Source organism: Pseudomonas sp. 9.3L, from assembly GCF_058536285.1.
Genome location: NZ_JBZUBK010000001.1, coordinates 2,206,535 through 2,263,672, shown reverse-complemented (window position 1 = coordinate 2,263,672; position 57,138 = coordinate 2,206,535). Strand labels below are relative to the sequence as shown.

Sequence of the window (57,138 nt, the reverse complement as noted above, 5' to 3'; positions counted from 1 at the left end):
ATGGGCGACAGAAGGTGCTGGCGGCAACCATTGTGATCATGTCGCTCAGTACCTTTGCCATTGGCCTGATCCCGTCCTATGCCTCCATTGGTATCTGGGCGCCTATCCTCTTGTTGCTGGCCAAAATGGCTCAGGGCTTCTCGGTCGGGGGTGAATACACCGGAGCGTCGATTTTCGTGGCCGAATACGCGCCCGACCGTAAGCGCGGATTCCTTGGTAGCTGGCTCGACTTTGGCTCAATCGCAGGCTTCGTATTGGGCGCAGGCGTAGTGGTAGCGATTTCCACCGTGATCGGTGAAGAGAAGTTCCAAGAATGGGGCTGGCGACTGCCATTCTTCCTGGCGCTGCCATTAGGCCTGGTGGGGCTGTACCTGCGTAACGCCTTGGAAGAAACACCAGCGTTCCAGCAACACGTCGAAAAACTCGAAGAAGGCGACCGTGAAGGCCTGGCCAAGGGCCCTCAAGTGTCGTTCAAAGAGGTAGCGACCAAGCACTGGCGCAGCCTGATGACCTGTGTAGGGGTGGTGGTCGCGACCAACGTTACCTATTACATGTTGCTCACTTACATGCCGAGCTACCTCTCGCATAACTTGCATTACAGCGAAAGCCGAGGCGTGTTGATCATCATCGCCATCATGGTAGGCATGCTGTTCGTCCAACCGGTGTTTGGACGTTTGAGCGACAGGTTCGGGCGCAAGCCGTTCATCATCATCGGCAGTATCGGGCTGTTCTGCCTGGCGATACCGGCCTTCATGCTCATCACCAGCGGCAAGCTCGGCCTGATTTTCGCAGGCTTGCTGATGTTGGCGGTGCTGCTCAACTTCTTCATCGGGGTCATGGCGTCAACCCTGCCAGCGATGTTCCCAACGCACATTCGGTACAGTGCCCTGGCCAGCGCCTTCAACATCTCAGTGTTGATCGCAGGCCTTACGCCAACGATCGCTGCCTGGCTGGTAGAAAGCACTCAAGACCTGTTCATGCCGGCCTATTACCTGATGGTGGTTGCGTTGATCGGCCTGGCGACGGGCCTGACCATGAAGGAAACGGCAAACAAGCCCCTGCGCGGTGCCGCGCCAACGGCCTCGGACCTTACCGAAGCCAAGGAGCTGTTGCGCGAGCACCACGACCACATCGAGCACCGGATCGAGGACATCGATGCGGAAATCAAGCGGCTGCAGGCAAAGCGAGATGAATTGGTACAGCAGCACCCGCGTATCGACTAAGCGGCTCTGAGACGCACTGGCCAGGCTGGCCGTGCAACAACGCCAGATGGGCGACCGATTCCTCAACAGCGGTGCGCATTTGCTACGGCACTCCATAGCCAATGGCTTACACCACAGCGCAGCGTTTGGCTCTCGTTATTGCCCCGACGGGCACGTAGTATGGGCTCATCAACTGGAGCGCAGGAGTGCTCTGGGGTCATGGACGATCGACCACGGTTTGGAAGGCTACCGGCAGGACGCTGGAGTGGTATTGAATAAAAAACCCGCTTAGGCGGGTTTTTTGTTGCGTGCAATTTGGCGCCGCGCGCCCGTTGCCATTGCCTCGCGTCCTTTATAGACGCAAGGGCAACGCAGGGTCAGTGCCCCATCAGGGTATCGATGCCGCCGGGCTTGTCATGGGCCCCGAAGCGATCTACCAGCGTAGCGGTGGCGCGGTTCATGCCGATGACGGCCACCTGAACACCGGCGCGTCTCAGCTTGATAACCACCTTATCCAAGGCAGCTACCGCCGTAATGTCCCAGAAGTGCGCATCACGCAGGTCGATGGTCAGGGTATCAAGTGGCTCTTTGAGTTCGAACGCCTGGGTGAAGCGATCTGCCGAGGCGAAAAAGACCTGCCCGGTTACGTAGTACGTGCGGTGACTGAACTCAGGGTCAGGTTGCGAGCTAACAGCCAGGTAATGCGCCATCTTGTTGGCAAAGAACATGGCTGCCAGCAGGGTGCCCGCCAACACGCCATACGCCAGGTTGTGCGTGGCGACCACCACCACCACGGTAGTGATCATCACGATGTTGGTGGACAGCGGGTACGCTTTCAGGTTGCGGATCGACGCCCAGCTAAAGGTGCTGATCGACACCATGATCATCACCGCCACCAGTGCGGCCATGGGGATGCGTGCCAGCCAGTCGCCAAGGAACAGCATCATGATCAGCAACAGGACACCGGCACTGAGGGTGGAGAGGCGAGTGCGCCCACCTGATTTAACGTTGATCATCGACTGGCCGATCATCGCGCAACCGGCCATGCCGCCAATGAGGCCCGAGGCGATGTTCGCCAGCCCCTGGCCCTTGCATTCACGGTTCTTGTCGCTCTCCGTATCCGTGAGGTCATCCACGATGGTCGCGGTCATCATCGACTCAAGCAAACCCACCACTGCCAGGGCGGCAGAGTACGGCAGCACGGTCCACAAGGTATCCAGGTTCAGGGGCACGCTGGGCCACATGAACACCGGCAGGCTGTCGGGTAGCGCTCCCATGTCACCCACGGTATGGACCCTCAGGCCCAGGTAGGTGGAAAGTGCCGTCAGAACCAGGATGCACACCAGCGGGGAAGGCAGCAGCCTGCCCAGTACAGGTAGCCGCGGGAACAGGTAGATGATCGCCAGGCCGCCCGCTGTCATGGCATACACCGGCCACGTCACGCCGGTAAGTTCAGGCAGCTGCGCCATGAAAATCAAAATGGCCAAGGCATTCACAAAGCCGGTAACCACCGAGCGCGACACGAACTTCATCAATTCGCCCAAGCGCAAGTAGCCGGCGAGGATTTGCAGCACGCCGCACAGCAGTGTGGCTGCCAGTAGGTAGTGCAAGCCGTGTTCCTTGACCAGGTTAACCATCAGCAGCGCCATCGCGCCCGTGGCGGCGGACACCATGGCCGGTCGGCCACCTACAAAGGCGATCACCGTACAGATGCAGAAGGAGGCGTAGAGGCCTACTTTAGGGTCCAGCCCGGCGATGATAGAGAAAGCAATAGCTTCGGGAATGAGGGCGAGGGCGACCACCAAGCCTGCGAGTACATCGGCACGGATATTAGAAAACCAGCCACGTTTGATAGGTTCGAGCATACGTTTATCCAAGGCAGGCACAGCCAGGCGCGCAGCGGCGAACGCTGCGCAGGGCGGTGCCGGTATAGGGAGCGGAGGTGAGTGGCGGCGGCTAGCTAAAAGCGCGCAGCCGAGGACGACCACGCTAGGCGGTCAGGGTAGTGCGAGGGGGCGTAGCGCTATGGCGGCGTAGGCAGCCAGTTGGAACGAGGCACTGTCATCCTGGGGAAGGCAGTTCGATGGCGGTAATGGTACCGACGTGTTACGGCCCGTTACAACCGTCGGCCGATGAGCTGGCGCCAAGGCGCTGCTCAGTACGTGGTGTGTCAAGCGCGCTTGACAGCATGCGCAGCCGGCTCAATACTCGGCCGCAGATTCATATAGATGACTACATAACAAGATGAATGCCCCATGAATCCATTGTCTAGCGATACTCGGCTACCGCTCTATCAACGCCTGCGGGACCACCTGGCCGAACAGGTTGCCAACAACCGATGGCGGCCTGGCGAGGCGATTCCTACGGAAGCCGCCTTGTCCTCGGAGTACCAGCTGTCCACGGGCACCGTGCGCAAAGCAGTAGACGCCCTGGTCAGCGAAGGGGTGTTGGAGCGACAGCAAGGGCGCGGCACCTTTATCCGTCGCCCACAGTTTCAGTCGTCACTGTTTCGGTTCTTCCGGTTCCAGACCCAGGCCGGCGAGCGCCAGATCCCCGAAAGCCGAATCCTCTCTATCGAGGCGGTAACGTCACCGTCGGCCGTAGCCCAGGCATTGGGGCTGCCGGCCGACGCACCCGTGATCCGCATCGTACGCCTGCGCCTGCTGGAGGTTCAGCCGGTGCTGGCCGAAGAGATCTGGCTCCCCCAGGCCCGGTTTCAGCCACTGCTTGATATCGACCTGGACCAGCAAGGTCCGCTGCTCTATCCCATCTACGAAACCCTGTGTGGGCAGGTAGTGGCCTCGGCCGAAGAGAGCCTGACGGCCGAATGCGTAGGCGCGGTGCATGCGCGCCTGTTGCAGGTGCCGGTAAACAGCCCGGTAGTGGTGATCGAGCGCTTGGCCCGTGATTACGCCGCAACCCCCTTGGAGTGGCGTCGTTCGCGTGGGCACGCCCAGCACTTTCGTTACAGCGTGGACATCCGTTAAGCCCGCGCCCCGCTGATTCACCTGATAAGGATAAGAGATATGTTCAATTGGTACCGCGTCATTACTTCACGGGAACGCAAAACCTTCTGGGCGTGCTTTGGCGGATGGTCCCTGGACGCTCTGGAAGTACAGATGTTCGGGCTGGCGATTCCTGCACTGATCGCAGCCTTTGCCCTGAGCAAGGGCGATGCCGGGCTCATCAGCGGGGTAACCCTGATTACTTCAGCGCTAGGGGGCTGGGTGGGGGGGACGCTCTCCGACCGCTACGGCCGGGTGCGCACCCTACAGTGGATGATCCTCTGGTTTTCGTGTTTCACCTGTTTATCAGCCTTCGTAACCGGCTTTGAGCAGTTGCTGATCGTCAAAGCACTCCAAGGGTTCGGCATTGGCGGCGAATGGGCAGCAGGTGCCGTGCTGATGGCCGAAACCATCAACCCTAAATACCGCGGCAAGGTCATGGGTACGGTCCAGAGCGCATGGGCGGTGGGTTGGGGGGCGGCGGTGGCAATATTCGCCCTGATTTACTCGTTCGTGCCACAGGACCTGGCCTGGCGAGTGATGTTCCTCGTGGGGCTGCTGCCGTCACTGCTCATCATCTGGGTACGACGCAACGTGCAAGAGCCGGACAGCTTCGTGCGCGTCAACCAAGTACAGGCTGCGCCCCGCAGCTTTGTTCAGTCCCTGGCGGGAATCTTCCGGCCGGAGCTGCTTCGGGTCACCCTGTTTGGCGGCTTGCTGGGGTTGGGCGCGCACGGTGGTTATCACGCGGTAATGACGTGGCTGCCCACCTTCCTTAAAACCGAGCGCCAGTTGTCTGTACTTAATTCGGGCGGCTACCTGGCGGTGATCATCGTCGCCTTCTGGTGTGGCTGTGTGGCCAGCGGCTATTTGATCGACCGCATCGGGCGCCGTAAAAATATCCTGTTGTTCGCCCTGTGCTGCGTGATCACCGTGCAGTGCTATGTCTTTTTACCGCTGAGCAACACGCAGATGCTGTTCTTGGGCTTTCCACTGGGCTTCTTTGCTGCGGGCATTCCTGCAAGCCTGGGGGCGTTGTTCAACGAACTGTACCCGGCCGACGTTCGCGGTGCAGGGGTGGGCTTTTGCTATAACTTCGGCCGGGTGCTGTCTGCGATATTCCCGTTCTTGGTAGGCCACATGAGTGCATCGATGTCGTTGGGCTCGGCCATTGGCATCGACGCAGGCATTGCATATGGCGTAGCCGTGGTGGCGGCGCTGTGCTTGCCTGAAACCCGTGGCCGTAGCCTCGATACGGCAGGCCCTGCGCCCGTGCAACCTACCGCTGAACCCGCCCGTGCATAACTGACACCGCTTTAGGACGAACACTGCTCGTGATAGATCAAGTGATACCCCACAACCCTGGCGCGCCCATTACCGGTATCGACGGGCATGCCCATGTGTTCAGCCGGGGGTTGAACCTGAGCACTGCCCGGCGCTACACGCCCGGCTACGATGCCACGCTTGCGCAGTACAGGCAGCAACTGCACGCCAATGGGTTCAGCCACGGGGTGTTGGTGCAGCCCAGCTTCCTGGGCACCGACAACAGCTACCTGCTAGCGGCCTTGGGCGAAGCCCCCTCGCACCTTAGGGGCGTCGTTATGGTGGAGCCGGGCACCCCACGCGAGACCTTGGCGTACATGGCCAGGCGTGGGGTAGTGGGGGTGCGCCTCAACCTTATAGGGCAGGCCTTGCCCACCTTCAGCGAGCCGATGTGGCAGGTGTTTTTGGGCCATCTTGCGGAGTTGGGGTGGCACCTGGAGCTGCACAGGCCTCTGGCCGACGTACCCGCGCTTGTCGAGCAACTACTGCCATTCGGGGTAGCGCTGGTCGTTGACCATTTTGGCCGGCCAGAGTCAGGCCTGGGCATGGAGCAGCCAGGCATGCGTGAGTTGTTGGCCTTGGGCCGAACAGAGCAAATATGGGTGAAGGTCTCCGGGGTTTACCGCTTGGGCGCGGCGGAGGACGTAAACCTACGCTTTGCCCGCCAGGCGCTGAGGCACCTGGAGCAAACCTTCGGCGCCCACCGCCTGCTATGGGGCAGCGACTGGCCCCATACGCAACACGAGGCGACGGTCGACTTCACACGGGCAAGGGCTCAGTTGGACGCCCTGGAATGCCCCCCTCAGCTGTTGCATGCCCTGCTGCGTGAAACGCCTCAGGCGTTGTTCAAGTTCTGAGCGCGAGGGCGGCCTCAGGCACTTTGTGCAAGCGTGGTGAGCTGAGACAGCTGGCGGTGGTAGTGGCGCCCCTCTTGGTTCAAGGCAAGGCGTGGCTTGCCACTTCTCTCGTCCTTGATCGATACATAGCCGCACACCACCAGCACGCGCAGTTCATCGGCGTCATGCTCCGAGATGTTTTGCCACTTGCCGGCTTCGATCAGGTCCATCAACTGAAGGTGTTTTGCGTCGTAACTGTTCATGTGAAGGCTCGAAAGGGTGCGGAGGTGTGGCATTGTGCTACCAATTGGGGGGCGGTGGGAGCCGTTCAGGCCACTGTCATCATCAAAGGCTCGACTCCGTCGCAAAATTTCATTGACAAGGGTATGAACGGTCGTTTTTACGCTGCTCAAGGTTTACCCAGAACGGCAGATAACCCGGCCAGACAGACCCATGTGAAGGTCTTACGGAGCCGCCCCAGTGAACCTACGTTCGTTACGTATCGCCCCCCGCGCCGCCTTGTGCTTTGGCATCATTACCCTGCTCGTGTTGTTGCTGGGTGCCTTCGCACTGGATCAACTCAAACAGCTACGGGCCACTGAAAAAAGCATCGAGACCGACACCCTCGCCAGTATTCAGACCACAGACGACATCCAGATCTCGCTGCTGCACACGCGTTTGGAAAGCATCAGGCTGCTGGCCACTGAAGACCCTGTGGCCATGGACACTTCTATCAAGCAGATTATGCTCAACCGCGACATGATGAACGAGCGCACCGACCATTACCGCCAGCACTTGTTGTCCAGCGGCGAAGAAACGGCCCGCTTCGAACATGCGGCACAGATGATGAAGAGCTATCTGGAAGGGCTGGAACAGATCGTCAGCCTGGCCCGTACCGATCATGAGAAAGCCATTGCCCTGGCGAACGGCGACCAGCGCCTGCGCGCGCAGGCCTATCAAGATGAGTTAACGGCGTTGCGTGAGCTTAATAACGCTGCCGCGTCCAAGGCTGGGGAGTCGGCTACAGCGATTTACCAGCACAGCCTCTGGGTCATCTTCATCTTTATGGGCGTCGCCCTGGTGGTGACTTTACTAATGGCCTGGCGCCTTACCCGCAGCCTGGCGCAACCGATTGGTGCGTCGCTGGCTGTAGCTAATGCCATCGCCGCTGGCCGCTTGACCAGTGTAGTGGAGGTGAAAGGTTCGGATGAGGCCGCGGGCTTGATGCAGGCGCTGGGTCAGATGCAAGCCAACCTCAAGGACACGTTGCACGGCATTGCTCAGGCGTCTACTCACCTTAGTGGCGCGGCAGGCACCATGAATGTGGTAACGCGTGACGCCAGCGACACCCTGGTGCGACAGAACGCTGAAATCGATCAGGCGGCCACCGCCGTAACGCAAATGAGCGCGGCAGTGGAAGAGGTCGCCCGCAACGCAGCCTCTACCTCAGAGTCGGCCCGTCAGTCCAGCGTCGCTGCTTTGACCGGCAACGATGAAGTGAAGAAAACCCTGGTTGCCATGCAACAGTTGACCTCGCAGGTGCAAACCACCTCAGACCAGGTGGAAGGCCTCGCCGGCCAGGCCCAAGACATCGCCAAGGTGCTGGGGGTGATCCGGGCGATCGCCGACCAGACCAACCTGCTGGCCCTCAACGCAGCCATCGAAGCGGCGCGGGCAGGAGAGCAGGGGCGCGGGTTCGCGGTGGTGGCCGATGAAGTGCGAGCCTTGGCGCACCGCACTCAGCAATCGACGCAGGAAATCGAAAAGATGATGGGGGCGATCCAGTCGGGTTCCGCTGAAGCCGTTGGCTCCATGCAGGCCAGCACCTCTCAAGTGCAAGAAACCTACGCCATCGCGCAAGCCGCCGGTGACGCACTCACAGACATCCTCCACTCGGTCAAGCTGATCGAGGACCGCAACCTGCAAATTGCCGCGGCGTCCGAGCAGCAGGCGCACGTGGCCCGAGAGGTGGACCGCAACCTGATCAGCATTCGCGACTTGTCAGTGGTCAGTGAGGGCGGCAACAAGCAGACGGTCGACGCTGGCCATCAGCTGACCAGCCTGGCCCACGAACTGCAAACTCTGGTGCAGCGCTTCCAGCTCGCATAAGAAAGAGGTCGGTCGCGAGCGAAGCATAGGCCTCGTTCGCGAGCTGTCGCCCGCTACCTACGGTGAAAGGTGCTGAACGTTCCCTAGAGGGACGGCGTCCTAAGCACATGAGCCTGATACCTAACCTTTCCCGAAAAGCCACTGTATTGGTATGCGGCGCCAGCCAGGGCATCGGCCTGGCGCTGTGTGAGCAATTGCTGACCCGTGACGACGTGAGCCAGGTGTGGGCAGTGGCCCGCCGAGCGACCGAGGCTAAAGGGCTAGCTGACCTGGCTGGGCGCTACCCTGACCGCCTGAGCCAAGTCGATTGCGATGCCCGAGACGAAACAGCATTGCAAGCGTTGGGGCGCAGGTTAAGCGCCGAGTGCGATCATCTTGATCTGGTGGTCAGTACCTTGGGCATTCTCCACCACGAAGGCGCACGGCCAGAGAAGGGGCTGGCCCAGCTGGAGATGGCCAGCCTATACGCCAGCTTCACCACCAACGCGTTTGCTCCCGTCCTGCTGCTCAAGCACCTGTTGCCCCTGATTCGCCGTCAACCCGCAACCTTTGTGGCGTTGTCCGCCAGGGTGGGGTCGATCGAGGACAATCAGCTGGGTGGGTGGTACAGCTACCGAGCGAGCAAGGCCGCGCTGAACCAACTGCTGCACACCGCAAGCATCGAGCTTAAACGGCTCAACCCCGCCGCCACCGTGCTGCTCTTTCATCCCGGCACTACCGACACTGCGCTGTCGCGCCCCTTTCAAGCCAACGTGCCCTCCGGGCAGTTGTTCGAACCGGCCTATGCCGTGCGCTGCCTGCTTGAGCAGATCAGCTGCCACGGGCCTGCCGATACGGGTACCTTTTGGGCCTGGGATGGCCAGCCCGTGCCTTGGTGATCGGCCAGGTAGGCATTGCCATCGTCTATCAAATGCCCTTCGCCACGCGTCCGCGGGACGCCCGGTAAGGGAGGCCCGGTAAGGGAGGCCCGGTAAGGGACGCCCTGCACAGTTCCCTGCAACGTACACCGTTTAAAAGGTGGCGTGCGTCAGGCCGGTCAAGGTATCGGCGATGGCCTTGGTGCGCTGTGCGGTGTCTTCAGTGGCGCGATTGAAGTCTTCCAGGGCAGCGTCGAGCTAAGCGGCGGTGCAGCTGAGGCTGGCAGTACCCTGGCGGTCAGCACAGGTTTTAGTAAAAAACTTCAAAGGGTTCATGGGCGGCAGCTCACGGAAAGGGGTACGCCTGCCTTGTGCAAACGTGGGAAATGCCGGGGTATCGGCCAGTAAAAACGGGGCTGAAGCGCGCTGATGCCCTTCGGTCCGCTACCGGTCGCTATCGCCCTTATAGGCAGCCGCTAATTGCAGCGGCGCTAACTATCTGCTTTTGCCATTAAAGGTACAGCGGATTGCTGCCGAAACAATTGGCATCCCGCCACCGTCTCTCAACCGCCGATAGGGCCCGTATGCAAACCCATGCTCAGCTGTTGCCTTCCTACCCACGACGCACTGCAAATGCCCCTGGAGCAATCAGGCTATTGGCGGCGTCGATAATGGCATGGGCTGCACCGCTATCAAGCGCCTTGGCCGGCGAGGTGATCGACTTCTATTCACCTACTGGCCCGTACCTAGACCCGGTCTATCTCAGTGCTGAGGGTGCAACGGCGGTCGGTGGGCTGGTCAACGACGCAGGGCAACAGCGAGTAGGGCGCTGGAGCAACGGCACGTTTGAAATCATCGGCAGCCTCAACGGTGGCGCTACCGAGGCTCATGGGTTGAGTGATGATGGCAGCGTGATTATTGGCGTCTCAGCCTCAAACACCAATGGGGATTACCACGCCTTTCGCTGGTACAACGGCGCAATGACCGACCTTGGCACCTTCGGCGGAACCTACGCGGACGCCCAGGCCGTGAGCGCCGATGGCGGTGTGGTGGTGGGGTATGCGGGCGTGCCCTTCAGCAATTACAGCATGGCATTCAGGTGGGAGAACGGCACCCTTCAGGCTTTGGGCACCTTGGGGGGGGCGGAATCCTTCGCGCGCGCGGTCAGCGCCGATGGCGGGTCGGTGGCGGGAACGGCATCACTCGGCAACGGCGATCAGCACGCGTTCCTCTGGAACGCTGGCGCAATGTCTGACTTGGGCACCTTGGGGGGCGACCATTCCGAGGCAACCGCTATCAGTGCCGACGGCCAGGTGGTGGTTGGCAATGCGCTACTGGCGGATAACGGGTTTGCCCACGCCTTTCGCTGGTCGGCAGGCACGATGCAGGACCTGGGCACGCTAGGCGGCCACTACTCTGTCGCTCAGTTCGCCAGCGCTGACGGTAGCGTGGTGGTTGGGCGCTCCATGCTGGCCGATAACTGGAACACACGGGTGTTTCGCTGGCAGGCGGGGGCGGTGGTTGACCTAGGCTCACTGGGGGGCAATGCGGTCTATGCCAGCGACATGAACCCCACCGGTACCGTGATAGTCGGTACGGCGTCAGACCTGAGCAACCAGAACCAGGCGTACCGGTGGTCTTTGGCCGGCGGCATGCAGACGGTAGAGGCCTGGCTGGGCGAGAACGGTGTTCAGCTCAACGACACCGGGACAAGCGCGGTCAGTGCGGCAGGCGTGAGCGATGACGGCCGTGTGGTCATCGGGCAGCTGAGTAACGGTCATCGGTACTTGGCGAGGATTATCACCCCAGCACCGCCCCCTGTGGTGGTCACACCGCCTGTTGTAGTCACACCGCCTGTTGTAGTCACACCGCCTACGCCAGTCACGCCGCCAGTGGTCGTCACACCGCCAGTGGTGGTCGTGGTCACACCCTCTGAGCCCGTCACCCCGCCTGTGGAAATCACGCCGCCAACGCCACTGCCAGTAGTCAGCTCGCCGCCGGATGTGGTCACCGCGCCGATTTCACCCCCCCAGCCCACGACCACGCCCGCTCAAGAGGTTGCACTTCCATCGCCAGTGGCCTCTGCACCAGGCTCGGGGCTGATCGACGTGGACGACTTCATGGCGGGGCTGTCCGCTGTGCGGATGCAAACCTCCACCCTGGCCCTCAATAGCAGCGACCTCACCCTCAACGGCCTTCATGGTAATCCCATGCGGGGGCTGCTCCCGACGGGCAAGCAGAGCGTCTGGGCTTCAGGCGACATCGGCCGTAAGGGTCACGGTGCCGCAGACGGCGACTCGGGCCTGGGCGAAATCGGCTACGGCGTAAGCCTGACGCAAGGGTGGCAAGTAAACCTGGCCCTAGGCCGCACTGCCGACACACAGAACGGGGCTATGGGCAGCCACACGCGGGTACAAGGCACGTACGTGCTGCCCGAACTGATCATGCAAGTGCCGGGTACGGTGGCCTATACCACCTTCAGCCTGCTGTATGGCCGAAGCGACAGCGACATCGATCGGGGTTACCTCAACGCAGGCACTGAGCGCACCTCACAGGGTGATACGTCAGTCACTAGCTGGGGCGGCCGGGTGCGCCTTGATCTGCTGGATGCCTTCTCGCTGGGCGGCGCGACCTTCACGCCCTATGTCAGCCATACCCTCCTGCGCACTCGCCTGGACGGTTACCGCGAGACCGGTGGTGGCTTCCCGGTTGCGTGGTCGCGCAGCACTGCGCGTAGCCAGACCTCCCGTCTCGGCCTGGACGCCGTGAAGCCCTTGAGCCCCAGCGTGACCCTGTTAGGGCGAGTAGAGGGCGCTCATCGCTACGAGGCCCGAGGCCCTCGCGCCGAAGGTGAGGTGCTCGGGGCGGGCGGCGGCCGGTTCAGCCTTCCAGGGCGCGACTACAGCCAGAACTGGGTGCGAGTGGGCACCGGGGCAGAAATGAAGGTGGGAGCAGGTGTGGCCACGCTGATGCTCAACGCGACCAGTGAAGGCGAGGACCCGAGCTACTGGGCCACGGTGGGCTATCAACTGCAATTCTGACGCGGTGGAAGCGGGTAGGGCTGAGGGCCAAGGCGAGGGTGCAGGGCGGATACAGGATGTTTCACATTCCATCATTTACAGCGACCAACGCACCTAGGGTTTTCTGTAATGAAAATGTAATATTCGCTTTCGCATACAATAATAACGCCGGAGACACCCGATGTTCGCTTTCTTCCGTCCAGCGCCCCACCGTGCGCCCTTGCCCGAGGATCGGGTCGACAGTACCTACCGACGCCTACGCTGGCAGATCTTCGCGGGTATCTTCATTGGCTACGCGGGCTACTACCTGCTGCGCAAAAACTTCACGCTGGCCATGCCCTACCTCATTCAGGAACAGGGGTATTCAAAGGCGCAGCTGGGGGTCGCCATCTCCGCCATCGCGATTGCCTATGGCATTTCCAAGTTCTTGATGGGCATTGTGTCCGACCGCTCGAACCCACGCTACTTCCTGCCGTTTGGCTTGCTGGTGTCAGCGGCGGTCATGTTCGTGTTCGGATTCGCACATTGGGCCACCTCCAGCGTGGCCATCATGTTCGCCTTGCTCTTCATCAACGGTTGGGCACAGGGGATGGGCTGGCCACCGAGCGGGCGGACCATGGTGCACTGGTGGTCACAGAAAGAACGCGGCAGCGTGGTGTCCACCTGGAACGTGGCGCACAACGTGGGGGGTGGCCTGATTGCCCCGTTGTTCCTGCTGGGCCTGGGCTGGACCAACGACTGGCACGCCGCGTTTTACGTGCCTGCCGCCGTCGCGGTCATGGTGGCTGTGTTCGCCTTCATCACCATGCGCGACACGCCGCAATCGGTGGGGCTGCCGCCGGTTGAGGCGTACAAGAACGATTACCCCGAAGGCTACGATGCCAGTCACGAAGAGGAATTCACCGCCAAGGAAATCTTCGTCAAGTACGTGCTGCGCAACAAAATGCTGTGGTACATAGCGCTGGCTAACGTATTCGTTTACTTGCTGCGCTATGGAGTAGTGGATTGGGCGCCGACCTACCTCAGTGAGGTGAAGCACTTCACCGTCGATAAAACCTCATGGGCGTATTTCCTCTACGAGTGGGCGGGCATTCCCGGCACGCTGCTGTGTGGCTGGATGTCAGACAAGATCTTCCGGGGCAACCGCGGCCTCACAGGCGTGGTGTTCATGGCACTGGTGACCGTTGCCACCCTGGTGTATTGGCTCAACCCGCCTGGCAATCCTACTGTAGACATGGCCGCGCTGATCACGATTGGCTTCCTGATCTACGGGCCGGTCATGCTGGTAGGCCTGCAAGCGCTGGAGTTGGCCCCCAAAAAAGCGGCAGGCACCGCCGCTGGGTTCACCGGGCTGTTCGGCTACCTCGGTGGTTCGGTGGCGGCCAGTGCAGCCATGGGGTACGTGGTTGATCGGTTCGGTTGGAACGGCGGCTTCGTGATGCTGGTATCGGCCTGCATCCTGGCCATTGCCTTCCTGTTGCCCACCCTGCGCCATACCCAGGTTGCCAGCAGCAGCCGGTAAATAGCCCAGGCATCAAGGCCGGTCGCCTGAAAAGCAGCGACCGGCTTGCTCCCGCACTCCAGCCAGGCAACTTACCGCGGCGGCCCACCCTGGAAACCACGCGACCAAGGGTGCTTGAGGTTGTACAACCGACCCGTTACTGTACATAAAACCAGTGACTGGGCCCGCCATGCAGTTGATCGATAAGCTAAGCATTCTCGCCGACGCCGCCAAGTATGACGCCTCCTGCGCCAGCAGCGGCGCGCCCAAGCGCAGCTCTCAAGGCAAGGGTGGGCTGGGGTCTACCAATGGCATGGGGATCTGTCACAGCTATACGCCTGATGGTCGCTGTGTGTCGCTGCTCAAGGTGTTGCTCACCAACTTTTGCTTGTACGACTGCCAGTACTGTGTAAACCGTCGAACCAGCAACGTACCCCGCGCACGGTTCAACCCGGATGAGGTCGTGCGGCTCACCCTGGACTTCTACCGGCGCAATTACATCAGCGGTCTGTTTCTAAGCTCAGGGATCATCCGCTCTGCGGATTACACCATGGAGCAACTGGTCAGCGTGGCTCGCAGCTTGCGCGAGGAGCATGAGTTTCGCGGCTACATTCACCTCAAGACCATTCCAGACGCCGACCCTGCACTGATCGAACAGGCTGGCCGCTACGCCGACCGCCTGAGCGTTAACGTTGAGCTACCCACCGGCGAAAGCTTGCGGGTACTGGCGCCGGAGAAGCAGCTGATTACCATCCATCAGGCCATGGACACTATCCACCAGGGCCAACAAGCCGTGGCAGGCGAGGCCAAGGCGCCGGCGTTCACCCCCGCTGGCCAGAGCACCCAAATGATCATTGGGGCCGATGCCACCGACGACAGCACCATCTTGCAAAGCGCAGAGTCGCTGTATGGCAATTTCCGCCTGCGCCGGGTGTATTACTCGGCCTTCAGCCCTATCCCTGACAGCCCTTCGAGCGTGCCGTTGGCGCCGCCGCCCTTGTTGCGCGAGCATCGGCTGTACCAAGCCGATTTTTTACTCAGAAGCTACGGCTACAAGGCCGACGAGCTGTTGAGCGGGCCCGGTAACCTGGCCTTGGACATCGACCCCAAGCTGGCCTGGGCGCTGGAGCACCGCGACCTGTTCCCGCTAGACCTCAACCGCGCCGAGCCGGCAATGATTGCCCGGGTGCCAGGTATCGGTATCCGGACCACCAAGCGGATTGTCGAACTGCGCCGTCAGCGCCGCATTCGGTATGCAGACCTGGCTCGGCTGCGCTGTGTATTGGCCAAAGCGCGGCCCTTCGTGATCACGGCGGACTACCATCCGCCCCAAGGCGAAAGCAGCAGCCTTTCGCTGCGCCAGGCGATGATCGAGCGCCCACAACCTCAGCAACTGGGGCTGTGGGGGTGATCTGCCTGGAGTGCAATGGCCTGTTCAGCCAGTGGCGCCAGCAAGCGCGTTGGTTGCTCAGCCACCATATAGACCCTAGCCAGGTGAGCTGGAACGGCGAGCGCGAGGTGGACCTTTTCAGCGCACCCCACGATCTGCCAGAGGCCCTTGGGCTGTTTCACGCCAAGATCCCGCAAGCCTTGCCCGACCTGCTGCGCGACGCGGCCCAGTACTTGGGTGACCACCGCTGGAGCCTGTTGTATGAAGTGCTGTGGCGGGTCAGCCATGGCGACCGTACTGCCATGCTGGCCGGCGACGCCCTGGGCTCGGAGCTTCATCGGCGGATCAAGCAGGTCAGTCGCGAGGCGCATCACCTGCATGCCTTCCTGCGCTTCGAGGAGCGCCAGGCGCCTGGCGAGGGGCCAGCATTCGTGGCCTGGCACGAGCCGGCCCACGATATTCTTGAACGGGCGGCGGAGCATTTCGTGGGGCGCATGGGCCGCGAGCGCTGGCTGATCGCAACGCCGCGCGATGGGATCTTCTACAACGGCGAGCGTTTGCATTACGAACGCACCTGCCCTGACGCCTGGCGTGACCTGGCGCGGGGCAGGGGGGATGACACCCATGCCTTGTGGCGCGCCTATTACGCGCACACCTTCAACCCTGCACGGGTGAACCCCAGCATCATGCAAGGGCACATGCCTACGCGGTTCTGGAAGCTATTGCCAGAGGGCGACCTGATCCCCAGGCTGGTGGTGCAGGCACGTCATGGCAAGCAACGCGATGGCCAAGCGGCGGCAGTGGGCGCTCGCGCGGGCAAGGCCATCGGGGCAGCCCCTGTACCCCGTCTGCCCACGCCTAAAGACTGACTTAAGCACTGGCATCAATAGGCCGCCGTTTGTTTTTGCACAACTCAAAACCGGCGAGGTATTAAAAACGCCCACGCGACGCTGCGCGCCTGCGTGGACCTTGAACAGCAGGCCGGGCGGCTCCAGCAGTTGGTGGGCAGTTTTCGTCTCTGACCTTCACCCACGTGAGCCTAGGGACGGGCCAAGCCATCGCAGGCCATTCGCCCGGCTCCCTGCAAGCAGCGCATCGGTTTGGCCTTGGCCTTGGTTTTTTTCTCTGGAGGCGGTGCATGACCTGGCAGGTAGGTCACGGTGTAGCGCACCTTGGTGCGGTAGCTGGCGCGCAGAATATCAGTCGCGCGCTTGTTGATTGCAGCGGGCTTGGCGTCGTCAGGGTTGGCGCTCACCCAACGTGCCTGATCCACGTTACGAGACCAGTCGGTGTTGCCGCGTGCCACGGGGCACGGCACGAAGCTGTAGCTCACCCGGCCCTCGGGGCCCGTACATTTGTACGCCTCGGCAAAGGCTGCGGGGGTAACGCAGGTGAGGGCGGCGAGTAACACTGGCAGTCGCATTGGCCGGGCCCATGGTGGCATTTAGATGTCGCGTAGTATAAAGGGCGGCGGCTGTGCCTCACATATCCGTCCGACGGAACACCGTAGGGTACGTCGCAGTCTTAACCTTATGAACCCGACACCTTACCTGGGCTGTGCAGGCTGGAGCCTGCCGCGCGACTACTGGCCGCAGTTTGACCGCGACGGCACCCATTTGCAGCGCTATGCCAGCCGCTTCACTGCGGCGGAGATCAACAGCTCATTTTATCGCCCGCACCGCGCGGCAACCTATGCCCGCTGGGCCGGCTCGGTACCGCCGAGCTTCCGGTTCTCCGTCAAGGTGCCTAAGCACATCACTCACGAGCTGCGACTTGAGCAGTGCCAGGCACCCCTTGATGCCTTTCTCGACCAGTGCATGGCGTTGGGACCCAACCTGGGCTGCCTGCTGGTGCAGTTGCCGCCTTCTTTTATCTTTGAGCCTAAGCACACAGGTTTATTTTTCGAGCAGCTGCGCCAGCGTTATCACGGCGCGGTAGCGCTGGAACCCCGTCACCCCACGTGGCTGCATGCCGGGGCGCTATTGACCTCGTTCGAGGTGGCGTGGGTGCAAGCAGACCCCGCTCCACTGAAGGAAACCGAGCCCTTAGGGTGGGGTGGGCTTGTGTACTTACGGCTACACGGCAGCCCTAAAATTTACTATTCCGCGTACAGCGAGCCGGTGCGCCAGTGCGTGGTCGAGCGGTTAAATGCCAGCGACGTACCTACCTGGTGCATCTTCGACAATACCGCCGCGGGCGCGGCGGTTGGCGATGCGCTGTGGGTACACGAGCGCCTGCTTAAAAGCTCGGGCCCCGGCGCAGGCGAATAGGGCCGTTGAACGGCCCCTCCGGGTCGAGCGAGTGAGCCCCTTGGGTAATCACGATCACGCCTTCCCGGGCCAGTTGCTGAGCCTGATGACGCACGGGCTCCATCAGCGCACGCCAGGCGTCCTGCGCTGGCGCTATTGAGCGAGCCACCTCAGAGGGGCAGATAGAGGCCTCGGGGCTGCGCTGAGCCAACAGATCAAGCAGGCACGCACGTAGCGCCGGGGGCTCATGGCTCATAGGTGACTGAAACTGAACAGGGTGGTCTGGGCGTACGTCTTGCCTGGGTCCAGCCGGGTAGAGGGGAAGTTTGGCTGGTTAGGTGCATCGGGGTAGTGTTGGGTTTCCAGGGTGAAGGCTCCCCAGTGGGGGTAAGTTTTACCCCCTTTGCCGGTGAAACCGGTAAGGAAGTTACCGGTGTACAGCTGCACGCCCGGCTCGGTAGTGTAGAGGCGCAAACGCCGCCCTGAGCCTGGGTCCATCACGTCGGCGGCCGGCGTGCTCAAGTCGCCCGCGCTATCGAGTACCCAGTTGAAGTCAAACCCGCCTTGCTTGGGCTCGGCGAACTTGAGCTGTTCATGATCGTCGCGGATGTGTTTGCCAAAGGCTACCGGGCGGGTGAAGTCTAATGGGGTGCCGGCCACGGGTGCCAATTCGCCCGTAGGTATCAGGGTGTTATCAATAGGCGTGTACTTGGCCGCGTAGAGCGTAGCCACATGGTTGAGAATATCCCCTTCGCCAGCACCGGCCAGGTTGAAATAGCTGTGGTTGGTGAGGTTAAGCACCGTGCTGCGGTCAGTGGTGGCCTTATAGCGGATGCGCAACTCGTTCTTGTCGTTGAGGCTGTACTCCACGTCGACCTTCAGATTGCCCGGAAAGCCCATCTCGCCATCGGCAGAGTGGTAGCTCAGGGTCACGCCCACCCAGCCTTTTTCATTCGTCTCACGTGCCGTCCACAGATGCTTGTCGAAGCCTTTCGGCCCGCCATGCAGGGCATTCGGCCCATCATTCACGGGTACTTGGTACTGCTTGCCATCCAAGCTGAACTGGCCCTTGGCCAAACGGTTACCGAAGCGGCCAATGGTGGCGCCAAAATACACGTCGCCGTGGGCCTGGTAGCCTGCCAGATCATCGAACCCCAGCACCACATCTGCCAGGTTGCCTTTGCTATCAGGGACGAGCAGCGATTGCAGGGTTGCGCCATACGTCAGGATGCTCGCTTGCATCCCGTGACTGTTGCGCAGCACATAGCGCTCTACCGAATTACCGTCGTCCAAGGTGGCAAAGCTGACGTGTTCTTGTGTCAGGCCGGCGGCGTGCGCCACGCCCGTACCGGTGCCGATGGCCAAGGCCAGGGCGGCCGCTTGGCCACTGCGCGTGAGAAGGGGGTTCATGGGTAGTCTCCGTACGTTTGTTGTTATGAAGAAGGGGGAGGGCTACAACATTGCCCTGTTGAATATAGTCATACCAATTTCAACATCAAGATCAATAAAAACCGAGAATTACTATGTATTTTAGGGGTTGAAAGCTAAATAGTAATATTATTTAATGCTTCCAGCCCTGCCGAACTCGGTTGGCGCGAGGTACACAACAATAATAAGGAGGCGCCATGCAATGGCTCCCCGTTTCGCCCCAGCGGTACAAGCTCGCCGAAGGCCCTTTCTGGGACGCAAGCACGCAAACCCTCTATTTTGCCGACATCGCAGGCCATCAAGCCTGTCGCTTAACTGATAACGGCGTGCAGGCCTGGCAGTTGAATGAACCCGTTTCGGCGTTCATTCCCACGGTGCGGGGTGATGCACTGGTCACCCTCGCCAGCGGCGTGTACCGGCTGGACCTCACCTCTCCCACAGACCATCCGCGCTTGAGCCTGTTCACTGTAGTGGATCCCGCGCCGGGCAACCGCGCCAACGAAGCGCGCTGTGATGCCCATGGCCGGCTCTGGCTAGGCACGATGCAGAATAACCTGGGGCCTGACGGGGAAGACCTTCCTGTTAGCCGTGACAACGGGGGCCTGTTCCGTGTGGCTGCGGCCAGCCCGAGCGGCCAACCAGCCGTAACGGCTGTGCTGCAGGGGCTTGGCATCCCCAATACCCTGGAGTGGAGCGCAGATGGTCGCTACCTCTATACCGCCGACAGCCGAGCAGGGGCGCTGTACCGCTACCCCGTGAGCCCGGACGGCGCCTTGGGCGAACGCCAGGCGTGGGCGGATAGCGGGCCGGGCACGCCTGACGGCTCTGCCTTGGACAGTGAAGGTTATCTATGGAATGCCCGCTGGGGCGGGGGCTGCCTATTACGCTTCGCCCCCGATGGCACGCTGGATCGGCGCATCGAGGTGCCCATCAGTTGCCCCACTAGTTGCGTGTTCGGCGGCGAGGATTTGCGCACCCTGTACCTAACGTCAGCGATCCCGGGCACCACCGTGTCGGCGCTCGATGGCGCGGTGTTCAAGGCTCGCACGACGGTCGCGGGCAGGCCCTGCCACCGCTTCGCCGGATGATGAAACCGCTTGGCTAGGTGACACTTTGTTACACCTTGCCAAGCGTGCTGTGCTTGACTGAATTCGCGGTAGTCGGCTTATCGGCACCGCTCGGCTTTCTAACAAAAACAAGGAGTGAGCCAATGCCCCTATCCAAAGGGTTCCGCGTCTTTTGTGGCGCTGTTGCAACGACTGCCGCGCTGGGTTGGGCAGGCCACGCGCTGGCGGCCGACCCGGTTAAAATCGGTTTCTTGGTTAAGCAGGCTGAAGAGCCCTGGTTCCAGACCGAATGGGCCTTTGCCGAAAAGGCAGCCAAAGAGAAGGGCTTCACGCTGCTCAAGATTGCCGTACCCGATGGTGAAAAAACCCTCGCCGCCATCGACAGCCTGGCCGCCAACGGCGCCAAAGGCTTTGTGATCTGCGCGCCAGACGTGTCACTGGGCCCCGCCATCGTGGCGAAGGCAAAGGCCAACGACCTCAAGTTGATGACCGTGGACGACCGCTTTGTGGACGCCAAGGGCAACTTCATGGAAGACGTGCCCTACCTGGGCATGGCGGCCTTTGAAGTCGGCCAGAAGCAAGGCGCTGCCATGGCCGAGGAAGCCAAGCACCGGGGGTGGGATTGGAAAGAAACCTGGGCGGTGATCAATACCTACAACGAACTCGATACCGGTAAAAAACGCACCGATGGCTCGGTAGACGCGTTGAAAAAGGCAGGCTTCCCTGAAGACCATATTGTCTACGCACCGCAGAAGACCCTTGACGTGCCAGGCAGCATGGACGCCACCAACTCGGCACTGGTGAAGTTGCCTTCGGCTGCCAAGCACCTGATCGTCGGCGGCATGAACGACAACACCGTGCTGGGCGGTGTGCGGGCAACAGAAAGCGCAGGTTTCAAAGCGGCCGACGTGATCGGTATCGGCATCAACGGTACCGACGCCATTGGCGAGCTGAAAAAGCCTGACAGCGGCTTCTTCGGGTCGATGCTTCCCAGCCCGCACATCGAGGGCGAACGGACCGCAACCATGGTGTTCGAGTGGGTGACCACAGGCAAAGAGCCGCCCAAGTACACCGCAATGGACGAGGTAACGCTCATTACTCGGGCGAACTTCAAGCAAGCGCTTGAAAAAATCGGCTTGTGGAACTAAGCAGGTCGCGAGGAGCGTTGCAATGTTGTCTACCGTACCGCAAGCCGGCGCTGCCGAGGCGCTGTCGTTCAAAGGCATTGGCAAGCAGTTTCCAGGCGTGCGCGCGCTGGCCGATATCAGTTTCACGGCCTACCCCGGTCAAGTGCATGCCTTGATGGGGGAGAACGGTGCTGGCAAATCCACCCTGCTCAAGATCCTCGGGGGCGCTTATGCGCCCTCTGAGGGCGAGCTGTGTGTGGGCGAGCGCACCCTCAAGCTACGTAATGCCGCCGATAGCCTCGCCAACGGCATTGCGGTGATTCACCAGGAGCTTCACCTGGTGCCGGAAATGTCCGTGGCCGAGAACCTTCTGCTTGGGCACTTTCCGTCGCGCATGGGAATCGTCAACCGCCGCGCCATGCATGCCCGTGCCCAGGAGCTGCTCCGGGGCCTGGCCGATGAAATCCCTTCCACTACCCGTTTGGGTGACCTTTCCCTGGGGCAGCGGCAACTGGTGGAAATCGCCAAGGCACTCTCCCACGATGCGCGGGTTATCGCCTTCGACGAGCCTACCAGTAGCCTGTCGGCCCGAGAAATCGACCGGCTGATGCAGATCATTGCCCAGCTGCGCGACGAGGGCAGGGTGGTGTTGTATGTCTCTCACCGTATGGAAGAGATTTTCCGTATCTGCGATGCGGTGACGGTGTTCAAGGATGGGCGCTATGTGCAGACCTTCCAGGACATGGCAAGCCTGACCCACGACAAACTGGTCACCTGCATGGTGGGCCGGGATATCCAGGACATTTACAACTATCGCCCACGGCCCCACGGGGACGTGGCCTTGGACGTAGTGGGCTTGCAGGGGCCAGGTGTGCGGTCGCCCGTGTCCTTTACGGCGCGCCGGGGCGAGGTACTGGGCTTCTTTGGCCTGGTCGGGGCAGGGCGTACCGAGCTGCTTCGGTTGCTGACCGGCCTGACGCCTGCTACAGCAGGCGAAGTGCGCCTCGAAGGCCAGGCACTTAAGTTGTCTACGCCCAGGGACGCTATTGCCGCAGGGATCCTGCTGTGCCCGGAGGACCGTAAAAAAGAGGGCATCGTCTCCTTGGCCAGCGTGGCGGAGAACATCAACATCGGCGCCCGGCCGCGCCACTCACGGTTAGGCTGCCTGCTTCGAGGCCGATGGGAGCGGAGCAACGCCGAGAAGCAAATCCGCGCGCTGAATGTGAAAACGCCTTCGGCCGATCAAACCATCCTGTACCTGTCCGGGGGCAATCAACAGAAGGCCATCCTGGGTCGCTGGCTGTCGTTACCCATGAAGGTGCTGTTGCTTGACGAGCCTACCCGCGGCATCGATATAGGCGCCAAATCCGAGATCTACCAGATCATCCACAACCTGGCGGCCGATGGCGTGGCGGTGATCGTGGTGTCCAGCGACTTGATGGAAGTGATCGGTATCTCTGACCGGGTGATGGTGATGTGCGAAGGCGCCGTGACCGGCCAGTTGCACCGCGCTCAGGCCAATGAATCCAGCCTGCTACACCTGGCCCTCCCTGGCGCCCAGGTAGCATTAGAACAAGAGGTGAACCATGGCTAGCGTACCCCAGACTCCGTTGATGTCGACCCAACGGCTCAACCTGCGGCGTTTTCTCGATGACTGGGTCATGCTGCTGGCGGCTGTCGCTATCTTTGCGTGCTCTGCGATCTTCATCGATAACTTTCTGTCGCCCCTTAACATGCGTGGCCTGGGGCTTGCGATCTCAACCACCGGCATTGCCGCGTGCACCATGTTGTTCTGTCTGGCGTCGGGGCACTTCGACCTGTCCGTGGGTTCGGTGATTGCGTGCGCAGGGGTGATTGCCGCGATTGTCATGCGAGACACTGACAGCGTCGCGCTAGGCGTAGGCGCTGCGTTGGGCATGGGCCTGGTGGTCGGGTTGATCAATGGCATCGTGATTGCCAAGTTACGCATCAATGCATTGATTACGACCTTGGCCACCATGCAGATCGTGCGCGGCCTGGCGTACATTTTCTCCAACGGCAAAGCCGTAGGCGTGATGCAGGAAGACTTCTCGATCTTTGGTAACGGGCAGCTTTATGGGGTGCCCGTGCCTATCGTGATTACGCTGCTGTGCTTCCTGTTCTTTGGCTGGCTGCTCAATTACACCACCTATGGGCGTAATACGATGGCCATTGGCGGCAACCAGGAAGCCGCCCGCCTGGCCGGTGTGGCGGTAGACCGTACCAAGATCATGATCTTTGCGGTGCACGGTGTGATCGGCGCACTGGCAGGCGTGGTGCTCGCCTCGCGCATGACCTCGGGCCAGCCGATGATCGGTCAGGGCTTTGAGCTGACGGTGATTTCTGCCTGTGTATTAGGCGGCGTGTCTCTGGCGGGCGGGATTGGCATGATGCGCCACGTCATCGCCGGTGTGCTGATTCTGGCGATCATCGAGAACGCGATGAACCTCAAGAACATCGACACCTTCTACCAGTACGTGATTCGCGGCAGCATCCTGCTGTTGGCGGTGATCATCGACCGTTTGAAGCAGCGTTAAGTGACGCTGGGCGCTCTATGGCGCCCAGCCTCGATAGAGGATTTGCCAGCCGTTGAGCGTGATCCGGCCCTTGGTCGTAAAAAAGGGTTCGGTAGCACGTTCCAAGGTGCGTGCATCCTTGCCTTCGCCAGTATCAGTCACTGACAACCGCCAATACTCGCCAGATGCCAGGGCCGGGTCGTTGGCCACTCGCTCAAGGCAGGCTTCGATCAGAATGCGGCCCTGGCCGTTCATGGCAAACGCTAACATTCTCGCAGTCAGGGTCGCGCCTCGCTCGGCGCCGGCCTTGGCGTTGTTGAGCAGGCGTAACAGCATAGGGTCGTCGGGAAGACGGCGGCACAGTAGCTCCAGGCTACCCAACACTGCACACACGGACAACTCCAGGTGCTCTCCCAATAGGCGGGTGGCTGTCGCCATGATGGCATCGGCTTCGCTATGCGGCTGGTTTCCTTGGCGAGGTCATCGAGGAAGCGCCAGGCCCACCCGCATCACATGGTCGTTGAAGTCGGCGCTCTGCGGCCACTGCGCAGGCGGGCCGAGGCCGCTCGTCGTCCAGTCATATTGGCGAATCAGCGTCCCAAGTTCTCCCGCCGTGTAGAAAGGGCTCACTATCGATGGAGAGGTGCTGAGTCATTGAAGCCACGGTCTCTGGATGCTGGAGTAAGGGCAAATAGTAAGGATGAGCGGGATAACGGGGTGCCATTGAAAGGGCGAGGCGCCGTTCCGTCGGATCTCGCCTATGATGAGCCAACTATGAGAGCTTTCCCCGGTCACATGGTTTCGCCAGGTTTTGAATAAGCCGACCAGCTACGCAGCGGACACGAGGGCCAGGCAGGCTTCGCCGCCGCAAGTACCTACACAGGAGCAATGCATGACTGTTTTCGATATCCGCGATTATGGCGCCAAGGGCAACGGGGCTGATGACACTGCGGCGATCCAGAAGGCCATAAATGCCGCTGCGGCGGCGGGCGGTGGGCAGGTATTCGTGCCTACGGGCACGTGGGTGGTGTCCGACGCGGACGGATCGGGCAATGCACTGGCACTCAAAAGCAACGTGAGCCTCACCGGTGAAGGGGCCAACGACTCGGTGCTCACGTTGGCAGAGGGCGCAGGGGCTGGCACCACCTCCCTGCTCGGCGTAAAGGCAGGCACCAACCTGCGCGATGCCACCGTTAGCAACCTCAGCCTGGACGGTAGCCAGGCAGGCAGCAGTGGCCAGATCAGCGGCTGGTCCCAGACAGGGGCCAAGGATGTGACCAACCTGGTAATCGATAGCGTAACCGCCAAGGGCTTCAGCGGCCATGGCTTTGACCTGTCTGCGCCGGGCGTCAACCTTGCGGTTCGCAATAGCACCGCCACGGGCAATACGCTTGACGGCTTCACCTTGGGCGCTTCGCTTCCGGCCATTACCTTCCAGGACAACCGTGCTTTGGAGAATGGTCGTCATGGCATCGACGTGACCCTGGGCGATCAAGCACTCACCCTGGCCGATAACATCGCGGCGGGTAACGCAGGCGATGGCATTTACGTTCACAACGAAAACGGCGTAGACACGGGTTACTTCAGCGTGGTGGGCGGTGACGTCTATGACAACGCCGGGGACGGTGTGCGTGTACGCGGCATCGAATACGGTGGGGTGTACCGCCAGGACGTCCACGGTAACGGCGGCTCAGGGGTTGACCTGCAAGGTACCACCCACCTGGAAGTCGCTGACAACGTCATCCATGACAACGCTCAGGCGGGCAGCGCCGCTGAAGTGGCCATCCGTGCCCAGGGCGCGAATGCAGGCAGCCAGAACTTCGTCTATGACAACCTCATCACCGGCGGCGCTAACGCCACCTGGGGTGTGGCTGAAATCCCGTCCGATCAGGCCAGCGTCGACGGCAGCATCGTGTTCGGCAACGTCATCAATGGCACACCGGCTGGCGACATCAATGCGATAGGCAGCGAAACCCAGGTCTACAACAACAGCGACGTGCTCATTCTTCGGGGCAGCGCTGCAGCTGACACCCTGACCGGTAGCCGCGCCGATGAACTCATTAGTGGCGGTGCGGGGAATGACCGCATCGATGGGCGTGCCGGTAACGACGTCATCGCGGGCGGTGCCGGGGTCGATACCTTGAGCGGCGGCAGTGGCAGTGATGTCTTCCGCTTTACCCAGATCAGTGACAGCTACCAGTCTGCAACAGGCTCATTCAGCGATCGCATCACTGACTTCAACGACAGCAGCGACCGTCTTGACCTGACAGCGCTGGGCTTTTCCGGGTTGGGCAATGGCCACAACGGCACGGTGAAGGCGACCTACAACGCCACTACCGATACTACGTACCTGGCCAGCCTGGACGCAGACAGCGACGGCAACCGGTTCCAGTTGGCATTGAGCGGCAATCACCTGGCTACCCTGGGCGCTGACAACTTCATGTCGCTCACGCGCGGCACTGCCTATAACGACCGCCTCGTTGGCACCACCGGGGATGACACTCTGGTAGGCCTGACAGGCCGTGATACCTTGCTGGGCGACGGCGGCGCTGACCGCCTGGTTGGCGGCGCGGGTGGCGACACCCTTACCGGTGGTTCGGGGGCCGACACCTTCGTGTACACCCGCGAGAGCGACAGCTTCCGTAACGATGCCAGTGGCAGCTATGCCCAGCGCGACCTGATTACGGACTTCAACAGTAATGGGCATGACCGCATTGACTTGACGGCACTGGGCTTCACCGGCCTTGGCAATGGTTTCGACGGCACGCTGAAAGTGGTATTGAACCTGGCAGGTGATTTTACTGCGCTCAAGTCTTTGGAGCCTGACGCCGACGGCAACCGGTTCGAGATCTTGCTCAGCGGCAACCATCTGGCAGAGCTGACGGCCACCAACGTACTGTTCGCCAACCCCAACCCTGCCCAGACCGACACCTCGCAGCCCATTGGGCATTTGGATTCGGTCGGCACCGCAGGCGCTGACACCCTGTATGGCGACTGGGGTAACGACACCCTGACCGGCCTGGGTGGCAACGACGTGCTGGCTGGGAGCATCGGCGACGACCTTCTCATTGGCGGCGGCGGTACTGACAAGCTCACCGGCGGCTCGGGTGCCGATACCTTCCGCTTTGAGCAAGTGAGTGACAGCTACGTGGGTGCATCCGATGTCATCACTGACTTCACCGTGGGGAGGGATGTGCTCGACGTGTCCGCGCTGGGCTTCACCAAACTGGGTGATGGCACTGACGGGTCCTTGAAGTTCAGCTATAGCGCGGCAACCGATCGCACCTACGTGCGCAGCAATGAAGCGGATGCCTCAGGGCATAAGTTCCAGGTGTCGCTGGAAGGGGACTACAGCCATACCCTCACCAAGGATGCGTTCGTGTTCGCGGACCCAGCCACTTCACAAGACGTGCAGTTGGTAGGCGTACCTCAGCACGTTGACCACACCGCATGATCTAGCACATCAGGGCAGCTAACGCAGGTTACAACCGGCGTTAGCTGCCCTGATGTGCGTCGGTGGCCCTAGCGGGTAGTACCCTGGATCAGCTCGCGGATCCGGTGGGCGAGGTTGTCTACGGAGAAGGGCTTGGTCAGCACGTGCATGCCATCATGGGCCGGGCCGTTTTCGAACACGCTGGATTCGGCATAGCCCGTAATGAACAGCACTTTGAGGTCTGGCCTATTTACCCGTGCGGCATCCGCCATCTGGCGGCCATTCATACCGCCCGGTAAGCCAACATCCGTAATCAGCAGGTCTACTTTCAAGTCGGAGTTAAGCAGCTGCAGGCCAGCTCGACCGTCGGCAGCCTCTATGGCGTGATAGCCCAGATCTTCCAGCACTTCAGTGACCATGATCCGCACGGTGGGCTCGTCGTCCACCACCAGCACGGTTTCACCCACTTCTGCCCTAGGCGGCGCACTTAGCTGAGGGACGCTGGCCTCTATTGCGGCGCCGTGATGACGGGGCAGGTAGAGGGTAACTATGCACCCTTTGCCCTCTTCGGAATGAATGCGCGCCTGGCCACCCGACTGGCGGATGAACCCATAGATCATCGACAGCCCTAACCCAGTTCCCATCCCCATGGGTTTGGTGGTGAAGAAGGGCTCGAACGCCTTGGCGATCACCTCAGGCGCCATGCCTGTACCGGTGTCCGACACGGCAACCGCCACGTATTCGCCAGCCGTGAGGTCAAATACCTGAGCGCCTCGGTCGTCGATGCTACGGTTGCGGCTGCTCACGGTCAGGGTGCCCCCGTGGGGCATGGCGTCACGTGCATTGATGCACAGGTTGAGCAGTGCGTTTTCTAACTGATGGGGGTCTATCAACACACTCCACAGGTCTGTACTCAGGTCTGTGATGATGGAGATGCCCGGCCCCACGGTTCGGGAGATCAGCTCTTCCATACCGGTAATCAGGCGGTTCACCTGGGTGGGCTTGGGCGCCAGGGTTTGCCTGCGGGAAAACGCCAACAATCGGTGGGTTAGGGCGGCGGCACGACGTGACGCCCCCTGGGCGGCGTTGATGTAGCGGTCCAAGTCTTGGGTACGGCCTTGCTGAATACGGCTTTGCAACAGCTCAAGGCTGCCGGAAATGCCGGTGAGCAGGTTATTGAAGTCGTGGGCGATGCCCCCCGTGAGTTGGCCTACGGCTTCCATCTTCTGGGACTGGCGCAGTTGCTCCTCAGAGCGCAGCAGCTCCCTGGTTCGCTCGGCTACGAGTTGCTCCAGGCGGGCATTAAGTTGCTGAAGCTGCTGCTCGGCGCGGCGGCGCTCAATGGTCGTGCGCGTGCGCTCACCCAGCTCCCGGGTGAACTCAACGTCTTCCTGGCTCCAACTGCGAGGCAGGCGGGAGTCTGCAAACATGACGGCAACCAAGCGGTCGCCTTCCATCAGCGGGACGCTGATAAACGACTGCACCCCATAAGGTTCGAAGGCTTCGGGGTGCGCAATACGCGCGTCCGAAAACACATCACTGACCACGATTGCTTGGCCGCTGACCAGTATGCCGTCGTAGTTTCCAAGCGCGCTCAGGTCGTGTGGGCCCCTGAGCGATACGCGGCCATCGTTGGACCAATCCTGCTGCACTTCTACGCGCCCCGGATCAGTGCCGATCAGGCAGTAGCCCGCGCGGTTGACTTCCAGCACGCTGCCAAGAATTTCGGCGGCTACCCCTGCGATGTCGTCGGGTTGATCCATGGTCCGCAGGCGGTCACTCAAGTGCAGCAGGCCTTCACGGCGCTGTGCCGCGCGGCGTAGCTCGCTGACGTCCTGGAAGATCACCATGAAACAGTCATCAGGCAGCGGGTGGAAGCGGCCTTCATACCATCGACGCACATTATCCAGGGGGCGAATGAAGGGCATCGACACGCCGGTCTCGGCCACTTTGGCCGCGTCGCTGATCCACCCCGGTGCAAGGTTGGGAAACAGCGCTCGTAGGGTTTGGGTCCGCACCTGCGCTGCGGGCAGGCCTAGGATACGACAACAGGCCGGGTTGACGTCGATGAAACGCCAATCGTGCGCGCCGCCTTGTTCGTCACGTACCACTTCGGCCAAGGCGAAGGCTTCATCGAAGTGCTCGAACAGCCCGCGCCAGTGCCGCTCGCTACTGGTCAATGCCTGCTCAGCTACGCGGCGCTGGGTGATGTCGTGAAAGATTACAGACACGCGGCGTTGTTCAGGGCTGCCGATACGGGCCGCCTGAACCATAAAATAGCGACCTAACGCACGAGCCTCGCTCTCAAATTGCGCCGGTTGCCCCGTGAGGGCTACTTTGCCGTAGGTCTGGAACCAGAACTCGTCGTGATCGGGAACCCGCTCACGCATCCAACACCCTTCGGCGTGGTCGAGCCCGGTGTGTTTCTCGAACGCGCGGTTCACGCTGAGAAAGCAGTAGTCTTGCGCCTCGCCATTGGGGCCAAAGCGCAGTTCGATGATGCAAAACCCCACATCGCTGGCATCGAATACATCGCCCTTGAGTGCTTCGAGTTCGGCGCGTAACGAGGCATTTTCAGCCAGTAGCTGCCTTTCAGAACTGCGATCCGCGCCGGCGTTCATAGGTTACTTGCTGCTGTGAAGAGGGATCGGTTCGCGGGAGTCGGTAGGGCCGCTGTCAAGGCCGACCATTTCGTCATACACCGCAGGTTGTACCAGCATCAGTTGCACGGTATCTGGAACGTCAGCCAGCAGTTTGCGTGCCTGGTCTGCCGAGGCCACGTGTACGGTGTCACCGTCGCCGTCAAGCACGCGCTCGGACGTCCCATCAACGATCGCATGGAGGGTATAGGACCCGCCCTCTACTGACACAAGATTGAGCTCTGTTACGGTGCCAGCCTTTACTGCGCCAGCGATGTCTTCGACCTTCATGCCATTACTCCGGGTGGTATGCCTGACTATTCAGAGGAGGGCATGGGCCGCGAGTTCACATTGCCGCCAAGGCCAATTATCAAGAAAGGCGCCGCAAGCCAGCGCAGGGCGCATCCATTCCGCAAACGCTATGAGCGCGCGAGCGCATTGTGCCGGTTCGCCTGGCAGGGCGCTAGTTTTGGAGCCAAAAAAATAGCCTTCTTTTGATGTCGTGTTTTACAAGCGCCTATGAGCATGAGCACCTGAATCCAGCGGTTGGTAAATGAGCTAACTGCGCTGGCTCATGGGCCCTGCCTGAGCCATCATGGCGCCTGGAGGAGGGTGTATGGCCCACAAGCTCAAGCGCTATGAACAACTGGCTGAACAGATCGCAGACATGATCCGCTCAAGTGTATTGGCCGCCGGGGAGCGGGTGCCCTCAGTGCGCCAGGCCAGCGGACGGTATGGGGTTAGCCCAGCGACGGTGTTCCCCGCCTATTACTGGCTCAAAGACCGGGGGCTGATCCAGGCGCGGGTGTATGCCGAGCTGTACTACGGGTACAAACCGCCGCGAGCAGTGAAGCATTTCGACCATGAGGGTTGGGTTACGACCGTCACCTGCGCAAGCTCAGGCCAAGCCTCATCAGCAACAAGCCATGCTCGCCGCGGCCGCAGGTTATTTTCCAGCGCAGGCACGCGTGAGGTTAAACCATGGCTATCCGTGGGAGGCGCGCAGTAAGGCAGCCATGGCTACACTGGGCGCGCTGATAGACGCTCAGTTACGGGCCCAGGGCCAGCCCCCTAACAACGCCGCCCAGTACAGCCGCAGGCGAACGCTCATGGCGGCGACATTCAGCGCCCGTGCTTGGTTGGGTGACGCTGCGCCAGAGCAGGCGATGCCCGCGCCCATGGCAGGATGACAAGCGACAGGTAAAGGCCTTCAAGCGTCGGATGGTACTGCATCGAAGGGGTAGGTTGACCGCACGGACTAGCCTTGGCCAAGGCGTTAATCGGAAGGGTAGCTGGGACCTCCAGTCAAGGCCAGTGGCCATCTTTTATGTACCGTTCGTCGCCAGTGATGGCGAAGCGCAATACGCCCATAGCGGGCCGTTCAAGACTGTGCGAGCGTGAGCACATCAGGCAAACCAGGCGGGCACTCCTCTAAGGTGGTGCCACCTGGCAGGCCTGAACATGCTCGCTATTACTCCAGTAGGGAAACCTGATGTCTGACTTAGAGCTTGCTCCTGCCCTGACCGGCCTTTCCAGCTACAGCCTGGCGTTCCAGCGCCTGTTCGACTACGCGCACGCCTACGATCGAGGCGCGGGGGTCGTCAAAGATCGGCCCTCCTACAGCGCCAGTGAAGCGGCCGCCCAAATCGCCCGCTACGGCTATCACTTTACCGATAGCAATGGCGATGGAACCGTTGACCTGACCTACAGCTTCACCCAGGCCCGCCCTGCTGACTTCGACCCTTCGCGCGGGGACTTCGTCGCCTTTAACGACCAGCAGCAGGCCCAGACCAAGCTGGCACTGCGCGGCTGGTCGGACGTCGCCAACCTGTCCTTCAGCCTCGCGCCAACAGGCGGTGAAGGTCACTTGAGCATGGGCGGCTACACCCAGTCCACTGGTGAAGCGGCTTTTGCGTATTACCCCAACGGCACCACCCGTGACGGCGAATCCTGGTACTGGGTCAGTGATGCGTACCGAGAGAACGCTAACGCTGACGTGAACAACTATGGCGGGCAAACCCTGCTGCATGAAATCGGCCACACCCTCGGCCTGGCTCACCCGGCAGATTACGACGCCTGGAACGGCGTGCTCAGTTATACGGACGATGCGATTTATGCCGAAGATTCGCGCGGCTACACCGTGATGAGCTACTGGGACGAATACTTTACCGGCCAGGATTTCAGCAATGCGTACGCGTCGGTTCCCCTGATGGACGACATTGCCGCCATGCAGCTGCTGTACGGCGCCAACACCGACACACGCTCGGGCGGCACCGTTTACGGGTTCAATTCCAACAGCAACCGGGCAGAGACCACGGCCACGTCTGCAGACAGCACCCTGATCTTTTCAGTGTGGGATGGGGGCGGTGTCGATACCCTGGACTTCTCCGGCTACACAGTGAACCAGCGCATCAATTTACATGAAGGCAGCTTCTCCGACGTGGGCGGGAAGGTGGGCAACGTGTCTATCGCCCAAGGTGTGACCTTGGAGAAAGCCATCGGCGGGCAGGGAAATGACCTGTTGCTGGGTAACGATGCGGACAACTGGCTGGTCGGCAACGACGGCCAGGATGTGATCGCTGGCGCAGGCGGTGCCGACAAGCTATGGGGTGGCCAGGGCGCGGATACCTTTATCTACTTCGCCCGAAGCGACTCAGCAGTAAGCAGCGCCGACCGGTTGATGGACTTCGTCACCGGCCAGGACGTGGTTGACCTCACAGGCCTTACCACCCCCGGCGTGGGCGCCATTCATTTCACTAAAACCCTGGATGGCAGCGTCGGCGCCGCAGTATTGCGCGGCGCCAGCTATGGCACGCACCTGGCCATTGATTTCGATGGCGACCACAGTGCGGACTTCGTCTTGAAAATCCTCGGCGAGGCCCATGCCAGCGACTTTACGGTTTAAGGTCGCCTGCCTGGCGGTGCTTTGCTCGTCGCTGCCTGCGGTGGCGAGCAGCCTGGCGCCGCTGGGCCCTCAGGCCTTGCTGGGGGCTTGGATGCTTTACCCTGAAGGTCAGCCAGCAGTCACTTGCAGGCTGACGTTGGCTATAAATGGCAGCGCACAGGGTGAGGCCGCCGGCTGTAGCGCGCTGCGATGGCTGGCTCAACCTGTGGCTGGCTGGGCCAGCAAGCCTGACGGCATTGCGTTGGTCGGCGAAGGTGGCCGTACCCTTATTCTGCTAAGCCCCGGTGGCGGGGGCCGCTACACGGGGCGCACCCGCCAGGGCGCGGTGTTTTGGCTAAGGCGGCCATAGCACTGACTCAGGCCCTGCGCGGCAATCTCACTCAAGGCCAGTGCCTATCAACGCGTTGTTGGCCAGCGCCAGCCCCCCAAACGACTCGGCCGAGTCAACGTAGCGCATGGCTGACTTCATGTCCTTCCACCCCACGTAGCTCATCAAGGATTTCAAGTCCCAGCCGTTGCCCATGGCCCACGTGGCGAAGCCGCGCCTCAGGGAGTGGCTGGTCAAAGCGCTGTTAGCGACCCCGGCCCGCTCGAAGGCATCGCGGATCAAGGGAATGAAGCTACTGGGATGCAGGCTGGCGTCGCCCAGATTGCCCCAGCGGTCGAGCTTGCGAAAGACCGGCCCCTTTGCCAGCCCTGCGTCGGTTATCCAGGCCGTGTAGGCCTTGACCGGGCACAGCACCCGCAGCGCCGGGATGCGTACTTGCTGCCCCAGCGCCTGGCGGTCAGCTTTGCTTCGGGTCAAAAACAGGGTGAGGGCACTGCCTGGTTCTACCTGAATGTGCTCTACCTGCAAGCGCCCCAGCTCATCACTGCGTAACCCCTTCCAAAACCCTAACAGCAGCAATGCCTGATCGCGCCGCGCCCTCAGCCTGACAGGCAGGTCGGCGACGGCGGTTGCCTGCACGGCGTGTGCTTCCAGCCGCTCGACCACCTGCTGAAGCTGAACCAGGGCCAGGGGTACCGCCTGCCGAGGGGCCGCTGGGTGCAGGGTTCGAATACCCCTTAATACCTGCCGCACCATGGGCGCCTTGGTAGGGTCCGGAAAGCCTTGGCTGAGGTGCCACTGCGCGAGTGCGGCCAGCCGTTGACGCAGCGTGCTGACGGCGTGGCTGCCCGCGTGGTCGGCCAGGTACCTGGCCACGCTCTCAGCCGTAGCGGGCAGAAGGCCACCCCAGGTGACTTCGAAGTGCTCTAGCGCGGCTAGGTAACTGCGGCGTGTATTCGCCCGCGTGGCTGCCTCGATGTACTGATCGACTGGATTCATAGCCGCCTTTAACGCCTTACCCGTGATAACGCGCCATTATCCCGTTAAAGAATGAACAATCAACTGCTTGAATAAATATGATATTCAGTATGTAATTACAGACTATGTAATACAGTACATTTTTAGGAGGCCCGATGGCCCGCACTGGCGTAACAAAAGAGGTGGTCGAGCAGGCTCGTCGCTCGCTCTTGGCAAAGGGGCTGAACCCCAGCATCGATGCGATACGGGTTGAACTTGGCAATACAGGGTCCAAGAGTACGATCCACCGTTTCCTCAAGGAATTGGAGGCAGACCAAGGCACCCTGGCCGAAGGCATGGGCTCGATAAGTGACGAACTCACAGGGCTGGTCAAGGCCCTGGCGGAGCGCCTGCATGAAGAGGCTCAGGCGCGCATCGATGCTGCCCAGGCGCAATTCGATGAACAGCGAGGCGCGCTTCAAACGCGTGCAACCGAGCTGAGCAGCCAGGCTCAAGCGCTTGAGCAAACGCTTGCTCAACGTGAAACCGCGTTAAACCAGACCAGCGCAGCCCTTGAGCAGAGCCATGCCAATGCCCAAGCCGAGCACACTCAGCGGGTGCGGTTGACCCAAGCCAATGAAGACCTAAGCGCGCGCTTGGCAGACAATCAACAACACCTTGTGTCCCTGGAAGAAAAACATCGGCACGCGCGGGAAGCCTTGGAGCACTACCGCACCGCCGCACGCGAACAGCGTGACCAAGAACAGCGTCGCCATGAAGGCCAACTGCAACAGGTGCAGGCGGAGCTGCGTCAAGCCCAACAGGCCCTGGTCGTACGCCAAGAGGAACTCACAGGGCTGAACCGGGACAATGAGCGCTTGCTCTCGGCGTTAGGCCAGAGCGAGCTGGCGCGCACCCAAAGCAGCGAGCAGGCAACGATGCTACAGGCAGAAATCGCGCGCTTGGCTGCCGCCCATGGGCAGGCACAAGGGGCACGTGAGGTATTGGCTACGCAATTGACCGAGCTGCGTGACGCATTGCAGCGCACCGAGCAGTTGCTCGCCTCGCGGGCCGATGAGCTGGCAGACCTGCGGGCCAGAGGCCGCCAACTGGAAGCACTGCTGCACGAAGCGCGCCTCGCGCACCCAGTGAAACACGCCGAGGGCGCAGCAGCAGATGAAAGAGGCGAAGCACAAACCTAAGCCCAGGCGGTTCGGTAAGGCAAAAAAAACCACCGCCCGCGAGGGAGGTGGTCAACGTTTATCACCAAAGGACGAAGGGAAGCACACCAGGCAGATTCATGCGGCGGGGGGATGCATGGGCCTGGAGGTTCTGTCTTCGAAGCGAAGATTACCAGCCTTGCTGGCGTGTGATGAATCAGCGCTATCGATAACGGATATCGCTTGCACGCATGACAGTGTCAATGCGTGGCGTGCGGGACGCTTTAACGTAACCGCTTGTTTACTTTCGGAGTATTCCCATACTCCTGCCACTCGCCAGGCTCTAAAGTGCGCGGCCAGTTCAACGACAGGCTTTGGGCGGGCACTATTTTCCTAGGTTTGCAGAGCGAGATCTTCAGGCTAAGCTCTGAAAACGGGATGTCTCCCGAGCCAAGCCTTCCGGCGAACCTCCCCCTGCGGAGCGCCCCGGGGCGCGCCATGAATAGATAGTTTCGAGGCTTGGCACGATGAAAGTTTTGACCACTCCAGACGCACCTCTGACGGCGCCAGCCCTGCGCCATGTTTGCTCTACGGGGGGCAGATCATGAGGGCAACAGCCCCTAAGCTCTCCATACGGCTGATGGTGCTGGATGACCATGAGTTCATCCTTCACGGCATTGTCAGTGTGCTCTCCAAACACCCTGACACCCAGGTGATCAGTACTCACCATACCAGCCGGTCTTTGCTTGAGGCACTGCGCACCACGCAAGTCGATATCGTGATACTGGATTACTCGCTCAGCCCTGGCGAGGTCGACGGGCTGAACCTCATCAAGGCCGTGGGTGCACGCCACCCTGGCGTTAAAGTGATCGTGATCTCCTCGTTGCACACACCGTCCACCGTTGCCCTCAGCCTTCGCTGCGGCGCAGCCGGCTTTGTTGGCAAGGAACTGGGTATCGAGGCCCTGCTTGACGCCGTGCGAACCGTTGCCGCCGGCGAGGTGTACCTGCACCCCACCATGCAAAGCGAACTGCGCCGAAACAACGTAGCGACCGTGCCGCTACCGGGGTTGCATGAACTGGAGCAGGAACCTCAACAGGAACCGGCAGGTTTTCTTGCTTATACCCCCAACCTCACCCTGCGGGAGCGAGAGGTCTTGCGCTGCTGCCTCGATGGCTTGTCTGTGACGAACATCGCGTTGAAATTCTCGCGCAGCATCAAGACCATCAGCGCCCAAAAGCAATCGGCCTACCGTAAGCTCGGCCTGCGCACGGACCATGAGCTATTCAAGTTGCGAGCCCAGTTGGAACGCCGCTAACGTGCGCCTGGCCCACGTTGCACTCACCGCGGTAACGGCGCTTTACAGCCTGGTAGCTCAGGCCGTGGTTGCCACGACACCCAGCCCAGGCGTTGCGCTTTCTGGTGTGACCTTCAGCGATGAGGAGCGCGCCTGGATCAGCGCCCACCCCGTAGTGCGCTATGCTATCGACCCCTATTGGCCCATGGAGTACCTGGACGCCCGCCGTCAGCACCGAGGCCTTACCCGCGAATACATCGATTACATCGCTCGGGCCACCGGCTTGGTGTTCGAGCAGGTGAGCAGCCCTGACCTCCAACATAGCCTGGCTATGATAGAGCGCGGTGAGCTAGAGGCGGTGTCAGCCGTGTCTGTCCGGCTAATCGACCAGGCCACCCGCCAGCGCTTGTTGTTTAGCGATCCGTATTTTGTAGGTGCCTCGGTGATCATCACCAAGGCGGCGCGCCCCATTACGTACAACCCTGCCAAGCTCGAGGGGCAGGTCGTAGCGATAAAAGGGGGAGGAGGGTACGAGCGCTATCTGAGCCAGCATTACCCTGGCATTCACCTGCAACTGCTCAACGACCCGCAAGCAGCCCTGGCCGCCGTGGACGCAGGCAGTGTGGACGCCGCTATCGGCCTGGATCAAGCCCTGCGGCCTCTTGTACGGAGTAAATACCTGGACCAACTGCACCTGTCCGGGGTGATCTCTGACATGCCGGCCGTGATTGCCTTGGGGATCGCCCCCACGCACCCGTTACTCAAACGCATCGTCGATAAGGCCTTGAGTACGCTCACCTCCCGTGAAACCGACCTGATGGATGCGCGCTGGGTGGCCCAAAGCGACTTCGGCGAGCCTTCCTGGCGCACGCTGGTGCGTTACTACCGCTGGGAGTTGCTGGGGTTGGTTGTGTGCGTGCTATTGCTGGTGGTGTTTTCCCGCCAAGCGGTGTGCGCACGCAAAGCCGCCCAGGCCAGTGAACGTGTAAAAACCGCCTTTCTGGCGATGATGAGTCACGAAATACGCACCCCGATGAACGCCATCGTATCGTCTCTGGAGCTGCTTAAACGAACCCCGCTTGAGGGTCGCCAAGAGCAACTGACTGCCATGGCGAGTAACGCTGCAGGCAACTTGCTTGAATTGCTGGACAACGTATTGGATTTTTCCCGCCTGGAGGCGCGTGGGGTGCAACTGGACCCGCAGCCCACCGACCTGTGGGCCTTGGCACATGCGGTAGCCGACATTCACGCACTGGCCGCACACGCCAAAGGCGTTGCGCTGGCGATACACCAGGAAGGCCCGGCAAGCGGCGTACTCATGATCGACGCCGTACGCCTGCGGCAGGTGTTGTCCAACCTGCTCTCCAACGCGGTCAAGTTCACCCAGCAGGGCCGCATCGACCTCAGGCTTGCGCTTGAAGCAGGCGACCACTCCAAACTGTCCATTGAGGTCACCGACACCGGAATAGGCATTCCTTTAGAGCGTCAGGCCCAGCTGTTCCAGCCCTTTGTACAGGCCGATACCGCCACCAGCAGGCGCTATGGCGGTAGTGGCTTGGGCCTGGCGATCTGTAAAGACTTGGTCACACTGATGGGCGGAGACATGGGCCTGCGCAGCGAAGCCGGGCAGGGCACCACCGTGTGGGTAAGCCTGCCGGTAGAGCCGGTGCTCCAGGCTGTACCCCGTACTGAACCGCCACTGGCTGCGCCACAGATCGATCTCGCAGAGGCGCCCTGTCTGTTGCTGGTAGAAGACCACCCGGTGAACCAGAAAGCGATCGCCTTACAGCTCGAGGCCCTGGGCTACCGCTGTGAGCTCGCCCCTGACGGCCCGTCGGCATTGGCTCGGTTAGCTGACAGAGAAGGTATCGTCGCGGTGCTTCTGGATTGCCAACTGCCGGGTATGGACGGTTATACCGTTGCCACCGCCATTCGACGGCAAGAGCGAGAGCAGCGCCTACCGCGGCTAGCGCTGTTGGCAATCTCCGCAGCCAATGACCAGGCCCACCACGAGCGGGTATTTGCAAGCGACATGGACGCCACCTTGAGTAAACCCTTGCGGCTGGCCCAACTGCAGGCACTGCTTAGCGTCTGGGCGCCGCTGGCCGCTCCGGCCGTGTCCGAGCAGGAACGCGCGCTTCAGGCGTTGTTCGTGAGTACCACTGAGGCAGATCTGCTTGAAATCCAGGCTGCGCTGCGCCAGGGCGATGGCGCGCGCGTGGCCCATCGTGCCCATCGCATACAAGGTGCCGCGCTCATGGTGGGGGCGACGCAGGTGGCTGCACTGGCCGGTGCGCTGGAAGCGCAGCTTATAGCTGACCCCTTGGATTTGCCCACGCCAGACCAAGTGCAAAGGCTACGGGAAGCCCTGATAGCGGCTGCGGGGTAAGGTGCACGGCAGCGCTCGGTGCTTACAGGCTAGTGGGGGTTAGCAGCAAATCCTGCGCCGAACTGAGCGCGATGCCGTTTGGAGCGTAGACTTGCCAGCAGGTTGAGTCCCTCTACGCCCTTTGCCTTTTGACAGGAGCTTGCACCAATGACGTTGCCAATCGAACTGCTCGTCCTTAACCCTGTGGCCGATGATTTTCAGGCCGCTATCGCTCAGGCCTGCAGTGCTACCTTCGCCCCGACCCCGCAGGCCCGTGCGGCCGCCATCAGCGAGCGAGGGCACACGTTCAACGCGGTGCTCACGATCGGCACGCTGGGCTTAACGGGCGAGGAAATGCGTGCCATGCCACAGCTCACGCTGGTCTGCTGCATGGGTGCGGGCTACGAAGGTGTCGACCTTGAGGCGGCACGCGCCCTTGGCATTACGGTGGCCAATGGCCGTGGCACCAATGACGACTGCGTGGCTGATCACGCCATGGGCATGGTGATTGCGACCCTGCGCAATTTTCGCCAGCTGGACCAGCAATGCCGCGAGGGCGTTTGGCGCACGGCCATTTCGCTGCCTCCAAACGTTTCTGGCAAGCGCATGGGGATCTTCGGCCTGGGCAGGGTGGGGGAAAAGATCGCCAAGCGCGCTCAGGCGTTCGACATGAGTATCGGCTACCACAACCGCAGTCAGAAGGCCGACTCGCCTTACCGCTATTTCGACAGCGTACTGAACCTGGCTACCTGGTGCGATGTGCTGGTCTGTGCCGCCCCTGGAGGCGACGATACACGGCACAGGGTCAACGCAGCCGTGTTGGCCGCCCTTGGTGCGCAGGGGTATGTAATCAACGTGGGGCGTGGCAGCCTTATCGATACCCAGGTGCTGGCAGCGGCGCTGACCGATGGCACCATCGCCGGTGCCGGCCTGGACGTCTATGAGAGCGAGCCCCACGCGCCAGCGCCTTTGCTGAGCTTAAGCAATCTGTTGATAACGCCCCACTTGGCAGGGTGGTCGCCCGAAGCCAACCGCGCCCAGCTTGACCTGTTTCTGGCTAACCTGAAGGGCCATTTTACGGGAGATGGAGTCGTTACGCCGGTGTAGCCAACTTTGGAGTTGACGGCATTAATGTTTATGAGGAACGGGTGCTGGACTGATGGCTTATAAGCACAGCGTAAAGGCACTGGTTAATTCGGAAGGCGCTAGGGCGAACGCCTTAGCGCTATACCCCTATAGGTACGAAAGATAGGACCTAGCATCAATGGCTGGATTGGCAAGCCTGGGAAGGCAATCCCTCCTAGGATCTATTTTTCATTCACTGGTACGAAATAAACCTGGCTATCAAGATCAGGATTTACTTCAGCAAGGCCGGCAGCGTTGGCCTAGCCCGCCTCTGGATAAACTTCACTGAGTTCCCTCGTTAAACGTCGCGCTTTTACCTTGCCTCAAGCGTATCTGCTCGAATGGGTGGGCTGTTTCATTAGACGACTACACCACGTTAGGATATGGCCCTCTGTTACTGGTGTGTCCTAATGGTATTCAAGCCCCCGACCTGTCGGCAAACCGGCGGTATTACCCTTGTTGAAGTGGCTCGCCTGGCGGGCGTGGCGCCTATGACCGTATCGCGGGTGGTAAACCAGCCCTCTGCGGTGCGACAAGTAACCCGTGAAAAGGTGTTGAAGGCCATCGAGCAGACGGGCTACGTGCCCAATCGCGTGGCCGGTGCGCTTGCTTCCAATCGAAGCCGCCTGGTGGCGGTAATCGTGCCGATGCTTACCAATCCGATTTTTAGCGATACCTTCCAGGCTGTGGCGGAACGTCTCGCAGGCGCTGGCTATCAAGTGCTGCTCGGTATGAGTGGGTATGAGGCCGGCCGTGAGCAAGAACTACTTGAGGTAATTCTCAGCCGCCGCCCGGATGGGGTGATCCTCACCGGCACGTTGCACACCGAGGCAAGCTGCAAACGGTTGAAAGCCAGCGGCGTACCCGTGGTCGAGACGTGGGACCTGACAGAGTCTCCCATCGACATGCTGGTAGGGTTTTCCCATGAACAGGTTGGGCGAAGCCTGGCCAACCATTTGTTGCGCAAGGATTATCGACGCTTTGCCGTGCTCAAGGTAGGGGACCCCCGAGGTACGCGTCGCAGCAGCGCCTTCGACCAAGCTCTGGTGGCCGCAGGGTTGGCGCCAGCAACGACGCTAACCTTCGAAGGCCTACCAAACCTGGCGCAAGGGCGAAAAGGGTTAAGCCAGTTGCTTGCTGCGAGTTTACAGGGAGGAGAGGGCCCGCTGATGGTGGTATGCACCTCGGATACCATTGCCCATGGCGTGCTTATTGAAGCCATCGCAAGGGGCATTGAGGTACCCCGCGAGCTAGCTGTCATCGGGTTTGGTGACATGAGCTTCGCCGCGCATACATTTCCTTCCCTTTCCACCGTCCGCATCGATGGTGAGCGCATGGGCCAGGTCGCGGCCGACCTGCTGCTGGCGCGCCTGGAAGGGCGTAAATCACAGAGTGAAAGCGAAGATATCGGCTTCGAACTGATTGACAGGGACAGTACTCGTTAAACGCATCTTGCGCTCAAGCCCTTGCCAATCTTGAAGCGGTGACCTAATGTTCGCTCGTCGATGATTGCGCTACCAAATCCCCAGTCTGGGAGCGCTATAGAATAAATATAATACTTAGCAAGGGGTAATCGCATGTCCCGAGCAATCCCGGATGAACAACGATACAAAAATGGTAGCGATACCATCGCTGGCAGTGATGCCCGATCGATTAAAGCGACTCGGGTACGCTATGGCATCATGGCAATGCTCTTCTTCATGACCGCAATGAACTATGCCGACCGCTCTACGTTGTCGATTACCGGGGTCGCGATTCAACAGACCCTGGGCATTTCTTCCATAACCCTGGGTTACCTGTTTTCGGCCTTCGCATGGACCTACGTGCTGGCGCAGATACCCGGCGGGCGCCTGCTGGACCGCTACGGCTCCAAGCCTGTGTACGCTGCCAGCCTCGGGCTGTGGTCGGTGCTCACTTTTACCATGGGCTTTGTGATCGGGCTTCCGGCGGCCGTAGGTATTACCGCGCTTTTCGTGTTGCGCATACTGGTCGGCCTGGCGGAAGCCCCGGCTTTTCCCGCCAATAGCCGTGTAGTTGCCACTTGGTTCCCGGCGTCGGAGCGAGGCACCACCTCGGCATTGTTCACCTCGTCATCGTACTTTGCGAAGGTGATATTCGCGCCCTTGATGGGGTGGATCACTCAGGTATACGGCTGGCAATACGTGTACTTGCTGATGGGTACGCTGGGCTTGCTCATGACGCTTCTATGGCTGAAGGTTATTCATTCCCCTCGCAAGCACCCGCGTATAAACCAGGCAGAGCTCGACTACATGATCGAGGGCGGTGCGGTAGTGGACATGGACAGCCAGGAAAATACCCAGCGCAAACGAGGGGAGCAGGGCAGCGTGAAAACCTGGCCCGCCGTCTGGGAAATCGTTAGCAACCGGATGATGGCCGGGATATTCCTCGGGCAGTACTGCGTGACCACGCTCACGTATTTCTTCCTGACCTGGTTTCCCATTTACCTTGTGCAGGACCGGGGCATGTCTATCCTCAAGGCCGGCTTCATAGCGGCGATTCCGGCCATTGCAGGCTTCGTGGGTGGCGTACTGGGCGGAGTGTTCTCGGACTGGCTTCTGCGCCGTGGCCATTCACTCAGCGCCGCGCGCAAGATCCCGCTCGTTGCCGGGATGCTGCTATGCACCTCCATGATGATCTGCAACTACATCACCACCGAATGGCTAGTGGTCGCGATCATGGCCGCATCGTTCTTCGGCAAGGGCTTTGGGGCCCAGGGTTGGGGCGTAATGAGCGATGTGGTACCCAAAGAGGCCTCTGGCCTCGCCGGTTCGCTGTTCAACGGCTTTGGCAATATCGCGGGCATCGTGACCCCCATCATCATCGGCTACCTGGTCAGCGATGCCGGCAATTTTTCTGTGGCGTTGATATTCATCGCTGCCCATGCGTTGGGAGCCATCCTTTGCTACCTGGTACTGGTAGGCAAGATCCAGCGACTGCAGCTCAAAACGTCCGTGATTGGCACGCCCCAGGGAAGTGCTCAATAAAACTGCCTAGGAGTACAGATGAACATCGTAATGGTTGGGGAAGCCGCCACACACCAGCATGAGCTGGAAGCCGAGTTAACCACTCCGGCTACCTTTATTGCACTACCGCGCGAGGCGCATGAGTCATCAGCCTGGGACGAGCACATCGAACGGGCTGATGTACTCATCGCCATGCGCTTCAGGCGAACAACGCCCGCGCCACGCTTTCGTTTACTGCATGTGCCTGGAGCGGGTCTGGACGGCATCGATTTTTCCGCCCTGCCGGCTCATAGCACGGTGTGCAATGTGTTCGAGCATGAAATGCCCATGGCCGAATACGCCATGGCCTGTCTGCTGGACCAGCAGATCGGCCTGGCCGCGATTGGCGAGCGTTTTTCCAGTGACAGCTTCGCCGCGTCGTATCTTAACCGCGCACCCAGGGGTGAGCTTAATGGCAAAACCCTGCTGATCGTGGGTTTCGGTCGTATTGGCCAGGCGGTAGCCGTGCGTGCACAAGCCTTTGGTATTCGGGTAATCGCGATCTCCGGCCGCGCGCGCAACGGTCGAGTGGACGGCCCCATGAATGAGGCCTACACCAATGCTGAGCTGCTTGAGCAACTGCCACGAGCGGATTTCGTGGTGCTCTGTTGCCCACTCGACGAGCGCACTCGTGGATCCTTCGGTGCAGCGCAACTGAGCGCGATGAAGCAGAGCGGGGTATTGATCAATATTGCCAGCGCGGGGGTGGTAGACCCCCACGCATTGTATGAATCCCTCGAAGCAGGGCGCATCGCCCGTGCGTACCTGGATGTGTGGTACCAGTACCCAGTAAGCGAAGACGACAGGGTGCTGCCGGCCCCCTACCGTTTTGAACATCTGCCCAACGCCGTCTGTACGCCCCATGTGTCAGGCTGGACGACGGGGTTATTCGAGCGGCGCTATCGATTTATTGCCCAGAACATAGATCGCCTTAGCCGAGGCGAACCCCTGCTTAACGTCGTTGGCGGCAACGCCTAAGGCCTGCACGATGAAAATCACTAAGATTCAGACGACCCGGCTCACCTTGATGCCCAACCTCTTGTGGGTTGAAGTCCATACGGACGAAGGGCTGGTTGGCCTTGGGGAAACGTTCCGCGGCGCCGAAGCCGTGGAAGCCTACATCCACTCCATCAGTGCGGGCATGTTGCTGGGCAAGGACCCGCTGCAGATCGAGCGACACAACAAGGCGCTGCTGCGCGGCTATCTGGGCTTCAACGGCTCGGGCGTGGAAACCCGTGCCGCTTCTGCCCTGGATATCGCCTTGTGGGACGTGTTCGGGAAAGCAGTCAATCAACCCGTATGGCAGCTTCTGGGCGGCCTGGCTCACGACCGCATGCGTACCTACAACACCTGCGCAGGCGGTAATTTCAATACCGGCGGTGAGCAGCGTCGAACCATCGCCAAGGGGGAGGCGCCCGTGACGGGGCGCTACGATGACCAAGTCGCTTTTATCGAGTCCCCGGCAGAGCTGGCGCATAGCCTGATCGAGGAGGGATTCACAGCAATGAAGATTTGGCCCACGGACAGTTTTGCGATGCACACGGGTGGGCAGTTCATATCAAGCAGAGATATCCGCGCAGCGCTGGAGCCGTTCGAAAAAATACGACGCGCCGTGGGTGATCGTATCGAGGTCATGTGCGAGTTTCACTCGCTATGGAACACGACCAGCGCCTTGGCCATTGCCCGTGAGCTCAAGCAATACAATATATTCTGGGCCGAAGACCCGATTAAGATGGACAGTGTTCAGGCACTCGCGGACTACCGCAGACTCTCGGGCATACCCGTATGCGGTAGCGAAACCCTTGCCACGCGAAGTGCCTTCCGTGACCTGCTGGCAGCAGACGCCCTAGACTACGTCATGCTGGATTTATCGTGGTGCGGCGGTATCAGTGAGGCAAAGAAGATCGCCAGCATGGCCGAAGCGTACCAGAAGCCTATCGCGCCTCATGATTGCACCGGCCCGGTGGTACTGATGGCCTCGTTGCACCTAGGGTTGTCTTCGCCTAATGCCATCTTTCAGGAAGTCGTGCGTGCCTACCTGGCCGGGTTTTATCAGGAGCTCGTGACCGAGTTGCCCGTGATGGAGGGCGGATACCTTCTTCCTCCCACCGCGCCGGGGCTGGGCACCTCCTTGAGCGATGCGCTGCGTAGCCGGAAAGACCGCGTCACGCGGGTATCGCAGTAACCATGCGCTTCTGGGGGAGCGAGCGGGGAAGGCAGTAAGACCACGCTTACTGACTGCTAGGGAACCAAGCCGCCAGCTTTGCCACACAACCTGGATAAAGCTGGCACCGCTACCTTGCCGCTTGCTCATGCCCTTACGTACGCGAGCGATGCTTATGATTCCGACGCATGTTTCTTCATCAAACACTATGCAACCGGCGCACCTGAGTGATGGCCGGGTTATGCCCTTCGAGAACCAACTGCTTCATGGCTAGCAAGGCGTAAGCTAGTCGAATCCGATGTTGGGCTTGAGCTGTCGAGATAACCCAGCCCCGCTGTTAGCATGGGCTAGGAAAGCGCATCACACCGCGCTAGCGTCGCGGGTATTCACATACAGCGCATACACCGAGTGTGAGCTGGTCATGAACAGGCGATTGCCCTTCGTTCCACCAAAGCAGAGATTGGGGCAGCGTTCGGGCAAGTGAATATGACCGATGGCCTTGCCTGCCGGGTTGAAGATTTTCACGCCGTCCAACACCTCCGGCTTGGCCTCACGGGCGCCGGAGCTACCCCAGCCACACCACAGGTTGCCGTCTTCATCACACTTGATGCCATCCAGCGCGCCGTATTCCAGCGCCTCGATATGCTTGCGACGCTCCCCGAGGGTGCCCTCCGGATTGACGGCGTACGCCCACACCAGCCGATTGGGTTTGGCTCGGCCTTCCACCACGTAAAGCACTTTTTCATCGGGTGAGAAGCACAGCCCATTGGGCCCGTCGATAGCGTCGATCACCCGGCTCACCTTCAGCGTATCCCCGTCAATGCGGTACACCGCATCAGGCAGCTCAGGCGTGATCTTATGGCCTTCGTAGTTATTACCTGTCTGGAAGGGCGGGTCAGTAAACCAGATGGAGCCATCTCGTTTCACTACCACATCGTTGGGGGAATTAAAGCGTTTACCTTCGAATTGTTCAGCCAGTACGGTGATGCTTCCGTTGTGCTCGGTCCGGGTCACTCGGCGGCCTTCAGTGGAGGTGGTCGACCCCTCGCACACGATCAGCCGGCCTTGGCGGTCCAGGGTCAGGCCATTGGAATAGTTGGATTGATCCCGGTACACCCCCAGCGAGCCGCTGATCTCGTCCCAGCGCATGATGCGGTTGTTCGGCACATCGCTGAATAGCAGGTAGCGCCCCGCGCCTGACCATACGGGCCCTTCGGGCCATTCCAGGCCCACGGCCAGCCGTTGCACGCCTGCGTTGAACACGCGGTACTTCAGGAAGCTGTCATCCAGTACTTCGATCAACGGGTCAGGGTAACGTTGGCTCAGGATGTCCATCGCCTGGCCTGCGCGGGGTAGCACCGAGGCGCTCACCGCTGCCAGTGCGGACAGGGTGGCGGAGTGTTTGAGAAAGGTACGTCGCGATGCGCCAGTGGTGGCGGTTGAGTTGTCACTCATAGAGATCTCTCACAATTATTTTTATGGTGTGCGAGCCGAAGAGCACAGCGAGCACAGGCGTGCTCGCCAAACCGCAGCCAGTGCATCAGCTGCGGTCGTACACTACCATAATTTATAGGTTATGAGACGTCGTACCTCATTGTTTCAGTGAAGGGTCGTTGACCCCTTACAGCTTGAAGCGCGTTACGGTTGCGTTGAGGTTGACCGCCAACTGAGACAGTTCATTGCCTGCGGCTGCGGTCTGCTCGGCACCTGCGGCGGTTTGTGTCGACAGGTCACGGATGCTCACCAGGCTACGGTCCACTTCCCGCGCAACCTGGGCCTGCTCTTCGGTGGCAGACGCGATGTTCAGGTTGCGGGCATTGATCTGGGCGATAGCAGCCGTGATGGCCTCCAGTGCAGCACCGGCGGCCTGCGCGACCTCAACGCTGACCTGGGCCCGTTCGCTGCTGTCAGTCATGGAGCTAACGGCTTTATCGGCGCCAGCCTGGATGGCCACGACCATGTCCTCGATCTGCGCAGTGCTTTGCTGTGTACGGTGGGCCAAGGCCCTGACCTCATCGGCCACTACCGCAAAACCACGGCCGGCTTCACCCGCTCGGGCCGCTTCGATCGCAGCGTTGAGCGCCAGCAGGTTGGTCTGATCGGCCACCCCGCGAATCACTTCCAGTACCCCTCCGATGCTGCGTACTTCACCGGCCAACGCGTTGAGTTCAGTGGCCGCTCGGTTCACAGCGCCCTGAAGGTCGTGGATCGACCCCACGGTTCTCGCCACCTGGCGATGCCCCTGTTCAGCAGCAGCACTGGAGGCCTGTGCCGCTTCGGCGGCCAGCACCGCGTTGTTGGCAACCTCGTCCACGGCAGCAGACATCTGGTTCATGGCGGTGGCTGACTGAGCAATCTCGTCGTTCTGGCGCTGAATACCACGCAAGGCGTCATCGGTCACGGCGGCCATTTCTTCAGAGGTTGAGGCCAGCTGATTGGAAGAGTCGGCCAGTTGCGTGACGGTCGCGCGCAGGTTGGTCTGCATCTGAGCCAAGGCTGCCAGCAGCTTGCCCGGTTCGTCGTTACCATCGAAGGGGATTGGGCGGCTGAAGTCGTTGTTGGCGATACGCTCGGCAATTCCCAGCGCGTTGTTCAGCGGGGCCACCAGGCTACGGGTAAAGAGCATGGCCAGCGCCACTGTTGCCGCCAGCGCCAGCAGGATCACAATAACGGTGACCTCACGGGCTTGGGCATAGGTGGTGTTGGCGTTGGTGTCTTCACGTTTGACCTTCCCGTCGATCAGGCCGTTGAGCTTGTCGATCAGGCTTTGGACCTGTTCGGCCGCGCGGGTTACCTCGCCCACGGAAGAGGTCATGCTGAGCGCTTGTTCTTCCTGGCCAGCACGAACGGCGGCGAGATAGCGATCTTGTGCGCCAAGGTAATCCGAGGTGGCCTGGCGTAGTTGAGCATAGGTCGCTTGGCCCTGTTCACTGATGAGCAAGGGGCTCAGTGCGCTCAGGTTCTGCTCAAGCGCTTCTCGGGCAGCCTGAATACGCTGCTCGGCCCTGGCCGTGGCGTTGCTGTCCTTTGCCGAACGCAAGAGGCTGCTGTAGAGGCGGATGGAGAGCAGGTCGTTACGGACTTGATAAATGGTCTGCACACTGGGCAGTACGTTGTTTTGCAAGGTGCTTTGCGAGGCACGGATGGCCGATACCTGCCCGAGGGAAAACAACCCGAAGCCCATCATGAGTACGGCAAAAAAAACAAAGCACAGCAAGGAGCGCTGTGCGATGCGCAGGCGGCGTAAGAACATTGGAGCATCCCCAAGATTAAGTCATGCAGACGGTATCGGCTGAAACGATAATTCTTGAGTATGAGTCGTCTGCTTTCCCCTGAGGAGTATGCGCTGGCGCTAGGGTGCTGTTTGGGAGGTCAGGTACGCCACCAGATCGCTGAGCTTCTGATCGCTGCCGATCCACCAGAAGTTCATGCGGGTGCCGGGTACGATGGCTTTAGCGTCGTCGATATAGGCTTTCAGGGTAGGGGCGTCCCAGGTGATGCCGGAGGTACGCATGGCTTCGGAGTATTGGTACGAACCGGTTCCTGCCTTACGGCCTACGACGCCATTCAACACCGGGCCGAACCCTGCTTGAGCGCCTGGGCCAATGGCATGGCAACCACTGCACCTGGCCTGAAACACGGCCTGGCCCGCGTCGGCGTCACCCTCGGCCAACGCCGCGGGCGCGGTGCTTGCCAGGAGGAGGGCGAGGAGGTAGTGCGGCAGCGTTACAGGCATGAACATTCCAGGTATGAAGGGATACCCGGCCATAAATAAAACCCCTGACGCCTGGACGCAAGCACAAACCGTGTGGGGCCTCGCGACGTCTTGTCGCAGCCTGCCTGAACCCTGCCAACGGCTGCAGGGTCTACCGGCGACCTATTCTCGATAGCCCGCCAGGGCTATCACTGCCAGGAGGTTTTCAATGAGCACAGCTCGCGTCTCTGCCAAATCCCCGCTGGGCCTCGGTGGCCTGACCTTGGCACTGGGCCTGTTAAGCGGGTGCAGTGGGCACGATACCCAGTCGGATGTCACAGCGCCAGGCGCCCCAAAAAGCGCCTCGACCGTTGCGCTGGATGCGGGCGCCGCGATGCTGCAAAGCCGCCCCCCGATTGACGCACTGAACGCCTACCTGGACGGCTTTCATTTTTACAACGGGCACCCTGACGTTCAGATGGAGGCACACCACTATTGCTCGATCCTCAACGAAGAGGTGATCCAGTGCGTGATCTACGACGGTAATGTCAAGGATGCAAAGCTGATGGGTGTGGAGTACATCATCAGCGAGCAGCTGTTCACCACGCTCCCCGCTGCTGAAAAGCAGCTATGGCACAGCCATGGACATGAGGTGAAATCCGGGCAGTTGATCGCACCCGGTATTCCTGCACCGGCCGAGCACGCGCTAATGGAAAAGCTCGTGCATACCTATGGCAAGACATGGCACACCTGGCACACCTGGCACACCGACTTGGATAAAACCCTGCCCTTGGGCGTGCCACAACTGATGATGGGCTTTACCGCAGACGGTCAGGTCGATCCTGCGCTGGTGGCTGAGCGTGACCGGCGCATGGGTATAAACAGTGCCGATGAAAAGCGTCAGCGTGCCGACATCGTGGCGCCGCCCGTGGCCCCCGGCGCTGATGCCTGGAGGCAAGGGCAGGTGATCCAGATTACTGACCCTACCGGGCAGCAGCACAAGGCGCTGCAGCCAGGCGCCAGCACACCGTCCACGCCAGGCCAGAACGCGCATTCGAACACGCCCCACGGCGCGCCGTAAGGCTGGAGCCTGGCGGTATCGCCCACTGTGATAGAGCGCATTAACCGAAGCAATTTCTGATTAGGCGCAGCCCCTTTTACGCTGGGGTTTGTTCAACGATGTTCAGAGGTGTTCATGTCCAAGCTGTTTACCCCCTTTTCGCTGAAATCCGTGACCCTACGCAACCGGATCGCAGTCCCCCCTATGTGCCAATACAGCGCCCATGAGGGCGTGGTTAACGATTGGCACTTGGCGCATTACACCACCCTGGCCCGTGGCGGCGCAGGCTTGGTGATCGTCGAGGCGACCGCAGTCGCCCCAGAAGGGCGTATCACCCCAGGCTGCACCGGTTTGTGGAATGACGAGCAGGCTGAGGGCATGGCACGCATTGCTGCGGCCATCAAGGCAGGCGGCGCAGTGGCCGGCATTCAGATCGCCCACGCCGGGCGCAAAGCCAGCGCCAACCGCCCCTGGGAAGGCGATGACCACATCGCACCTAACGATCCGCGCAGTTGGGAAACCCTTGGCCCTTCGGCCACAGCCTTCGGTGCCAACCTGCCGCAAGTGCCCAAGGAGATGACCGTCGAAGACATTCACCGGGTGCGTGATGACTTCGTCGCCACTGCCCGCCGGGCGCTGGATGCAGGGTTTGAGTGGCTTGAACTGCACTTTGCCCACGGCTACCTGGCTCAAAGCTTCTTCTCTGCTCATGCCAATCAGCGTACCGATGCCTACGGCGGCAGCGCACAGAACCGTGGCCGGTTTATCCTCGAAACCCTGGAAGCGGTGCGCGAAGTATGGCCAGAGCACCTGCCCCTTACCGCCCGTTTTGGGGTAATCGAATTCGATGGCAACGACGAGCAAACCTTAAAGGACTCCATCGAACTGGTTAAGGCCATGCGCGGCGCGGGCCTGGACATGCTCAGTGTGAGCATCGGGTTCGATACACCTGAGGCAGACATCCCGTGGGGCCCTGCATTTTTGGCACCTATCGCTCAGCGTGTACGCGACGAAGCCGGCCTGCCGGTGGCCACCGCGTGGGGCGTAGATGAGCCGTCGCTGTGTGAAAACGTGATAGCGGCTGAGCAGATCGACTTGGTGATGGTAGGCCGCGCTCATCTGGCAGACCCCCATTGGGCCTACTACGCCGCCAAACAGCTGGGCGTTGATAAACCTTCCTGGGTATTACCAGCGCCGTATGCGCATTGGTTGCAGCGTTACGAGCCTGCTGCACGGGCTTAATCGCTCGGGCTCGGTAGGTTGTCACTTACAGCTGTAGAGGGTTTGGCAACAACCCTCTTCGCCAACGCCGCCTGGCGGCTGCGTTACCTTCTACAGGCGGCGGTATTAAACAGGCCCGGCGCGTAACTGTAGGAGGCAACGCCAGTTGCCGAACGCCTCAAATAGCCCGCTCAGGCCCTTGCGTCTACCACTCCACTACGATCTTGCCAAAGTGGCTGCCACTTTCCTGGAACTTGAACGCGTCGGCCAGTTGCTCAAGCGCAAATGTGCGGTCAATCACCGGGTGGATACTGGCCTGCTCCAAGGCGGCTACATACTCCTGCTGCTGACGGCGCGTGCCTACGATCAGGCCCTGCAAGCGTGCCTGTTTTGCCATCAACAGAGAGGTGGGTACTTCACCCTGACGGCCGGTCAACACGCCAATCAAAGAAATATGACCGCCTACTTTTACCGCCGTGATCGACTGCGCCAGCGTACCTGGCCCGCCCACCTCTACGACATGGTCTACGCCTTTACCCTGGGTGAGGTCCAGTACTGCCTTGCCCCATTCGGGTACGTCACGGTAGTTGATGACCTCATCCGCCCCCATGGCCTGGGCCCGTGCGAGTTTTTCATCAGAGGACGAGGTGAGTATCACTCGGGCCCCAAACAGCTTGGCGATCTGTAAGGCGGCGATGGACACGCCGCCGGTGCCAAGCAGCAGCACGGTGTCGCCTGCCTTGAGTTGGCCATCGGCAACCAGTGCACGCCAGGCCGTCAGCCCTGCGGTCGTGAGCGTAGCGGATTGAGCGTGAGTCCAGCCGCGAGGCGTCTTGGTGAAGTGTGTCGCGGGGCGCACGACATATTCAGTTGAAAACCCTTCGGCACCGTCGCCAGGCGTTTTGGCGAAATGCCCAACCTCAGAAGAGGGCAGGCCATCCTGCCATTGAGGGAAGAACACGGACACCACCGGATCGCCCACATGAAACTCTGTCACGCCTTCGCCCACTGCTTCCACCACGCCGGCGCCGTCCGCCATGAGCACACGGCCATCTTGGGTAGGAATGCTCCCGTTGGCGACCAAGAGGTCATGATAGTTCAGCGAGGTGGCGTGGACCGCCACCCGGATCTCTCCCAGGCCTGGCATACCCGGATCAGACACGTCTTGCAGTTCAAGGTGGTCCAGCCCGCCTGGGCTCCGTACAACCAATGCTTTCATTGCGCTATTCTCCTGGGCTGAGACGCCAGCCCGCTAGCCACCGTCCATGGTATCGATGTCTTGATCCAAGGGTTTGGAAGTAGAAAGCACCGGGCGCGGCTGAGTTCCGGCCAATTGGGCAAGGTCAGATGCCGCCTGCCCCTTTGGGTTATACCGTAAGCCCACGGGTGTGCTAGATTCACTGCACCCGACCACGTGGAGGCGTCGCCATGTTGTTCAGCCTGATTGGTAAAAAGAGCAAAGCCGAAGAGAAGCAAGACATCGCGTTCCTCAATGCGCTGAGCCGGATCGAAACCCTGCAAGTGCGCGATGGCTGCGTGTCCATGGATATCTCGGACCTCAAGGCCAAGGTACGTGAGTCGCGGGAAAGCACCAAAGGGTTGGTTGCAGCGCGTTAATAAGGGCTACCGATGGGCGTGCTGCTGTTGCTCCCGCTGTTGGTCAGCGGTTTTCTGGTCTGCCTCAAGAACCCCAGCCTTTACAATCGACTTCATCGCTACGAAGGCCAGCTGCTGTATCTGCAGGTGGCCCGTTACGGCCTGGCGTGCCTGTATTTCTCTTTCTGCTTCTGGCTAATCATGGCTGGGCTCACTGCCCATGCCTGGGGTGGTTATTGCCTTGGCGCAAGGTGTATCCCCGCGCTCTCTACTGACTGGTTGAGCTGGCTAGGCCAGCGATGCCTCGCCTTGGGGCTGGCAGACACCTACACCCACGCACAGGTCACGGGCTTTGCCACGCTGGTGGGGGTATCAGCACTGTGGGTGCCCACCCCTTGGGCCAAATGGCTAGCCTGGCGCTTGAAAGCCCGGCTCAAGCGGCTTGCACCAGGCGCTGCCGAGCGCATTGACGACCAAGTAATCGGCACGTACCTGTTAAGGGAGTCGGTGCTACACAGCCCGCGCCTGCTAATGCTCTACGAAGCCTTCGCCAACCGTGCCCACGTGATGCTGTCCATGCAGGACAGGAAAGTCTACGTGGGCTATATCATTTCCCTGGGCGCGCCGACTGAAGTGGTTGGGATCGACCAGGAGATCCTGTTGGTGCCCACCCTCAGCGGCTACCGCAACGACGACACCTTGACGGTGGAATACACCACGCACTATGCCGCCATCGATGTGTACAGCCCTATTGCGTTACGGCAAGAGCACCTGGTGTCGGCCACCATGTTCAGTGAGTCCATTCGTCATGCGTTCGACGCGTCCGGGCAGCGCCAGGCCTATCGAGACGGTTCGGCCAGTCAACCTGAATCGGCTCGTCGAATCGCTCGGGAACCGGGGCCAGACGGGGCCTGAGGCCCCAAAGGTGCGAAACAGAGCGTTCCTGAGTACGTAAGGGGCGCTTTTCGCACAGGGCCACACGCCAATGACCTATACGCTCTGGGGCTAACATGTCCGGAGTTTGCCCATGGCTACGCATACCCTCGAACAGGTGCCACCCGCCACCCTACGTAAAGTCATCGCTGCCGCTGCTGTTGGCAACTTTGTGGAATGGTTTGATTTTGCAGTGTACGGCTTTCTGGCAACGCTCATTGCCAACCAGTTCTTCGCTAGCAACAGCGCCAGCGTGGCATTGTTGAAAACCTTTGCGATATTCGCGGTGGCCTTTGCCTTGCGCCCGCTGGGCGGCGTGGTGTTCGGTGCCCTGGGGGACCGGCTGGGCCGCAAGCGCATCCTGTCGCTGACGATCCTGATGATGGCGTGCTCCACCACGGTGATTGGCCTGTTACCCACGTATGCCACCATCGGCATCATGGCGCCTGTGCTGCTAACCCTGGCCCGTTGCGTACAAGGGTTCTCGGCCGGTGGAGAATATGCCGGTGCCGTGGCCTATCTGATGGAGCATTGCCCGCGACACAAGCGCGCGTGGTATGGCAGTTTCATTCCCGTGTCCACGTTCTCGGCCTTTGCCGTGGCCGCCGTGCTGGCTTATGTACTGGAAGCCAGCCTGTCACCCGAGGCGATGGCCAGTTGGGGCTGGCGCGTGCCTTTCCTGGCGGCTGCCCCCTTGGGCATTATCGGGCTGATCCTTCGTTGGCGCATGGAGGAAACCCCGGCGTTCAAAGCTGCCCAGGCCCAAACCGTGGTTCAGACGCACTCCCCACTCAAAGACACCCTGCGTAACCACGGGGCGGCCATGTGCTGCCTGGGCGCCTTCATCTCGCTGACAGCGCTGTCGTTCTATATGTTCACTACCTACTTCGCCACGTACCTGCAAGTGGTCGGGCACCTGACCCGCGCCCAGGCGCTGGCGGTGTCTACCGTAGCGCTGCTGTTTGCCGCCGGGGCGTGCCCGATAGCAGGCGCGTTTTCAGATAAGGTCGGCCGCCGCAAAACCATAGGCTTTACCTGCCTGTGGGTGATGGTCACGGTGTTCCCCGCGTATTGGCTGGCCAGTTCAGGGCAGGTAGGGCAGGCCATTTGCGGCGTCTTGTTGCTTGCCGTCGGTGCGCTGCTGTGTGGGGTGGTAACCGCCGCGCTGCTATCTGAAACCTTTCCCACGCGTACTCGTTACACCGCCTCGGCCATTACCTACAACATGGCCTATACGATCTTCGGTGGCACCGCGCCGCTGATGGCCACTTGGCTGATTGGCTCGACGGGCAGTAACCTGGCGCCGGCCTTCTACCTTGTGATCATTGCCGTGCTGGCCATGGCCGGGGGTCTGGCATTGCCGGAAACCTCGCGGATTTCGCTGCACGGGGAGGACGATTTGGAGGCTGCCGCGCCGACCCCGCACCGGGTGTAGGCCGCTAGCAGTAGCCAGTGGATAGGGGGTTGCAAAACTGTACGGGCGACCCCCATTCCAACTGAACCTGTGCGTGTGGCAGGTGCAGTGGCACACTTCAGGCCCGTGTTGGCAACCTGGAGGCCTCAATGACAACGGTTAAATTCAAGCAGGTAGACGTATTCACTGCCCAGCGTTACAAGGGCAACCCGGTGGCAGTGATTATGGATGCGCAAGGGTTGAGCGACCTGCAGATGCAGCAGATCGCCAACTGGACCAACCTCTCAGAAACCACCTTCGTGCTGCCGCCCACTCAGCCTTCGGCCAGTTACCGCCTTCGCATCTTTACCCCGAATGCCGAACTGCCCTTCGCCGGGCATCCTACCTTGGGCAGTGCCCACGCCTTGCTGGAAAGTGGCCTGGTACAGGCCCATGAGGGCGAGCTGATTCAGGAGTGCGAGGCGGGCCTGGTACGGCTAACGATCACCGGCACGGCCCACCAGCCTCACATCGCCCTTCAATTACCGCAGCCTCACTTCACGTTGGTAACGGAGGCTCAATTGGCCGCATTGACAACAGCGCTGGGTACGCCCGTGCTGCCTGCCTTTCAACCTGCAGTAGTGGCGGTAGGGCCTCGCTGGCTGGTGGCGCAAATGAGCAACGCCGAGCAGGTACTGGCTAATGAACCCGACTTGGTCGCAATCAAGGCCTTGACCCTTGAGGTCAACGCCACCGGGGTGCTGATCTTCGGTGCCTACCCCACAGGCAGCCCTGCTGCAGTAGAGGTACGAGCCTATGCGCCAGCCTGCGGCATCAATGAGGACCCTGTGTGCGGCAGCGGCAATGGTGCAATGGCCGCCTTCATTCGCCACACAGGGCAAACCACGACCTTGGGTGCATCACTGCAGGCCAGCCAGGGCATTCGGCTGGGCCGGGCTGGCCAGATCCGGTTGGGCATTGAAGACAACGTCATTACGGTGGGCGGTGAGTCGATTACCTGCATCGAAGGTATGATTGCCCTCTAAGTAAAGCGGGAGGCCGATAGGTCGCAGGCCTCCCGACGATTGCGCGCCAGTAACCCAAGGGCTTAGCTAAAGCCACTGATCGGGTGAGGCACGTATGGGGCCTCCAGGCGTGCGATGTCATCGTCACTAAGGCGTACCTGCAGGGCTGCAACGGCATCGTCCAGTTGCGGCACTTTCGAGGCCCCTACGATAGGCGCCGATACGCCGCGCTTGGCCAGTACCCAGGCCAGGGCGATTTGCGCCATGGGCAGGCCTCGCTCTTGAGCGATCTGCTGCACCACGTCGATCACCTGACCGTCTTCGTCTTCATGCCCCTTGAAGAACGACTTGCCGGAGAGGTCGGTGCGGGTGCGCTCGGTTTCCTCGCCCCGAGGGCGAGTAAGCCGACCACGGGCCAAGGGGCTCCAGGGCATCAGCCCCACCCCCTGGTCCAGGCACAGCGGGATCATTTCCCGTTCTTCTTCCCGGTACAGCAGGTTGACGAAGTTCTGCATGGACACGAAGCGGCTCCACCCATGGTCTGCCGCGACCTGTTGTGCCTTCGCGAACTGCCACGCCGCCATGGAGGACGCGCCGAGGTAGCGAGCTTTACCGGCCTTGACGACGTCGTGCAACGCTTCCATGGTCTCTTCGATGGGGGTGTGGTAGTCCCAGCGGTGGATCTGGTAGAGGTCAACGTAGTCAACGCCCAGGCGGGTCAGGCTGGCATCGATTGCCTGCATGATTGCCTTACGCGATAACCCTTGCTCATTGGGCTTTGTGGTGCCGTTGCCCATGTTCGGCGGGTAGAACACCTTGGTGGCGATCACGGTGTCTTCGCGGCGCGTGAACGCTTTGAGCAGCTTGCCCACGATCACTTCCGAAGTGCCTGCCGAATAGCTATTAGCCGTGTCGAAAAAATTGATGCCGTGCTCTACCGCGCGACGAATGATCGGGCGGCTGGCGGCTTCATCCAGGGTCCAGGGGTGAGTGCCGGAGGCGGGATCGCCAAAGGTCATGCAACCCAAGCACAGTTGCGAGATGTCCAGGCCGGTAGTGCCCAGCTTTACGTATTCCATAACGATGTCCTTCAAACAGTGGCCGTGAAGCTTTGAGCGAGGCAGGGCTTCAAGATTGAACGCCCGGTGGGTGTGCGCCGATGACCGGTA

The 57,138-nt window shown here is 60.8% G+C and carries 47 protein-coding genes and 2 pseudogenes (1 of these 49 running past the window's edge); 35 read left to right on the top strand and 14 right to left on the bottom strand.

Annotated elements, in window-relative coordinates:
* Window positions 1-1,223 carry the 3' portion of a glycine betaine/L-proline transporter ProP gene (gene proP, locus AC4LE2_RS10350; protein WP_491825673.1) on the top strand. It extends 280 nt beyond the left edge of the window, so 1,223 of the gene's 1,503 nt are visible here — the last part of the coding sequence; the start codon falls outside the window, past its left edge; its stop codon occupies window positions 1,221-1,223.
* Window positions 1,224-1,579: 356 nt separating this feature from the next.
* On the opposite strand, the gene AC4LE2_RS10345 is transcribed toward proP, so the two are convergent.
* Window positions 1,580-3,067, bottom strand: a complete 1,488-nt coding sequence (locus tag AC4LE2_RS10345; protein WP_491825672.1) for a SulP family inorganic anion transporter — start codon at window positions 3,065-3,067, stop codon at window positions 1,580-1,582.
* Between the two features lie 390 nt (window positions 3,068-3,457).
* Between AC4LE2_RS10345 and AC4LE2_RS10340 the strand changes: the two genes are divergently transcribed.
* From AC4LE2_RS10340 to AC4LE2_RS10330, 3 genes are read left to right on the top strand one after another with little or no spacing between them, the layout of a single operon-like run.
* Complete coding sequence (locus AC4LE2_RS10340; RefSeq protein ID WP_491825671.1) at window positions 3,458-4,189, top strand: GntR family transcriptional regulator; 732 nt, start codon at window positions 3,458-3,460, stop codon at window positions 4,187-4,189.
* Between the two features lie 39 nt (window positions 4,190-4,228).
* The gene (locus AC4LE2_RS10335; RefSeq protein ID WP_491825670.1) at window positions 4,229-5,512 is read left to right on the top strand and encodes an MFS transporter; all 1,284 of its coding nucleotides are present in this window, start codon (window positions 4,229-4,231) and stop codon (window positions 5,510-5,512) included.
* A gap of 29 nt (window positions 5,513-5,541) precedes the next feature.
* Window positions 5,542-6,387, top strand: a complete 846-nt coding sequence (locus AC4LE2_RS10330; RefSeq protein WP_491825669.1) for an amidohydrolase family protein — start codon at window positions 5,542-5,544, stop codon at window positions 6,385-6,387.
* Between the two features lie 14 nt (window positions 6,388-6,401).
* Here AC4LE2_RS10330 and AC4LE2_RS10325 read toward each other — a convergent pair whose 3' ends face one another.
* Entirely contained in the window at window positions 6,402-6,629 is a 228-nt protein-coding gene (locus AC4LE2_RS10325) for a hypothetical protein (RefSeq protein ID WP_491825668.1), read from the bottom strand.
* Between the two features lie 217 nt (window positions 6,630-6,846).
* Here AC4LE2_RS10325 and AC4LE2_RS10320 point away from each other — a divergent pair.
* The 7 genes and pseudogenes from AC4LE2_RS10320 to AC4LE2_RS10290 all read left to right on the top strand — a co-directional run.
* Window positions 6,847-7,617: pseudogene (locus AC4LE2_RS10320) on the top strand (MCP four helix bundle domain-containing protein); the annotation flags it as partial.
* Window positions 7,591-8,475: a methyl-accepting chemotaxis protein gene (locus AC4LE2_RS10315; protein WP_491828109.1), complete on the top strand. Its 885-nt coding sequence runs from the start codon at window positions 7,591-7,593 to the stop codon at window positions 8,473-8,475. The pseudogene AC4LE2_RS10320 and the gene AC4LE2_RS10315, both read left to right, overlap by 27 nt.
* 107 nt (window positions 8,476-8,582) lie before the next feature.
* Complete coding sequence (locus AC4LE2_RS10310; protein ID WP_491825667.1) at window positions 8,583-9,353, top strand: SDR family NAD(P)-dependent oxidoreductase; 771 nt, start codon at window positions 8,583-8,585, stop codon at window positions 9,351-9,353.
* Window positions 9,354-10,003: 650 nt separating this feature from the next.
* Window positions 10,004-12,373: an autotransporter domain-containing protein gene (locus tag AC4LE2_RS10305; RefSeq protein WP_491825666.1), complete on the top strand. Its 2,370-nt coding sequence runs from the start codon at window positions 10,004-10,006 to the stop codon at window positions 12,371-12,373.
* 160 nt (window positions 12,374-12,533) lie between these two features.
* The gene (gene glpT / locus AC4LE2_RS10300; protein ID WP_491825665.1) at window positions 12,534-13,874 is read left to right on the top strand and encodes a glycerol-3-phosphate transporter; all 1,341 of its coding nucleotides are present in this window, start codon (window positions 12,534-12,536) and stop codon (window positions 13,872-13,874) included.
* Between the two features lie 169 nt (window positions 13,875-14,043).
* Window positions 14,044-15,264, top strand: a complete 1,221-nt coding sequence (locus tag AC4LE2_RS10295) for a putative DNA modification/repair radical SAM protein (protein WP_491825664.1) — start codon at window positions 14,044-14,046, stop codon at window positions 15,262-15,264.
* Entirely contained in the window at window positions 15,261-16,112 is an 852-nt protein-coding gene (locus tag AC4LE2_RS10290) for a TIGR03915 family putative DNA repair protein (protein ID WP_491828108.1), read from the top strand. Before AC4LE2_RS10295 ends, AC4LE2_RS10290 begins: the two co-directional genes overlap by 4 nt.
* A gap of 170 nt (window positions 16,113-16,282) precedes the next feature.
* Here AC4LE2_RS10290 and AC4LE2_RS10285 read toward each other — a convergent pair whose 3' ends face one another.
* A complete protein-coding gene (locus AC4LE2_RS10285) occupies window positions 16,283-16,666 on the bottom strand; it encodes a DUF4124 domain-containing protein (RefSeq protein ID WP_491825663.1) in 384 nt (127 codons plus the stop codon).
* A 109-nt stretch (window positions 16,667-16,775) separates the two neighbouring features.
* Here AC4LE2_RS10285 and AC4LE2_RS10280 point away from each other — a divergent pair, with 109 nt between their 5' ends.
* Complete coding sequence (locus AC4LE2_RS10280) at window positions 16,776-17,513, top strand: DUF72 domain-containing protein (RefSeq protein WP_491825662.1); 738 nt, start codon at window positions 16,776-16,778, stop codon at window positions 17,511-17,513.
* On the opposite strand, the gene AC4LE2_RS10275 is transcribed toward AC4LE2_RS10280, so the two are convergent.
* Window positions 17,482-17,748, bottom strand: coding sequence for a DUF3253 domain-containing protein (locus AC4LE2_RS10275; RefSeq protein WP_491825661.1), 267 nt, complete (start codon window positions 17,746-17,748; stop codon window positions 17,482-17,484). The two genes, AC4LE2_RS10280 and AC4LE2_RS10275, sit on opposite strands and share 32 nt — an antisense overlap.
* Window positions 17,745-18,902, bottom strand: coding sequence for an aldose epimerase family protein (locus AC4LE2_RS10270; RefSeq protein WP_491825660.1), 1,158 nt, complete (start codon window positions 18,900-18,902; stop codon window positions 17,745-17,747). The genes AC4LE2_RS10275 and AC4LE2_RS10270 overlap by 4 nt, the downstream gene beginning before the upstream one ends.
* 215 nt (window positions 18,903-19,117) lie before the next feature.
* Between AC4LE2_RS10270 and AC4LE2_RS10265 the strand changes: the two genes are divergently transcribed.
* The 4 genes from AC4LE2_RS10265 to araH all read left to right on the top strand — a co-directional run bounded on the left by AC4LE2_RS10265 (window position 19,118) and on the right by araH (window position 23,669).
* Complete coding sequence (locus AC4LE2_RS10265) at window positions 19,118-20,008, top strand: SMP-30/gluconolactonase/LRE family protein (protein WP_491825659.1); 891 nt, start codon at window positions 19,118-19,120, stop codon at window positions 20,006-20,008.
* Window positions 20,009-20,130: 122 nt separating this feature from the next.
* Window positions 20,131-21,135, top strand: coding sequence for a substrate-binding domain-containing protein (locus tag AC4LE2_RS10260; protein WP_491825658.1), 1,005 nt, complete (start codon window positions 20,131-20,133; stop codon window positions 21,133-21,135).
* Window positions 21,136-21,157: 22 nt separating this feature from the next.
* The gene (gene araG / locus AC4LE2_RS10255) at window positions 21,158-22,708 is read left to right on the top strand and encodes an L-arabinose ABC transporter ATP-binding protein AraG (protein ID WP_491825657.1); all 1,551 of its coding nucleotides are present in this window, start codon (window positions 21,158-21,160) and stop codon (window positions 22,706-22,708) included.
* Window positions 22,701-23,669, top strand: coding sequence for an L-arabinose ABC transporter permease AraH (gene araH, locus AC4LE2_RS10250; RefSeq protein WP_491825656.1), 969 nt, complete (start codon window positions 22,701-22,703; stop codon window positions 23,667-23,669). Before araG ends, araH begins: the two co-directional genes overlap by 8 nt.
* A 15-nt stretch (window positions 23,670-23,684) precedes the next feature.
* Here araH and AC4LE2_RS10245 read toward each other — a convergent pair whose 3' ends face one another.
* On the bottom strand, window positions 23,685-24,086 hold the full coding sequence (locus AC4LE2_RS10245) for an ATP-binding protein (RefSeq protein WP_491825655.1): 402 nt from the start codon (window positions 24,084-24,086) through the stop codon (window positions 23,685-23,687).
* A 454-nt stretch (window positions 24,087-24,540) separates the two neighbouring features.
* Here AC4LE2_RS10245 and AC4LE2_RS10240 point away from each other — a divergent pair, with 454 nt between their 5' ends.
* Window positions 24,541-27,102, top strand: coding sequence for a M10 family metallopeptidase C-terminal domain-containing protein (locus tag AC4LE2_RS10240; RefSeq protein WP_491825654.1), 2,562 nt, complete (start codon window positions 24,541-24,543; stop codon window positions 27,100-27,102).
* Between the two features lie 68 nt (window positions 27,103-27,170).
* On the opposite strand, the gene AC4LE2_RS10235 is transcribed toward AC4LE2_RS10240, so the two are convergent.
* Both AC4LE2_RS10235 and AC4LE2_RS10230 read right to left on the bottom strand, forming a co-directional pair.
* Window positions 27,171-29,702: an ATP-binding protein gene (locus tag AC4LE2_RS10235; protein WP_491825653.1), complete on the bottom strand. Its 2,532-nt coding sequence runs from the start codon at window positions 29,700-29,702 to the stop codon at window positions 27,171-27,173.
* A gap of 3 nt (window positions 29,703-29,705) precedes the next feature.
* Window positions 29,706-30,011 (bottom strand): DUF6482 family protein, encoded by a 306-nt coding sequence (locus tag AC4LE2_RS10230; protein ID WP_491825652.1) that lies wholly within the window; start codon window positions 30,009-30,011, stop codon window positions 29,706-29,708.
* 325 nt (window positions 30,012-30,336) lie between these two features.
* On the opposite strand from AC4LE2_RS10230, the pseudogene AC4LE2_RS10225 reads away from it, so the two are divergent.
* The 4 genes and pseudogenes from AC4LE2_RS10225 to AC4LE2_RS10210 all read left to right on the top strand — a co-directional run.
* Window positions 30,337-30,543 (top strand): annotated as a pseudogene (locus AC4LE2_RS10225) (GntR family transcriptional regulator); the annotation flags it as partial.
* Between the two features lie 193 nt (window positions 30,544-30,736).
* A complete protein-coding gene (locus tag AC4LE2_RS10220; RefSeq protein ID WP_491825651.1) occupies window positions 30,737-30,910 on the top strand; it encodes a hypothetical protein in 174 nt (57 codons plus the stop codon).
* Window positions 30,911-31,212: 302 nt separating this feature from the next.
* Entirely contained in the window at window positions 31,213-32,625 is a 1,413-nt protein-coding gene (locus tag AC4LE2_RS10215; RefSeq protein WP_491825650.1) for a serralysin family metalloprotease, read from the top strand.
* Window positions 32,603-32,974: an AprI/Inh family metalloprotease inhibitor gene (locus AC4LE2_RS10210; protein WP_491825649.1), complete on the top strand. Its 372-nt coding sequence runs from the start codon at window positions 32,603-32,605 to the stop codon at window positions 32,972-32,974. The genes AC4LE2_RS10215 and AC4LE2_RS10210 overlap by 23 nt, the downstream gene beginning before the upstream one ends.
* Before the next feature lie 27 nt (window positions 32,975-33,001).
* On the opposite strand, the gene AC4LE2_RS10205 is transcribed toward AC4LE2_RS10210, so the two are convergent.
* Window positions 33,002-33,952: a site-specific integrase gene (locus tag AC4LE2_RS10205; protein WP_491825648.1), complete on the bottom strand. Its 951-nt coding sequence runs from the start codon at window positions 33,950-33,952 to the stop codon at window positions 33,002-33,004.
* Between the two features lie 134 nt (window positions 33,953-34,086).
* On the opposite strand from AC4LE2_RS10205, the gene AC4LE2_RS10200 reads away from it, so the two are divergent.
* The 8 genes from AC4LE2_RS10200 to AC4LE2_RS10165 all read left to right on the top strand — a co-directional run bounded on the left by AC4LE2_RS10200 (window position 34,087) and on the right by AC4LE2_RS10165 (window position 45,068).
* Window positions 34,087-35,112 (top strand): DNA-binding protein, encoded by a 1,026-nt coding sequence (locus AC4LE2_RS10200; protein ID WP_491825647.1) that lies wholly within the window; start codon window positions 34,087-34,089, stop codon window positions 35,110-35,112.
* Between the two features lie 562 nt (window positions 35,113-35,674).
* A complete protein-coding gene (locus AC4LE2_RS10195; RefSeq protein ID WP_491825646.1) occupies window positions 35,675-36,388 on the top strand; it encodes a response regulator in 714 nt (237 codons plus the stop codon).
* Complete coding sequence (locus AC4LE2_RS10190; RefSeq protein ID WP_491825645.1) at window positions 36,348-38,756, top strand: ATP-binding protein; 2,409 nt, start codon at window positions 36,348-36,350, stop codon at window positions 38,754-38,756. Before AC4LE2_RS10195 ends, AC4LE2_RS10190 begins: the two co-directional genes overlap by 41 nt.
* 147 nt (window positions 38,757-38,903) lie before the next feature.
* Window positions 38,904-39,842: a 2-hydroxyacid dehydrogenase gene (locus AC4LE2_RS10185; protein ID WP_491825644.1), complete on the top strand. Its 939-nt coding sequence runs from the start codon at window positions 38,904-38,906 to the stop codon at window positions 39,840-39,842.
* Between the two features lie 428 nt (window positions 39,843-40,270).
* Window positions 40,271-41,305 (top strand): LacI family DNA-binding transcriptional regulator, encoded by a 1,035-nt coding sequence (locus AC4LE2_RS10180; RefSeq protein ID WP_491825643.1) that lies wholly within the window; start codon window positions 40,271-40,273, stop codon window positions 41,303-41,305.
* Window positions 41,306-41,437: 132 nt separating this feature from the next.
* The gene (locus AC4LE2_RS10175; protein WP_491825642.1) at window positions 41,438-42,865 is read left to right on the top strand and encodes an MFS transporter; all 1,428 of its coding nucleotides are present in this window, start codon (window positions 41,438-41,440) and stop codon (window positions 42,863-42,865) included.
* 18 nt (window positions 42,866-42,883) lie between these two features.
* Window positions 42,884-43,861 (top strand): 2-hydroxyacid dehydrogenase, encoded by a 978-nt coding sequence (locus tag AC4LE2_RS10170; protein ID WP_491825641.1) that lies wholly within the window; start codon window positions 42,884-42,886, stop codon window positions 43,859-43,861.
* Window positions 43,862-43,871: 10 nt separating this feature from the next.
* Entirely contained in the window at window positions 43,872-45,068 is a 1,197-nt protein-coding gene (locus AC4LE2_RS10165) for a mandelate racemase/muconate lactonizing enzyme family protein (protein ID WP_491825640.1), read from the top strand.
* A 339-nt stretch (window positions 45,069-45,407) separates the two neighbouring features.
* Here AC4LE2_RS10165 and AC4LE2_RS10160 read toward each other — a convergent pair whose 3' ends face one another.
* From AC4LE2_RS10160 to AC4LE2_RS10150, 3 genes are all read right to left on the bottom strand, one after another.
* A complete protein-coding gene (locus tag AC4LE2_RS10160; RefSeq protein ID WP_491825639.1) occupies window positions 45,408-46,502 on the bottom strand; it encodes an SMP-30/gluconolactonase/LRE family protein in 1,095 nt (364 codons plus the stop codon).
* A 166-nt stretch (window positions 46,503-46,668) separates the two neighbouring features.
* Window positions 46,669-48,300 carry a methyl-accepting chemotaxis protein gene (locus tag AC4LE2_RS10155; RefSeq protein ID WP_491825638.1) on the bottom strand — a complete coding sequence of 544 codons (1,632 nt, stop codon included), beginning with the start codon at window positions 48,298-48,300 and terminating at the stop codon, window positions 46,669-46,671.
* A gap of 99 nt (window positions 48,301-48,399) precedes the next feature.
* Complete coding sequence (locus AC4LE2_RS10150) at window positions 48,400-48,783, bottom strand: c-type cytochrome (RefSeq protein ID WP_491825637.1); 384 nt, start codon at window positions 48,781-48,783, stop codon at window positions 48,400-48,402.
* A gap of 187 nt (window positions 48,784-48,970) precedes the next feature.
* Here AC4LE2_RS10150 and AC4LE2_RS10145 point away from each other — a divergent pair, with 187 nt between their 5' ends.
* Together AC4LE2_RS10145 and AC4LE2_RS10140 are read left to right on the top strand one after the other, a co-directional pair.
* A complete protein-coding gene (locus tag AC4LE2_RS10145; protein WP_491825636.1) occupies window positions 48,971-49,822 on the top strand; it encodes an OBAP family protein in 852 nt (283 codons plus the stop codon).
* A gap of 114 nt (window positions 49,823-49,936) precedes the next feature.
* Complete coding sequence (locus AC4LE2_RS10140) at window positions 49,937-51,043, top strand: NADH:flavin oxidoreductase/NADH oxidase (protein ID WP_491825635.1); 1,107 nt, start codon at window positions 49,937-49,939, stop codon at window positions 51,041-51,043.
* A 184-nt stretch (window positions 51,044-51,227) separates the two neighbouring features.
* On the opposite strand, the gene AC4LE2_RS10135 is transcribed toward AC4LE2_RS10140, so the two are convergent.
* Entirely contained in the window at window positions 51,228-52,241 is a 1,014-nt protein-coding gene (locus AC4LE2_RS10135; protein WP_491825633.1) for a zinc-dependent alcohol dehydrogenase family protein, read from the bottom strand.
* A gap of 209 nt (window positions 52,242-52,450) precedes the next feature.
* Between AC4LE2_RS10135 and AC4LE2_RS10130 the strand changes: the two genes are divergently transcribed.
* The 4 genes from AC4LE2_RS10130 to AC4LE2_RS10115 all read left to right on the top strand — a co-directional run bounded on the left by AC4LE2_RS10130 (window position 52,451) and on the right by AC4LE2_RS10115 (window position 55,990).
* Window positions 52,451-52,639, top strand: coding sequence for a hypothetical protein (locus tag AC4LE2_RS10130; RefSeq protein ID WP_491825632.1), 189 nt, complete (start codon window positions 52,451-52,453; stop codon window positions 52,637-52,639).
* Window positions 52,640-52,651: 12 nt separating this feature from the next.
* Entirely contained in the window at window positions 52,652-53,533 is an 882-nt protein-coding gene (locus tag AC4LE2_RS10125; RefSeq protein WP_491825631.1) for a hypothetical protein, read from the top strand.
* 112 nt (window positions 53,534-53,645) lie between these two features.
* Window positions 53,646-54,986: an MFS transporter gene (locus AC4LE2_RS10120; RefSeq protein ID WP_491825630.1), complete on the top strand. Its 1,341-nt coding sequence runs from the start codon at window positions 53,646-53,648 to the stop codon at window positions 54,984-54,986.
* 128 nt (window positions 54,987-55,114) lie between these two features.
* Window positions 55,115-55,990 (top strand): PhzF family phenazine biosynthesis protein, encoded by an 876-nt coding sequence (locus AC4LE2_RS10115; RefSeq protein WP_491825629.1) that lies wholly within the window; start codon window positions 55,115-55,117, stop codon window positions 55,988-55,990.
* A 62-nt stretch (window positions 55,991-56,052) separates the two neighbouring features.
* On the opposite strand, the gene AC4LE2_RS10110 is transcribed toward AC4LE2_RS10115, so the two are convergent.
* Window positions 56,053-57,048, bottom strand: a complete 996-nt coding sequence (locus AC4LE2_RS10110; RefSeq protein ID WP_491825628.1) for an aldo/keto reductase — start codon at window positions 57,046-57,048, stop codon at window positions 56,053-56,055.
* Between the last annotated feature and the right edge of the window lie 90 nt (window positions 57,049-57,138).

What these genes read in the sequence shown, in the direction of transcription:
- AC4LE2_RS10345 (WP_491825672.1), bottom strand. Translation starts at nt 3,067, where the DNA reads ATGCTCGAACCTATCAAACGTGGCTGGTTTTCTAATATCCGTGCCGAT.
- AC4LE2_RS10340 (WP_491825671.1), top strand. Translation starts at nt 3,458, where the DNA reads ATGAATCCATTGTCTAGCGATACTCGGCTACCGCTCTATCAACGCCTG.
- AC4LE2_RS10335 (WP_491825670.1), top strand. Translation starts at nt 4,229, where the DNA reads ATGTTCAATTGGTACCGCGTCATTACTTCACGGGAACGCAAAACCTTC.
- AC4LE2_RS10325 (WP_491825668.1), bottom strand. Translation starts at nt 6,629, where the DNA reads ATGAACAGTTACGACGCAAAACACCTTCAGTTGATGGACCTGATCGAA.
- AC4LE2_RS10315 (WP_491828109.1), top strand. Translation starts at nt 7,591, where the DNA reads ATGCAGGCGCTGGGTCAGATGCAAGCCAACCTCAAGGACACGTTGCAC.
- AC4LE2_RS10310 (WP_491825667.1), top strand. Translation starts at nt 8,583, where the DNA reads ATGAGCCTGATACCTAACCTTTCCCGAAAAGCCACTGTATTGGTATGC.
- AC4LE2_RS10305 (WP_491825666.1), top strand. Translation starts at nt 10,004, where the DNA reads ATGGCATGGGCTGCACCGCTATCAAGCGCCTTGGCCGGCGAGGTGATC.
- glpT (WP_491825665.1), top strand. Translation starts at nt 12,534, where the DNA reads ATGTTCGCTTTCTTCCGTCCAGCGCCCCACCGTGCGCCCTTGCCCGAG.
- AC4LE2_RS10295 (WP_491825664.1), top strand. Translation starts at nt 14,044, where the DNA reads ATGCAGTTGATCGATAAGCTAAGCATTCTCGCCGACGCCGCCAAGTAT.
- AC4LE2_RS10285 (WP_491825663.1), bottom strand. Translation starts at nt 16,666, where the DNA reads ATGCGACTGCCAGTGTTACTCGCCGCCCTCACCTGCGTTACCCCCGCA.
- AC4LE2_RS10280 (WP_491825662.1), top strand. Translation starts at nt 16,776, where the DNA reads ATGAACCCGACACCTTACCTGGGCTGTGCAGGCTGGAGCCTGCCGCGC.
- AC4LE2_RS10275 (WP_491825661.1), bottom strand. Translation starts at nt 17,748, where the DNA reads ATGAGCCATGAGCCCCCGGCGCTACGTGCGTGCCTGCTTGATCTGTTG.
- AC4LE2_RS10270 (WP_491825660.1), bottom strand. Translation starts at nt 18,902, where the DNA reads ATGAACCCCCTTCTCACGCGCAGTGGCCAAGCGGCCGCCCTGGCCTTG.
- AC4LE2_RS10265 (WP_491825659.1), top strand. Translation starts at nt 19,118, where the DNA reads ATGCAATGGCTCCCCGTTTCGCCCCAGCGGTACAAGCTCGCCGAAGGC.
- AC4LE2_RS10260 (WP_491825658.1), top strand. Translation starts at nt 20,131, where the DNA reads ATGCCCCTATCCAAAGGGTTCCGCGTCTTTTGTGGCGCTGTTGCAACG.
- araG (WP_491825657.1), top strand. Translation starts at nt 21,158, where the DNA reads ATGTTGTCTACCGTACCGCAAGCCGGCGCTGCCGAGGCGCTGTCGTTC.
- araH (WP_491825656.1), top strand. Translation starts at nt 22,701, where the DNA reads ATGGCTAGCGTACCCCAGACTCCGTTGATGTCGACCCAACGGCTCAAC.
- AC4LE2_RS10245 (WP_491825655.1), bottom strand. Translation starts at nt 24,086, where the DNA reads ATGGCGACAGCCACCCGCCTATTGGGAGAGCACCTGGAGTTGTCCGTG.
- AC4LE2_RS10240 (WP_491825654.1), top strand. Translation starts at nt 24,541, where the DNA reads ATGACTGTTTTCGATATCCGCGATTATGGCGCCAAGGGCAACGGGGCT.
- AC4LE2_RS10235 (WP_491825653.1), bottom strand. Translation starts at nt 29,702, where the DNA reads ATGAACGCCGGCGCGGATCGCAGTTCTGAAAGGCAGCTACTGGCTGAA.
- AC4LE2_RS10230 (WP_491825652.1), bottom strand. Translation starts at nt 30,011, where the DNA reads ATGAAGGTCGAAGACATCGCTGGCGCAGTAAAGGCTGGCACCGTAACA.
- AC4LE2_RS10220 (WP_491825651.1), top strand. Translation starts at nt 30,737, where the DNA reads ATGGCTACACTGGGCGCGCTGATAGACGCTCAGTTACGGGCCCAGGGC.
- AC4LE2_RS10215 (WP_491825650.1), top strand. Translation starts at nt 31,213, where the DNA reads ATGTCTGACTTAGAGCTTGCTCCTGCCCTGACCGGCCTTTCCAGCTAC.
- AC4LE2_RS10210 (WP_491825649.1), top strand. Translation starts at nt 32,603, where the DNA reads ATGCCAGCGACTTTACGGTTTAAGGTCGCCTGCCTGGCGGTGCTTTGC.
- AC4LE2_RS10205 (WP_491825648.1), bottom strand. Translation starts at nt 33,952, where the DNA reads ATGAATCCAGTCGATCAGTACATCGAGGCAGCCACGCGGGCGAATACA.
- AC4LE2_RS10200 (WP_491825647.1), top strand. Translation starts at nt 34,087, where the DNA reads ATGGCCCGCACTGGCGTAACAAAAGAGGTGGTCGAGCAGGCTCGTCGC.
- AC4LE2_RS10195 (WP_491825646.1), top strand. Translation starts at nt 35,675, where the DNA reads ATGAGGGCAACAGCCCCTAAGCTCTCCATACGGCTGATGGTGCTGGAT.
- AC4LE2_RS10190 (WP_491825645.1), top strand. Translation starts at nt 36,348, where the DNA reads ATGAGCTATTCAAGTTGCGAGCCCAGTTGGAACGCCGCTAACGTGCGC.
- AC4LE2_RS10185 (WP_491825644.1), top strand. Translation starts at nt 38,904, where the DNA reads ATGACGTTGCCAATCGAACTGCTCGTCCTTAACCCTGTGGCCGATGAT.
- AC4LE2_RS10180 (WP_491825643.1), top strand. Translation starts at nt 40,271, where the DNA reads ATGGTATTCAAGCCCCCGACCTGTCGGCAAACCGGCGGTATTACCCTT.
- AC4LE2_RS10175 (WP_491825642.1), top strand. Translation starts at nt 41,438, where the DNA reads ATGTCCCGAGCAATCCCGGATGAACAACGATACAAAAATGGTAGCGAT.
- AC4LE2_RS10170 (WP_491825641.1), top strand. Translation starts at nt 42,884, where the DNA reads ATGAACATCGTAATGGTTGGGGAAGCCGCCACACACCAGCATGAGCTG.
- AC4LE2_RS10165 (WP_491825640.1), top strand. Translation starts at nt 43,872, where the DNA reads ATGAAAATCACTAAGATTCAGACGACCCGGCTCACCTTGATGCCCAAC.
- AC4LE2_RS10160 (WP_491825639.1), bottom strand. Translation starts at nt 46,502, where the DNA reads ATGAGTGACAACTCAACCGCCACCACTGGCGCATCGCGACGTACCTTT.
- AC4LE2_RS10155 (WP_491825638.1), bottom strand. Translation starts at nt 48,300, where the DNA reads ATGTTCTTACGCCGCCTGCGCATCGCACAGCGCTCCTTGCTGTGCTTT.
- AC4LE2_RS10150 (WP_491825637.1), bottom strand. Translation starts at nt 48,783, where the DNA reads ATGCCTGTAACGCTGCCGCACTACCTCCTCGCCCTCCTCCTGGCAAGC.
- AC4LE2_RS10145 (WP_491825636.1), top strand. Translation starts at nt 48,971, where the DNA reads ATGAGCACAGCTCGCGTCTCTGCCAAATCCCCGCTGGGCCTCGGTGGC.
- AC4LE2_RS10140 (WP_491825635.1), top strand. Translation starts at nt 49,937, where the DNA reads ATGTCCAAGCTGTTTACCCCCTTTTCGCTGAAATCCGTGACCCTACGC.
- AC4LE2_RS10135 (WP_491825633.1), bottom strand. Translation starts at nt 52,241, where the DNA reads ATGAAAGCATTGGTTGTACGGAGCCCAGGCGGGCTGGACCACCTTGAA.
- AC4LE2_RS10130 (WP_491825632.1), top strand. Translation starts at nt 52,451, where the DNA reads ATGTTGTTCAGCCTGATTGGTAAAAAGAGCAAAGCCGAAGAGAAGCAA.
- AC4LE2_RS10125 (WP_491825631.1), top strand. Translation starts at nt 52,652, where the DNA reads ATGGGCGTGCTGCTGTTGCTCCCGCTGTTGGTCAGCGGTTTTCTGGTC.
- AC4LE2_RS10120 (WP_491825630.1), top strand. Translation starts at nt 53,646, where the DNA reads ATGGCTACGCATACCCTCGAACAGGTGCCACCCGCCACCCTACGTAAA.
- AC4LE2_RS10115 (WP_491825629.1), top strand. Translation starts at nt 55,115, where the DNA reads ATGACAACGGTTAAATTCAAGCAGGTAGACGTATTCACTGCCCAGCGT.
- AC4LE2_RS10110 (WP_491825628.1), bottom strand. Translation starts at nt 57,048, where the DNA reads ATGGAATACGTAAAGCTGGGCACTACCGGCCTGGACATCTCGCAACTG.